Annotated in this window: 45 protein-coding genes and 1 tRNA gene (1 of these 46 only partly in view); 25 read left to right on the top strand and 21 right to left on the bottom strand. The window is 59.6% G+C overall.

The genetic code is table 11. The features are described from left to right. Positions 1–629: 629 nt before the first annotated feature. From trpE to JOE29_RS01885, 9 genes are all read right to left on the bottom strand, one after another. Entirely contained in the window at positions 630–2,111 is a 1,482-nt protein-coding gene (gene trpE / locus JOE29_RS01925) for an anthranilate synthase component I (protein ID WP_003422740.1), read from the bottom strand. Positions 2,112–2,181: 70 nt separating this feature from the next. Further along, a complete protein-coding gene (locus JOE29_RS01920) occupies positions 2,182–3,000 on the bottom strand; it encodes a phosphoglycolate phosphatase (RefSeq protein ID WP_032662880.1) in 819 nt (272 codons plus the stop codon). Further along, entirely contained in the window at positions 2,997–3,671 is a 675-nt protein-coding gene (gene rpe, locus JOE29_RS01915) for a ribulose-phosphate 3-epimerase (protein ID WP_003304938.1), read from the bottom strand. The genes JOE29_RS01920 and rpe overlap by 4 nt, the downstream gene beginning before the upstream one ends. 189 nt (positions 3,672–3,860) lie before the next feature. Further along, a complete protein-coding gene (locus JOE29_RS01910) occupies positions 3,861–4,682 on the bottom strand; it encodes an ABC transporter permease (RefSeq protein WP_003394916.1) in 822 nt (273 codons plus the stop codon). Between the two features lie 11 nt (positions 4,683–4,693). Continuing rightward, positions 4,694–5,941 (bottom strand): ABC transporter permease, encoded by a 1,248-nt coding sequence (locus tag JOE29_RS01905; protein ID WP_003419732.1) that lies wholly within the window; start codon positions 5,939–5,941, stop codon positions 4,694–4,696. A 77-nt stretch (positions 5,942–6,018) separates the two neighbouring features. Next, positions 6,019–7,053, bottom strand: a complete 1,035-nt coding sequence (locus JOE29_RS01900; protein WP_003394920.1) for an ABC transporter substrate-binding protein — start codon at positions 7,051–7,053, stop codon at positions 6,019–6,021. Between the two features lie 82 nt (positions 7,054–7,135). Then, positions 7,136–8,260, bottom strand: a complete 1,125-nt coding sequence (locus JOE29_RS01895; RefSeq protein WP_003411754.1) for an ABC transporter ATP-binding protein — start codon at positions 8,258–8,260, stop codon at positions 7,136–7,138. 463 nt (positions 8,261–8,723) lie between these two features. Further along, on the bottom strand, positions 8,724–9,353 hold the full coding sequence (locus tag JOE29_RS01890) for a response regulator transcription factor (protein WP_003341145.1): 630 nt from the start codon (positions 9,351–9,353) through the stop codon (positions 8,724–8,726). After that, a complete protein-coding gene (locus JOE29_RS01885; RefSeq protein WP_210078755.1) occupies positions 9,350–11,362 on the bottom strand; it encodes a transporter substrate-binding domain-containing protein in 2,013 nt (670 codons plus the stop codon). The genes JOE29_RS01890 and JOE29_RS01885 overlap by 4 nt, the downstream gene beginning before the upstream one ends. Positions 11,363–11,476: 114 nt before the next feature. On the opposite strand from JOE29_RS01885, the gene JOE29_RS01880 reads away from it, so the two are divergent. Then, entirely contained in the window at positions 11,477–12,481 is a 1,005-nt protein-coding gene (locus JOE29_RS01880) for an alpha/beta hydrolase family protein (RefSeq protein ID WP_210078754.1), read from the top strand. Positions 12,482–12,489: 8 nt separating this feature from the next. Here the strand turns inward: JOE29_RS01880 and JOE29_RS01875 are convergent, their stop codons facing one another. The 3 genes from JOE29_RS01875 to JOE29_RS01865 all read right to left on the bottom strand — a co-directional run bounded on the left by JOE29_RS01875 (position 12,490) and on the right by JOE29_RS01865 (position 15,057). Further along, a complete protein-coding gene (locus tag JOE29_RS01875; RefSeq protein WP_074997645.1) occupies positions 12,490–13,260 on the bottom strand; it encodes a TerB family tellurite resistance protein in 771 nt (256 codons plus the stop codon). Continuing rightward, entirely contained in the window at positions 13,261–13,932 is a 672-nt protein-coding gene (murU, locus tag JOE29_RS01870; protein WP_210078753.1) for an N-acetylmuramate alpha-1-phosphate uridylyltransferase MurU, read from the bottom strand. A 102-nt stretch (positions 13,933–14,034) separates the two neighbouring features. Continuing rightward, positions 14,035–15,057 carry a phosphotransferase gene (locus tag JOE29_RS01865; protein ID WP_210078752.1) on the bottom strand — a complete coding sequence of 341 codons (1,023 nt, stop codon included), beginning with the start codon at positions 15,055–15,057 and terminating at the stop codon, positions 14,035–14,037. A gap of 129 nt (positions 15,058–15,186) precedes the next feature. Between JOE29_RS01865 and JOE29_RS01860 the strand changes: the two genes are divergently transcribed. The 11 genes from JOE29_RS01860 (at position 15,187) to JOE29_RS01810 (ending at position 29,401) form a co-directional block, all read left to right on the top strand. Further along, complete coding sequence (locus JOE29_RS01860; RefSeq protein WP_046266096.1) at positions 15,187–17,967, top strand: LPS-assembly protein LptD; 2,781 nt, start codon at positions 15,187–15,189, stop codon at positions 17,965–17,967. Further along, positions 17,948–19,270 carry a peptidylprolyl isomerase gene (locus JOE29_RS01855; protein ID WP_003341160.1) on the top strand — a complete coding sequence of 441 codons (1,323 nt, stop codon included), beginning with the start codon at positions 17,948–17,950 and terminating at the stop codon, positions 19,268–19,270. The genes JOE29_RS01860 and JOE29_RS01855 overlap by 20 nt, the downstream gene beginning before the upstream one ends. Then, a complete protein-coding gene (pdxA, locus tag JOE29_RS01850) occupies positions 19,267–20,256 on the top strand; it encodes a 4-hydroxythreonine-4-phosphate dehydrogenase PdxA (protein WP_210078751.1) in 990 nt (329 codons plus the stop codon). The genes JOE29_RS01855 and pdxA overlap by 4 nt, the downstream gene beginning before the upstream one ends. Beyond that, positions 20,253–21,059, top strand: coding sequence for a 16S rRNA (adenine(1518)-N(6)/adenine(1519)-N(6))-dimethyltransferase RsmA (gene rsmA, locus JOE29_RS01845; protein WP_046720060.1), 807 nt, complete (start codon positions 20,253–20,255; stop codon positions 21,057–21,059). The genes pdxA and rsmA overlap by 4 nt, the downstream gene beginning before the upstream one ends. Positions 21,060–21,175: 116 nt before the next feature. Beyond that, the gene (gene apaG, locus JOE29_RS01840) at positions 21,176–21,556 is read left to right on the top strand and encodes a Co2+/Mg2+ efflux protein ApaG (RefSeq protein ID WP_003316251.1); all 381 of its coding nucleotides are present in this window, start codon (positions 21,176–21,178) and stop codon (positions 21,554–21,556) included. Further along, positions 21,556–22,431 carry a symmetrical bis(5'-nucleosyl)-tetraphosphatase gene (locus JOE29_RS01835; RefSeq protein ID WP_074955575.1) on the top strand — a complete coding sequence of 292 codons (876 nt, stop codon included), beginning with the start codon at positions 21,556–21,558 and terminating at the stop codon, positions 22,429–22,431. Before apaG ends, JOE29_RS01835 begins: the two co-directional genes overlap by 1 nt. Positions 22,432–22,454: 23 nt before the next feature. After that, the gene (gene glpE / locus JOE29_RS01830) at positions 22,455–22,775 is read left to right on the top strand and encodes a thiosulfate sulfurtransferase GlpE (RefSeq protein ID WP_003341167.1); all 321 of its coding nucleotides are present in this window, start codon (positions 22,455–22,457) and stop codon (positions 22,773–22,775) included. 424 nt (positions 22,776–23,199) lie between these two features. Beyond that, complete coding sequence (locus JOE29_RS01825) at positions 23,200–25,122, top strand: PrkA family serine protein kinase (protein WP_003341169.1); 1,923 nt, start codon at positions 23,200–23,202, stop codon at positions 25,120–25,122. A 121-nt stretch (positions 25,123–25,243) separates the two neighbouring features. Then, the gene (locus JOE29_RS01820) at positions 25,244–26,515 is read left to right on the top strand and encodes a YeaH/YhbH family protein (protein WP_003316246.1); all 1,272 of its coding nucleotides are present in this window, start codon (positions 25,244–25,246) and stop codon (positions 26,513–26,515) included. Then, a complete protein-coding gene (locus JOE29_RS01815) occupies positions 26,512–28,074 on the top strand; it encodes a SpoVR family protein (protein WP_003419771.1) in 1,563 nt (520 codons plus the stop codon). The genes JOE29_RS01820 and JOE29_RS01815 overlap by 4 nt, the downstream gene beginning before the upstream one ends. Before the next feature lie 97 nt (positions 28,075–28,171). Next, entirely contained in the window at positions 28,172–29,401 is a 1,230-nt protein-coding gene (locus tag JOE29_RS01810; protein ID WP_003422712.1) for a multifunctional CCA addition/repair protein, read from the top strand. 119 nt (positions 29,402–29,520) lie between these two features. Here JOE29_RS01810 and folK read toward each other — a convergent pair whose 3' ends face one another. Next, a complete protein-coding gene (folK, locus tag JOE29_RS01805) occupies positions 29,521–30,045 on the bottom strand; it encodes a 2-amino-4-hydroxy-6-hydroxymethyldihydropteridine diphosphokinase (protein ID WP_003351503.1) in 525 nt (174 codons plus the stop codon). Next, complete coding sequence (gene folB / locus JOE29_RS01800) at positions 30,036–30,389, bottom strand: dihydroneopterin aldolase (RefSeq protein ID WP_003316242.1); 354 nt, start codon at positions 30,387–30,389, stop codon at positions 30,036–30,038. The genes folK and folB overlap by 10 nt, the downstream gene beginning before the upstream one ends. Positions 30,390–30,463: 74 nt before the next feature. Here folB and plsY point away from each other — a divergent pair, with 74 nt between their 5' ends. Further along, entirely contained in the window at positions 30,464–31,033 is a 570-nt protein-coding gene (gene plsY / locus JOE29_RS01795) for a glycerol-3-phosphate 1-O-acyltransferase PlsY (protein WP_024683321.1), read from the top strand. A gap of 23 nt (positions 31,034–31,056) precedes the next feature. On the opposite strand, the gene tsaD is transcribed toward plsY, so the two are convergent. Next, positions 31,057–32,082, bottom strand: coding sequence for a tRNA (adenosine(37)-N6)-threonylcarbamoyltransferase complex transferase subunit TsaD (gene tsaD / locus JOE29_RS01790; protein ID WP_210078750.1), 1,026 nt, complete (start codon positions 32,080–32,082; stop codon positions 31,057–31,059). Positions 32,083–32,280: 198 nt separating this feature from the next. Here tsaD and rpsU point away from each other — a divergent pair, with 198 nt between their 5' ends. The 5 genes from rpsU to JOE29_RS01765 all read left to right on the top strand — a co-directional run bounded on the left by rpsU (position 32,281) and on the right by JOE29_RS01765 (position 39,697). Beyond that, positions 32,281–32,496 (top strand): 30S ribosomal protein S21, encoded by a 216-nt coding sequence (gene rpsU / locus JOE29_RS01785; RefSeq protein WP_002551877.1) that lies wholly within the window; start codon positions 32,281–32,283, stop codon positions 32,494–32,496. 479 nt (positions 32,497–32,975) lie between these two features. Continuing rightward, complete coding sequence (gene dnaG / locus JOE29_RS01780; RefSeq protein ID WP_122255953.1) at positions 32,976–34,931, top strand: DNA primase; 1,956 nt, start codon at positions 32,976–32,978, stop codon at positions 34,929–34,931. A gap of 67 nt (positions 34,932–34,998) precedes the next feature. Further along, positions 34,999–36,849 carry an RNA polymerase sigma factor RpoD gene (gene rpoD, locus JOE29_RS01775; protein ID WP_003316235.1) on the top strand — a complete coding sequence of 617 codons (1,851 nt, stop codon included), beginning with the start codon at positions 34,999–35,001 and terminating at the stop codon, positions 36,847–36,849. A 269-nt stretch (positions 36,850–37,118) separates the two neighbouring features. Continuing rightward, positions 37,119–39,605 (top strand): bifunctional diguanylate cyclase/phosphodiesterase, encoded by a 2,487-nt coding sequence (locus tag JOE29_RS01770; RefSeq protein WP_210078749.1) that lies wholly within the window; start codon positions 37,119–37,121, stop codon positions 39,603–39,605. Positions 39,606–39,620: 15 nt separating this feature from the next. After that, positions 39,621–39,697 (top strand) — tRNA-Ile (locus JOE29_RS01765). 210 nt (positions 39,698–39,907) lie between these two features. On the opposite strand, the gene msrA is transcribed toward JOE29_RS01765, so the two are convergent. Then, positions 39,908–40,414 (bottom strand): peptide-methionine (S)-S-oxide reductase MsrA, encoded by a 507-nt coding sequence (gene msrA, locus JOE29_RS01760; RefSeq protein WP_003372371.1) that lies wholly within the window; start codon positions 40,412–40,414, stop codon positions 39,908–39,910. Between the two features lie 443 nt (positions 40,415–40,857). On the opposite strand from msrA, the gene JOE29_RS01755 reads away from it, so the two are divergent. Then, entirely contained in the window at positions 40,858–41,673 is an 816-nt protein-coding gene (locus JOE29_RS01755; RefSeq protein WP_016569150.1) for a formate/nitrite transporter family protein, read from the top strand. 148 nt (positions 41,674–41,821) lie between these two features. Here the strand turns inward: JOE29_RS01755 and JOE29_RS01750 are convergent, their stop codons facing one another. The 3 genes from JOE29_RS01750 to JOE29_RS01740 all read right to left on the bottom strand — a co-directional run bounded on the left by JOE29_RS01750 (position 41,822) and on the right by JOE29_RS01740 (position 47,247). Next, positions 41,822–42,454: a 4'-phosphopantetheinyl transferase superfamily protein gene (locus JOE29_RS01750; protein WP_210078748.1), complete on the bottom strand. Its 633-nt coding sequence runs from the start codon at positions 42,452–42,454 to the stop codon at positions 41,822–41,824. Next, on the bottom strand, positions 42,451–46,491 hold the full coding sequence (locus JOE29_RS01745) for a Pls/PosA family non-ribosomal peptide synthetase (protein ID WP_210078747.1): 4,041 nt from the start codon (positions 46,489–46,491) through the stop codon (positions 42,451–42,453). Before JOE29_RS01745 ends, JOE29_RS01750 begins: the two co-directional genes overlap by 4 nt. A gap of 252 nt (positions 46,492–46,743) precedes the next feature. Next, positions 46,744–47,247: a GNAT family N-acetyltransferase gene (locus JOE29_RS01740; protein WP_003411807.1), complete on the bottom strand. Its 504-nt coding sequence runs from the start codon at positions 47,245–47,247 to the stop codon at positions 46,744–46,746. Positions 47,248–47,387: 140 nt separating this feature from the next. Here JOE29_RS01740 and JOE29_RS01735 point away from each other — a divergent pair, with 140 nt between their 5' ends. Next, complete coding sequence (locus JOE29_RS01735; protein WP_210078746.1) at positions 47,388–48,518, top strand: Fic family protein; 1,131 nt, start codon at positions 47,388–47,390, stop codon at positions 48,516–48,518. A 24-nt stretch (positions 48,519–48,542) separates the two neighbouring features. Here JOE29_RS01735 and JOE29_RS01730 read toward each other — a convergent pair whose 3' ends face one another. Continuing rightward, positions 48,543–49,769, bottom strand: coding sequence for a HipA domain-containing protein (locus JOE29_RS01730; RefSeq protein ID WP_210078745.1), 1,227 nt, complete (start codon positions 49,767–49,769; stop codon positions 48,543–48,545). After that, positions 49,769–50,092 (bottom strand): helix-turn-helix transcriptional regulator, encoded by a 324-nt coding sequence (locus JOE29_RS01725; RefSeq protein WP_003316216.1) that lies wholly within the window; start codon positions 50,090–50,092, stop codon positions 49,769–49,771. Before JOE29_RS01725 ends, JOE29_RS01730 begins: the two co-directional genes overlap by 1 nt. A gap of 310 nt (positions 50,093–50,402) precedes the next feature. Between JOE29_RS01725 and JOE29_RS01720 the strand changes: the two genes are divergently transcribed. From JOE29_RS01720 to pqqF, 5 genes are all read left to right on the top strand, one after another. After that, positions 50,403–51,488 (top strand): FUSC family protein, encoded by a 1,086-nt coding sequence (locus JOE29_RS01720; RefSeq protein ID WP_210078744.1) that lies wholly within the window; start codon positions 50,403–50,405, stop codon positions 51,486–51,488. 10 nt (positions 51,489–51,498) lie between these two features. Beyond that, positions 51,499–51,960, top strand: a complete 462-nt coding sequence (locus JOE29_RS01715) for an Lrp/AsnC family transcriptional regulator (RefSeq protein ID WP_003395085.1) — start codon at positions 51,499–51,501, stop codon at positions 51,958–51,960. A gap of 151 nt (positions 51,961–52,111) precedes the next feature. After that, on the top strand, positions 52,112–53,791 hold the full coding sequence (locus JOE29_RS01710) for an NAD(P)/FAD-dependent oxidoreductase (RefSeq protein ID WP_003422664.1): 1,680 nt from the start codon (positions 52,112–52,114) through the stop codon (positions 53,789–53,791). Between the two features lie 15 nt (positions 53,792–53,806). Then, complete coding sequence (locus JOE29_RS01705) at positions 53,807–54,601, top strand: carbon-nitrogen hydrolase family protein (RefSeq protein ID WP_210078743.1); 795 nt, start codon at positions 53,807–53,809, stop codon at positions 54,599–54,601. Positions 54,602–55,404: 803 nt separating this feature from the next. Then, a protein-coding gene (gene pqqF, locus JOE29_RS01700; protein WP_210078742.1) for a pyrroloquinoline quinone biosynthesis protein PqqF crosses the window boundary here: on the top strand, positions 55,405–57,671 show its 5' portion. It continues 22 nt past the right edge of the window; the window shows 2,267 of its 2,289 coding nt (coding positions 1–2,267); its start codon is at positions 55,405–55,407; its stop codon lies beyond the right edge, outside the window.

Here is a 57,671-nt window from a genome sequence, read left to right as displayed (position 1 = left end):
TCACCCACGGCATTCCCACGCTGGAGCGTGAGGAACGATAGCTCTCCAACTACCGTTCATTACCAGAGCAGCAAGCCTGACTATCGTGCGACGCTCCGCGTCGCATGCCGTTCTGGACGCTCCGCGTCCTATCCTGAGAGCTGCGGCGCGGCGCGGCGCAGATCTGTGACGCAGAGCGTCACCCACGGCATTCCCACGCTGGAGCGTGAGGAACGATAGCTCTCCAACTACCGTTCATTACCAGAGCAGCAAGCCTGACTATCGTGCGACGCTCCGCGCCGCATGCCGTTCTGGACGCTCCGCGTCCTATCCTGAGAGCTGCGGCGCGGCGCGGCGCAGATCTGTGACGCAGAGCGTCACCCACGGCATTCCCACGCTGGAGCGTGAGGAACGATAGCTCTCCAACTACCGTTCATTACCAGAGCAGCAAGCCTGACTATCGTGCTACGCTCCGCGTCGCATGCCGTTCTGGACGCTCCGCGTCCTATCCTGAGAGCTGCGGCGCGGCGCGGCGCAGATCTGTGACGCGGAGCGTCACCCACGGCATTCCCACTGGAGCGTGAGGAACGATAATTTCAACTATCGCGCGATGCTCTGCGTCCGCTTGAGGACGCAGAGCAGCAGCCTGCTCAGTCCTCGGCAGTTTGCGAGGCCAGGGCTACGGCGCGGAACATGGCGCGGCGTTTGTTCAGGGTTTCTTCCCACTCCAGCACTGGCACGGAGTCGGCGACAATGCCGCCACCGGCCTGTACATGCAACTCACCGTCCTTGATCACCGCAGTGCGGATCGCAATCGCGGTGTCCATGTTGCCGTTCCACGCCATATACCCCACCGCGCCGCCGTAGACGCCACGTTTGACCGGTTCCAGCTCGTCGATGATTTCCATGGCGCGGATCTTCGGCGCACCGGACAAAGTGCCCGCCGGCAGAATTGCGCGCAGCGCGTCCATCGCCGTCAACCCGCTTTTCAACTGGCCTGTGACGTTGGACACAATGTGCATCACGTTGGAATAACGCTCGATGACCATTTTCTCGGTCAGTTTGACCGTGCCAATCTCCGACACCCGACCGGTATCGTTGCGGCCAAGATCGATGAGCATCAGGTGTTCGGCGATTTCCTTGTGATCGGAGAGCAGGTCTTCTTCCAGCGCGCGATCCGCCTCTTCGGTGGCGCCGCGAGGACGAGTCCCGGCGATCGGACGCACAGTAATCAGATTGTCCTCGACTCGCACCAGCACTTCCGGCGAACTGCCCACCACGTGGAAGTCGCCGAAGTTGAAGAAATACATGTAAGGCGTGGGGTTGAAGCAGCGCAGCGCCCGATACAGATCGATGGGCGCGGCGCTGAAATCGATGGACATGCGCTGTGACGGGACTACCTGCATCACGTCGCCGGCGAGGATGTACTGCTTGATCGTGTCGACTGCCGCCTCGTAATCGTCCTGGGTAAAGCTGGAGCGAAACACCGGGTCGGCCGCCGGAGGCCGGTCCAGATCAAGGCCACGGCGCGGCGTGATCGGCTGACGCAGCTTGTGCATCAGCTCATCGAGCTGCGCAACGCCACTTGCGTAAGCGTCCTGCTGCGCTGGATCGATCAGCACGATGGCGTGCATCTTGCCCGCCAGGTTGTCGAACACCACGACCGCGTCAGACACCATCAACAGGATATCCGGCACGCCCAGCGGGTCAGGGTTCGGGCAGTTGGCCAGACGCTTCTCGACATAGCGCACACAGTCATAGCCAAAGTAGCCCACCAGCCCGCCGTTGAAACGTGGCAGCCCGGCAATGGTCGGCACGTTGTAGCGCGCCTTGAAGGTCTCGACGAAGTCCAGCGGGTCTTCGACATCCAGGCTTTCGATCTCGACGCCATCATGGGTCACGCTGACGTGATGGCCATGCACGCGCATCACGGTGCGGCATGGCAGGCCGATGATCGAATAACGCCCCCACTTCTCGCCGCCCTGAACCGACTCCAGCAGGTAGGAGTTGGGCTGATCGGCAAGCTTGAGGTAGATCGACAGCGGCGTGTCGAAGTCGGCCAGGGTTTCGCGGGCAAGCGGGATGCGGTTGTAGCCTTCGGCAGCCAAACGCAGGAATTCTTCACGGTTCATGAGCAACCTCGTGGTTTGAGGACAAAACGGTCAGGTAGGCAAACGTGCCGGCAGGCCGGCCAGAATCAGGTCAGGCGCGCCAACGCCAGCGGGCCAGGGCCTTGATGACTTTCATCCAGAGTTTGCGAGTGACCACCACGATGGATTCTCTTGAGGAGGGACGTTTGATGTCGGGCAACAGTATCTCAGCGTCCATGTCCAGGCAACCGGGAATCAGTCTGCGCAGATCATCAATCACCATCGCCGGGTTTTCCTCGGCAATCGGCCGCCCATGGTTGTAGCCATAGCTCAGCGCGACGCAGGCCACACCGGCAGCCTTGGCCGCCTGCACGTCAGTGCGCGAGTCGCCGACGAACAGCGATTGCGAGGCTGGCGCACCGGCCATTTTCATCACGAAAAACAGTGCGGCAGGATCGGGCTTTTTCTGCGGCATGGTGTCACCGCCGATGATCCAGCGAAAGAAACGCCCCAGCTTCATCTCGTCCAGCAGCGGCGCGACGAAGCGCTCCGGCTTGTTGGTGATGAGGGCCATTTCGACACCCATCTTCTGCAGCCATTTGAGGGTCTCACGCACGCCGGGATAGACCACGGTGAACTCATGCTTTTGCGCATAAGCGCGCATGAAGATTTCCAGACCCTGCTCGGCCAGGGCGTCATCGACCCCGCTGTGGTCGAGGTCGTTGGCCAGCGCGCGGCGGACCAGCACCGGCGCACCGTTGCCCACCCAGGACCGCACCGATTCCAGCCCGGCGATCGGACGCCCCAGCTCGGCGAGCATGGTGTCCACCGCCACGGCCAGATCGGGCACGGAGTCCACCAGAGTGCCGTCCAGGTCGAACATGATCAGCTTGGGAAGTTTGCCTGCAAACAGCTGCTCGAAACCGCTCATGCGCGGGATGACGCCAGTTCTGTGCGCATCTTTTCGATCACTTCGCGGTAGTCCGGCGCATTGAAAATGGCTGAACCGGCGACGAAGGTATCAGCACCTGCCGCTGCAATTTCGCGGATATTGTTGACGTTCACGCCGCCGTCGATTTCCAGGCGGATGTCGCGTCCGGAAGCATCGATCAGGGCGCGCGCTTCACGCAGCTTGTTGAGCGTGCCGGGGATGAACTTCTGCCCGCCAAAACCTGGGTTGACGCTCATGAGCAGGATCATGTCGACCTTGTCCATGACGTATTCGAGCAGGTTCAAGGGCGTGGCCGGGTTGAACACCAGGCCCGCCTTGCAGCCACCCTCGCGGATCAGTTGCAGCGAACGGTCGATGTGCTGGGTCGCTTCCGGGTGAAAGGTGATGTAGGTGGCACCGGCCTCGATGAAGTCGCCGATGATGCGATCCACCGGGCTGACCATCAGGTGCACGTCAATCGGCGCAGTGACGCCATATTTGCGCAGCGCGCTGCACACCATCGGACCAATGGTCAGGTTCGGGACGTAGTGATTGTCCATGACATCGAAGTGGACAAAGTCGGCGCCGCTGGACAGCACGTTGTCGACTTCCTCACCCAGACGGGCGAAGTCAGCGGAAAGAATCGATGGGGCAATAACGAAGGGCTGCATGACGCACCTGTTTGAGCAGAATCACGGTGCGCGGATTGTACGCCAAGCTTCGCCAGGAGCGGTAAGCTTCGAGCCTCAAGCCTCAAGCCTCAAGCCTCAAGCCTCAAGCTTCAAGCTTCAAGCCTCAAGCCTCAAGCCTCTTGATTTGCTTCTGCTTGTAGCTTGCAGCTTGCAGCTTGCAGCTTGCAGTCACTGCGCCGTTCTGAGTTTTTCGCTGCGCCCCCTCAGCCACTCCAGCACCAGCAGCAGGACCACCGAAAAGCCGATCAGCAGGGTCGCAGCGGCGGCGATGGTCGGGCTGAGGTTTTCGCGAATGCCACTGAACATCTGCCGAGGCAAGGTCGCCTGTTCCGGTCCGGCGAGGAACAGCGTGACCACCACTTCGTCGAACGAGGTCGCGAAGGCGAACAGCGCGCCGGAAATCACCCCTGGCGCAATCAGTGGCAGGGTCACGCGCCGGAACGCGGTCAGTGGCGATGCGCCGAGGCTGGCAGCCGCACGCACCAGGTTGTGATTGAAGCCCTGCAACGTCGCCGACACGGTGATGATCACGAACGGCACGCCCAGCACCGCATGGACCAGAATCAGCGAGGTGTAACTATTGCCCAGTCCCAGCGGCGCGAAGAACAGGTAGCTGGCGACACCGACGATCACCACCGGCACCACCATCGGCGAAATCACCAGGGCCATGACCAGCGCCTTGCCGGGGAAGTTGCCGCGGGTCAGGCCGATCGCTGCCAGCGTGCCGAAACCCATCGCCAGCAGGGTCGCGGCCGGGGCGACGATCATGCTGTTCTTCAGCGCGCGCATCCACTCGGCGGAGTTGAAGAAGTCCTGATACCACTGCAACGAGAAGCCTTGCAGCGGATAGACCAGAAAGCTGCCGGAGTTGAATGACAGCGGCACGATGACCAGTACCGGGAGCACGAGAAACAGCAGCACCAGGGTGCAGATGATGCGCAAGGCGTAATACCAGAGGCGCTCGATCGGCGATGTGTAAGGGTTCAGCATGGTCACGCTCCTCAGCTCAGACGCAGGCGGCTGGCACCGACCAGCCAGCTATAAATCAGGTACAGCACGATGGTCGCCAACAGCAGCAGCCCGCCAAGCGCGGTGGCCATGCCCCAGTTGATACTGGTGTTGGTGTAGAACGCGACGAAATAGCTGACCATCTGATCGTTCGGGCTGCCCAGCAACGCCGGGGTGATGTAGTAGCCGATCGAGAGAATGAACACCAGCAGACAGCCGGCCCCGATCCCGGCGTAGGTCTGCGGGAAGTACACCCGCCAGAAGCTCGCAAACGGGTGGCAGCCCAGCGAAATCGCAGCGCGCATGTAGGTTGGGGAAATGTTCTTCATCACGCTGTAGATCGGCAGGATCATGAACGGCAGCATGATGTGCACCATCGAGATGTACACGCCGACGCGGTTGAAGACCAGTTCCAGCGGCTTGTCGATGATGCCCATCGCCAGCAACGCACTGTTGATCAGCCCGCTGGACTGCAACAACACGATCCAGGCAGCCACGCGTACCAGAATCGAGGTCCAGAACGGCAGCAGCACTAGAATCATCAGCAGGTTGCTCTGCCGCGCAGGCAGGCTGGCCAGCAGATAGGCCAGCGGATAAGCCAGCACCAGACAAATCGCGGTAATCACCAGGCCCATCCAGAACGTGCGGGCGAAGATGTCCAGATAGATCGCCTGGTCCGGGGTCGCCGGGGCGATTTCGCCGAGGTCGTCGATGCGATGGTCGACCGCCGCCAGCAGGTAATACGGGGTGATGCTGCTGGTATTGCGACGCACCGCCTGCCAATAGGCCGGGTCGCCCCAACGCTCGTCCAGCGCTTCGAGCGCTTCTTTATAAGAGGCAGGCTCGGTCTTGAACGGCAGCGCGCGTGCTGTTTTGCTCAGCAGGCTGCGGTATCCGGCCAGTTCGATGTTCAGACGTTTGGACAGATCGCCCAGCGTGGAATTCTTGCGCGTTTCGGCCAGGTCCAGGCTCATTGCCTTGTAGACCGACTCGGGCGGCAGCCCTTTACCATCCCACTTCTGCACTTCGACCACGGTGGTCGGCAGCGCAGTCACGACTTCGGGGTTGCCGACGCTCTTGTACAGCAGCGCAGCGATGGGCACCAGAAACACCAACAGCAGGAAAATCACCAACGGAGCGATCAATGCCTGGGCCTTCCAGCGGTTGACCCGCTCGGCGCGAGCGAGACGTTGCTTCAAGTTGGGGCTGGCGCCTTCAGTCAAGGGCACGGCGATGGCCATAGCGAACTCCGGAATCTTTCAACGAGGGGGCGCTCCCCGTTTCAGGGAGCGCCCGGTTCTGACTCAACGCAAACGGATTACTTGGCCGCCCAGGCAGTGAAACGCTGCTCGAGGGATTCGCCGTTGTCGGTCCAGAACGCCACGTCCATCTGCACCTGATCCTTGATGTTCTCAGGCGTGGTCGGCATGTTCTGCAGGGTTTCCTTGTCCAGCAGCTTGACCGCCTGGGTGTTGGCCGGGCCGTAGGCGATGTTCTGCGAGTAGGTCTTCTGCTGCTCGGGGCTCAGCATGTAGGCGATGAACTTCTTCGCGGCATCGGCGTTTTTCGAACCCTTCGGGATGGCCCAGGCATCGAAGTCATACACGCCACCGGTCCAGACGACCTTGAGGTTGCTTTCCTTCTGCACGGCGGCGATCCGGCCGTTGTAGGCCGAGCTCATCACCACGTCACCGGACGCGAGGTACTGCGGCGGCTGGGCGCCTGCTTCCCACCACTGAATGTTTGGCTTGAGCTCATCCAGCTTTTTGAACGCGCGGTCCTGGCCGTCTTTGCTGGCCAATACCTTGTAGACGTCTTTCGGCGCAACGCCGTCGGCCATCAGAGCGAATTCCAGGGTGTACTTGGCGCCTTTGCGCAGGCCGCGCTTGCCCGGGAATTTCTTGGTGTCCCAGAAATCGGCCCAGCCGCTGGGTGCAGTGCTGACCTTGTCAGCGTTGTACGCCAGCACGGTGGACCAGACGAAGAAACCGGCACCGCAGGTGGTGATGGCGCCAGGCACGAAGTCAGCGGCATTGCCCAGCTGTTTCGGGTCCAGCTCTTCGAACATATCTTCGTCGCAACCACGCGCCAGTTCCGGCGATTCGACTTCTACCAGGTCCCAGGAAACGCTCTTGGTGTCGACCATGGTTTTGACCTTGGCCATTTCCCCGTTGTACTCACCGGCGATGATCTTGCCGTTGCCGGCCTTTTCCCAAGGCGCGTAGAAGGCTTTTTCCTGAGCGGCCTTGTTGGCACCGCCAAAGGAGATGACGGTCAGGTCGGTGGCTGCCATGGCTTGCGCCGCGCACATCATGCCCAACGTGATGGCGGTGAACTTCAAAGATTTCAACATGTGTTCTTTTCTCCACGAGCAGTGTTGGTAAGCGATTGGGATGGGCGATCAGGTCGCCTCTGTTATTGCTTTTGTCGGTAGATCAATGCACTTGCTGCAAGGGGTCGAGCGCTCGGACGTGCTCGACTTGCCAGCCGATGGGCACCACGTCGCCCACGCTCAGGCCGGGGTCCAGTTCGGCAATCGGCTGTTTGACGAAGAAGTCATTCTTGCCTGCCACTTCCAGACGCACGCGAACGTGGTCGCCCAGATAGATGAACTCGGCCACACGACCGGAAAAACGGTTGGCGCAGCTCTCGCTGCGGCCATTGAGGTTGATGCGCTCGGGACGGATCGACAGGGTCACCGGACCGCCAGGCTGGCCGACGTTGATCGCCAGCGCGTGGACTTTCTCGCCACGCTCGAGTTCGACCACACAGCGATCGCCGTCCTGACTGACCAGACGTCCATTGAGGCGGTTGTTCTCGCCGATGAAGTTGGCCACGAAGGTGTTCTTCGGTTCTTCGTACAGGCTGCGGGGCGGCGCTATCTGCTGAATCTCGCCCTGATGGAAGACGGCAACCCGGTCGGACATGGTCAGGGCTTCGCCCTGGTCGTGGGTCACATAGACCACGGTTACGCCCAGGCGCTGGTGCAGGTGCTTGATCTCCATCTGCATGTGTTCGCGCAGCTGCTTGTCGAGCGCGCCGAGCGGCTCATCCATCAACACCAGTTGGGGTTCGAACACCAGCGCACGCGCCAGTGCAACGCGCTGCTGCTGGCCACCGGACAGCTGCGCCGGGTAGCGATGCGCAAAGGTGTCGAGCTGAACCATGCCCAGTGCCTTTTTGACCTTCTCGCCGACGTCGGTCTTGCTCATGCCACGCACCGATAACGGGAACGCCAGGTTCTCGGCCACGGTCATGTGCGGAAACAAGGCGTAGTTCTGGAACACCATGCCGATGTCGCGTTTGTGCGGCGGCACGTTATTGATGGCGCGGCCACCGAGGAGGATTTCACCGGCCGTCGGGGTCTCGAAACCGGCCAGCATCATCAGGCTGGTGGTCTTGCCAGAGCCGGAAGGACCGAGCAGGGTCAGGAACTCGCCCTTGCGAATGTCCAGGTTGAGGTCTTTGACGATCAGTGCTTCGCCGTCGTAGCTCTTCTGCACACCACGAAAGCTGACCAGAACATCATTTGCTCCAGCGCTTGTATCGACGTCGCTCATTGCCCACACCCTTGTTTTGTCTGCGTGGGCTCAAGCCTAGAGCAGCCCGAAGCCCCCGCAAATCGGGGGCCGGGAGAGAATCGCCTAGGCCGGCTGGAAGGCCAGGGGTAGGGATTGCCCTACAGCGATGGCGCGATTGGACATGTCGGCTCAGGCATCCTTCTCGACGGCGCACTCACGTGGAGCACTCATCGTTATACACAAGTCCTAGAACGCGCAGGATAAAGGGCTTCAAGGCTTCGGCCCGAAGGGCGTAGGAGCGAACTTGTTCGCGAAGACAGTTTTTCAGACGATTCATTTTCGGCGATAATACCGGCCCTCTCGCGAACAAGTTCGCTCCTACGGCCTTCGGCCAGAATCCAAATCAGACTTGTGTACAACGATGAGCGCTCCAGCGTGGGAATGCAGGTCTCGACGCTCTGCGTCGCAAAGGGGCGCGGGGTGTCGGGTGTCGTTTTCAGACTCAGAGCAGCTTGTGCTCCATCGCGTACTTGACCAGATCGGCCAGCGAGTTGAGTTTCATTTTTTGCATCAGCCGGGCCTTGTGAGTGCTGATGGTCTTGCTGCTCAAGGCCAATTGCTGAGCGATATCGTTGACGTTGGCGCCTTGGGCGAGGCGCTCGAATACCGAAAACTCGCGCTCCGACAATAACGAGTGCAAAGGCCGGCTGTCGGTGAGGCCGACTTCAAAGACCATACGGTCGGCCAGATCCGGATCAATATAACGCCCGCCGGCCGCCACCCGGCGAATGGCCGTGAGCAGCAGCGCCGGGTCGCTGTCCTTGGTGGCATAACCTGCCGCGCCGACCTTCAATGCACGCGCAGCCATCTGCGCCTCATTGTGCATCGACAGCACCAGAATGGCCGGCGGGTTGGTCAATGCGAGAATCCTCGGTATCGCCTCAAGGCCATTGACGCCGGGCATGGAGATATCCAGCAGCACCACTTCGCAGGCCACATGACGCAGGGTTTCAAGCAACTGTTCGCCATTGCTGGCCTCGCCCACCACTTGCAGATCCCTGGCCAGACCAATCAATTGCTTGATCCCTTCACGCACGATGGTGTGGTCTTCGGCTACCAAAACACGAATCACTGTTTTCGCTCCTGTGCGATGGTGTCCAGCGGGATATAGGCGCGCAAGGTTGTGCCCTCACCCACCTCGCTGTCCAGCTCAAGTCGGCCGCCAAGCATCAGCACCCGCTCGCGCATCCCGACCAGACCGAACGAAACCGCCCTGCCCGACTCGATGACAAAGCCCTGCCCGTCATCGGCGATGCTCATGCACATCATGCCGTCCTGCAGCGTCAGGCTGATCTCTACCGTGTGTGCCTGGGCATGACGCATCACATTGGTCAGCGCCTCCTGAAGGATCCGGAACATGCCTGTGGCCCTGGCATCGCTGAGCGCCGGGAGATTGTCCGGCACCTGCACCAGACACGGGATCTGCGTGCGCGCCTCGAAACGGCGCGCCTGCCATTCGATGGCCGATGCAATACCAGCGTCGAGAATCGGTGGCCGCAAGGCCGTAGCAACATCGCGCACCAGTTGAAACAACTGAGCAATCAGACGCTTCATGCTCTCCAGCCGCTCGCTCAGGCCAGGGTCGAGGTCGGCATAGGCCAGCTCGCACATCGACGTCTCGAGTTTCAATACCGTCAGCATCTGACCCAGCTCGTCGTGAACCTCGCGGGCAATATGCGCCTTCTCCTCCTCACGCACGCTTTCCAGATGCGCTGACAAGTCACGTAACTGCTCATGTGCGCGGCGTCGTTCGCTGACGTCAGTGAGGAACACCACCAGGTATTCAGCATCGCGAAAGCGCAGGAAGCTCAACGAGACATCGACAGGCAGCAGGCTGCCATCGGCGCGCAGGCAATGGGTCTCGAACACTTGCGGGCTGTCTTCGCTGGAGCGTGCGTTCTTCCACAGGTTAAGCCAGCGATCCATGTGCAGACCGGGCTCGAAATCGATCAGCGGGCGCTCGACCACTTGCCCCGATGCATAGCCCAGCATGGATTCCGCAGCCCGGTTGGCGTAACGCACCCGGCTGTCCCAGTTGACCCAGAGGATGCCGACGGTGCTTTGATCAATGGAAAACTGCGCCAGACGCAGCGCCTCCTCCTCTTCGACACGCCGGGCGAGTTCTTCACGCGCAGCCAGCAGCTCCTGCTCCAGCGCCTGCTGCTGGCGACGTTGCCAGATCACGATGGCGAAACACGCCAGCAACAACACCAGCAGCAGAATGCACAGGTTCTTCCAGAGTTTGGTCGACTCGATGAAATGTGAAGGGGTCAGCGGCATCCAGCGCGCATGCAGCTGCTCCAGCTCCTTGGCAGGGATCGCCCGCAAGGCTTCGCTGACGATGGCGGCCAGCTCCGGCATGTCGCGACGTGAAGCCACCCGCAACAATTGCGGCAGCCCGATATCCCCCACCACCGCCAGCCCGGCGAACTCCGGCTCGCGCAGCAAACGACTGAGTTGCGCTTCGTCCACCACGGCATAACGTGCCTGCTGACTGAGCAACAGCTGCAAGGCCTGGCGCTCCAGCGGTACCCCTTGCAGGTTGAGGTGCGCAAAGTTGCTACGCAGGTAGTCGGCCGTGGTGCTCGGCATGCGTACCGCGACGCGGGAAAGGCTGTCGAGTTTCTCCAGGTCCACGGCAGTGCTGCCATCACGTTCGCCGATCAACAGCTGCGAAACACGTAGATACGGGTCGGAAAACAACCACAGACGTAGGCCTGCGGGTGTTTGCATCAGGCCGGGCGCAACGTCGATTTCACCCTTGGCCAGCGCGCTCTCCAGCGCGCTCTGGTCAGGAAAATTCCGCCACAGCAACTCGACCGGCAGCGTCGCCGCCAGCGCATTCATCAGGTCGACGTTGGCGCCGGACAACTGCTGCAAGCGTTGATCGAACTGCGCGTAAGGCGCACGCAACACCAGCCCTACGCGCAAGGGACCGTGCTGGTCGAGCCAGTTACGCTGCGCTGAACTCAACTGCGCAACGGCAGGTGTTTCAGGTTCGTCAGCCTGCGTATTCGCCATCTGAGCCATCAAGAGCAAGGCCAGGCAGCCGATAAAACCGGTGCGCAGAAGACGAATCATCAGTATGTCGCTCTCGTGTGTGCGTATCACGGCCGTATGCCGCGCAGGCTCAGGCCTGACAAAAGCCGATCAACCCACTAGGCTGCCGGGATAGTTTCTGGCTTGGAATATCCGATGTCCTACACCTTTCGCGCAACGTTTCCTGCATTGTTTCTGTCATTGATACTGCCTTGCGCCTTGCCTGCCCTCGCAGCCGACCCGACCCCTGACCCGGCCAAGGACGCTGCTGCGCAAGCGCCCGTCGAAAGAGCCCCGCTGCTCAGCCGCTCGCAGGAAGACGCAATAGCGCTGGAACGCCAATTGCCGCGCGAAGATCAGCAGCAACTTCAGGCCGGAGATGACAGCTTTCTCGCGCTCTGGAAACCCGCAAACACTGAGGCCCCTGAAGGCGCGGTCATCATTGTGCCTGGCGAAGCCGAGTCACCGGACTGGCCCGACGCTGTCGGCCCGCTGCGACGCAAGTTTCCGGATGTAGGCTGGTCAAGCCTGAGCATCACCATGCCGGATCCGCTCGACAACACGCCGGGAGCACGCGAGCCCGACGTCGCCCCGGCAGATGCAAACGCCGCTAAAGCCACTGAGGCACCGAAGGAAAAACCCAAAGACGCCACGGAGACAGCAAAAGACCCGGCCGCAGAAACAGAGGCGCTGGCTGCGGCTGAAACAGCCAAGGCTGCTGCCGACGAAGAACTCAACAAGGCTCAGGCCGAGCGCATCTTCGCGCGGATCGAAGCCGCGATCAGCTTTGCCCAGCAGAACAAGGCACGCAGCATCGTGTTGATCGGCCACAGCAGCGGTGCGTACTGGGCGGCCAGGTTCCTCAATGAACGGACGTCGCCTGTGGTGCAGAAACTGGTGATGCTGGCGGCGCGTGAACCTCTGAATGCCAAGCCTTCGCTGCTGGACATGGTGCCTCAGCTGAAAGTAAAAGCCGTCGATTTCATCTACAAAAACTCGCCTGACGAGGCTGCAAAGGCTCGTCTGCAGGCCAGTAAACGCACCAAGGGGCCTGGATTTACACAGATTGCTCTGATCAACATCGCCGGCGGCGGAGATGCCGAACAAGAGCAGCTATTCCGCCGTGTTCGCGGCTGGATAGACGCCAAAGAGGAAAAGTAAGCGCCGGCTCAGTTGAACCCGCGTCGGGCTTTCACCACCCGATAGGCATTGTGCAACTCACTGGTCCTCTCGGTCGCCACCCGCACTTGCTGTGGATTGGCGCCCGAGCCGGCAATCTTGTCAGGGTGATGCCGGCTGAGCAGGCGCCGGTAGGCACGCTTGATGCTCAAAGGATCGGTGTCCGACTTTATCCCCAGCAGCGCCATCGCACTTTTGTAGTCGCCGCCGCTGCTGCTGATCGGCGAGCGCTTCATGGGGTCGTGGTCAGCAGCCAGCGCCTCGATCTGTGGACCTGTCCAGCCAAGCCACATGCCCCACACCCCGATCAGCTCGCGCTCGACCCGAGAAGCCTTGCCGTCCGCCCACGCCATCCGCCAGCAGGCGCGCAACATATCTTCGGCAATATCAGGCTGGCCTTGCAGGTCACGCAGATAACTGCGCAGGCCATCGGTGCCGTCGCGGCCGCGTTTGAAGGCGTTTATGGCGCGCAACTGATCCGCCTCGTTCAGATTCAAACGGCGCATCTCGGTACGTGCCTGATGGATATGGCTGGCCAGAACCCGTCCGTCACTTTTGGCCAGACGGCCCAGCAACACAAACAGCAGATCGTCCTTGTGGACCGTTGCACGTCCACCCAGGCGCTCACGCAGATGCGCCCAACTCTGCAGTTTCAGGCGCCGGTCCAGCGCCTGCCCCAACAGAGCACCGAGCATTGCGCCTGGAATACTGGCAATTGCGTAACCGACTCCAGCGCCGATCAGTGTGCCGGGCCAAAGCATTCAGCGAGTCTCCGCAAGCATCTGCTCGGCTTCAGCCAGGCGCTCGTGGGTACCGACATCGACCCAGCGCCCTCTGTAGTGCTCGCCCGTGACCAGCCCGTTATGCATCGCCTCGCGCAACAGCGGCGCAAGCTTGAACGCGCCGGGCTCGCAATTGGCAAACAGCTGTGGATGAAGGATGGCAATACCGCTGTAGGTCAGCCGCTGACCCGCCAAATCGTCGTCGCGCACCTGACCGTCGACCAGCGAGAAATCACCCGTCGGATGATGCGCAGGATTATCGACCAATACCAGGTGCGCAAGGCCTTCAAGCGGCACACGCAATGCGCCGAAGTCGTAATCGGTCCAGATATCACCGTTGATCACCACGAACGGCTCAAGGCCAAGCAGCGGCAATGCCCGCTGAATGCCACCGCCGGTTTCCAGCGGCAGGCCTTCGGGGGAGTAACGGATGCTCAGGTCGAAACGCTGACCGTCGCCCAGGTAATCCTCGATCTGCTGACCCAGCCACGCATGGTTGATGACCAACTGGTGAAACCCTGCATCGCGCAAGGCGTTCAGGTGGTATTCGATCAACGGTACATCCCCGACACGTACCAGCGGTTTGGGCGTGTGCAGGGTCAACGGGCGCATTCGCTCGCCTTTACCGGCGGCGAGAATCATCGCTTTCATGCAGTCCTCTTCGACACAATCAAGATCTTTTCCAAAATGGCCATCGTTCAAGGCGACCCTGTATAAAACCGGCTCTCTGTCACGCTGGCCGTCTCTGTCATTTCAGACAGCGGTGTCTACCGGCTGCAGACTGGTAAGCAACTGCCCGAGCTGCGCCAGCTCTGGGCGACGTGACAATACCGCCTCTATATAAGCGAAAAAGCGCGGAACGTCTTCCAGGTAGCGAGGTTTTCCATCGCGGTGGCAAATGCGGGCAAAAATGCCGATCACCTTCAAATGTCGCTGTACACCCATCAGATCACTGGCGCGCTCGAATGCGGCGAAATCTTCCTGTACCGGGATGCCGAGGGCCCGCGCCTGATCCCAGTAGGTGCGCAGCCAGTCACTGACGCGCTCCTGTGGCCAGCTCAGGAATGCGTCCTTGAACAGGCATGTCACGTCATAGGTGACCGGGCCATAGACCGCATCCTGAAAGTCCAGCACGCCTGGGTTAGGCTCGCTGATCATCAGGTTTCGCGGCATATAGTCGCGATGCACCAGTACTTTGGGCTGTGCCAGGGCGCTGTTGATCAACAGCTCACTGACCTGCTGCCAGTCGCTCAGTTGCGCCTCATCCATCTCGATGCCCAGGTGCTGCTTTACGTACCACTCGGGAAACAGCTCCAGCTCACGGCGCAGCAGCGCGACGTCATAGCTGGGCAACGGAGCGTCCATAGGCAGTTGCTGGTAGGCCAGCAACGCCTGGATAGCATCAGCGAACAAGGCATCGGCATTATCGGCGTCAATGACATCCAGATAAGTCTGACGGCCCAGATCGTTGAGCAGCAAAAAGCCTTGTGTCAGGTCTTCGGCATAAATTTTTGGAACATTAATGCCCGACTTTTCCAATAAATGAGCGATATCCACGAACGGTTTGCAGTTTTCCTGCGGTGGAGGGGCGTCCATGACAATAAAAGTTCGGTCCGCACCCTCCCAGCGAAAATAACGGCGAAAACTTGCGTCACTGCTGGCCGCAGTCAATGTAGCCGGGGGCACGGCGCCCCAACCGTGCGCCGAAAACAGCGCCGGCAACTGCTCATCGAGCCAAACTTTCAGGGATTGCAGGCGTATATCTTGATCTGACATTACAAGGGTCTCCGACGGCGCTAGCCGTCAAGCGGGTCATGCTTTATTATCCGGAATCTTTTTCAGCCCATCGAGAGGCGTGCGGCCCCCCCGCGGGCAGATGGCGCGCAGGAAGCCCGGACTAATAAGATGGCATTGAAATCCCCCGCGTTTCGTAAAAAATTTCCGTTGCTCGTAACCGGCAGTCTGCTGGCGATGCAACCTCTGGCCACTCAGTTCGTGGTCGCCGCGGAACAGTATGACTGCTCAGTCTCTGCTTCGGGTGCCTGGAACTGTGCGCCGAAATCCAATGCTGCTGCAGTGGATCTGCCTCCGCGCCCCGTGCATGACACGACGTCGGTCAGTTCCAACGGCACGGTCACCTCACAAGGCACCTCTTCGGGTGAACAGTCTGCGGGTACGCAACTGGTCACTGAAGCCAAGGGCAAAGGTCTGAAGTCGCGTAGTGCTGACTACAGCCACCTCGATTGGGTTCCTCGCGAAAAGCTTACCGCAGCGCAACTGGCCGAGACCGGCCCGTATTGCTCGGGTGCCTACGTCGAGCCGATCCGTCCTGGCATGGACGACAAGACGCCGATGAAAGACGCGCCAATGTTCGTGGGAGCCAAGGCTTCGCGTTACGAACAGGAAGCGCAGGTCGCCACGCTGGCGGGTGATGTCGTGATGCGTCAGGGCAGCATGCAGGTGCAAGCCCAGGAGGCTGCACTGCATCAGGCCGAGAACCGTGGCGAGCTGAACGGCGATGTCCGTCTGCGCGACAACGGTGCGCTGATCGTCGGTGACAAGGCCGAACTGCAACTCGATACCGGCGAAGCCCGTGTCGACAACGCCGAGTACGTCCTGCACAAGTCGAACATTCGCGGTAATGCCCTGTACGCAAAGCGTGCAGAGAACGCGATCATCCGGCTCAAGGACGGTACCTACACGACGTGCGAGCCGAACAGCAACGCCTGGACGCTCAAGGGCAACAACATCACGCTGAACCCGGCCACCGGCTTTGGTACAGCGACCAACGTTACCCTGCGGGTCAAGGACATACCGGTTCTGTACACGCCGTATATCTACTTCCCGATCGACGATCGTCGTCAGTCCGGTTTCCTGCCGCCGACCATTGCAGCAGGCGGCGACAACGGCTTCACACTGGTCACCCCGTACTACTTCAATCTGGCGCCGAACTACGACGCCACGTTGTACCCGCGTTACATGGCTGATCGTGGCTTGCTGATGGAAGGCGAGTTCCGCTACCTGACCAAGGGCAGCGAAGGTCAGTTCGGCGGCGCGTACCTGAACGACGAGAATGACGATCGCAAACAGCAGTCGGACTACGACAAGACCCGCTGGATGATCAACTGGCAGCACAAGGGCGGGCTTGATACGCGCTGGCTGACCCAGGTCGATTACACCGACATCAGCGATCCGTACTACTTCCAGGATCTGGAAACCGATCAGATCGGTGTCAAACGGACGGACTACCTCAACCAGCAGGGCTCCTTGACCTACCGTGGCGACAGCTTCTCGGCAGTGCTCAATGCTCAGGCCTACAAGCTGGCGACGGTTGCCAACGTTACGCCGTACAATCGCCTGCCTCAGCTGACGCTCAACGGTACGCTGCCCTACAACCCCGGTGGTCTGAAGTTCGATTACCAGACCGAAGCGGTGCGTTTCGAACGTGATCTGCGCAGCGGCGCGTTCATCGATGAAGACGGCAACCCGGAAACACGTCTGGACAACAACATCTCCGGCCTGGCTCGGGCCAACGGTGATCGCCTGAACCTGGCACCGTCCGTCAGCCTGCCGATGAACTGGACCTATGGTTTCCTGACGCCGAAGCTGAAGTACGTCTACACGCAATACGATCTGGATCTGGACAGTCAGGGCAGAAACACCCTGCTGGCCGGCGAAGAGTACAGCAGCAGCCAAAGCCGCAGCGTGCCGATCTTCAGCGTCGACAGCGGCCTGTACTTCGACCGCAATACCAACTGGTTCGGCAAGGATTACCGCCAGACCCTGGAGCCGCGCCTGTTCTATCTCTATGTTCCCGAGAAAGACCAGACCGACATCCCGGTATTCGACACCAGCGAAAGCACGTTCAACTTCGCCTCGCTGTTCCGTGACAACCGCTTCACCGGTTCCGACCGCATCGGCGACGAGAACAAACTGTCGCTGGGCGTCACTAACCGCTGGATCGAGGACAACGGCTTCGAACGCCAACGCTTCAGCATTGGTCAGGCGCTGTATTTCGAAGACCGCAAGGTGCAGTTGCCAGGCGTGGTGTTCGCGGATCGTGATGATGCGCGTTCAAATGTTTCGCCTTATGCACTGGAATACGAATACCGCTTCAACCGCGACTGGCGCTTCAATTCCGATTTCAACTGGGATCCGGACAGCCGAAGCACCCGTTCGGGCAGCGCGATGTTCCACTACCAGCCTGAAGACAATCCGAACAAGATCGTCAACCTCGGCTATCGCTATCGCAACGACCAGATTCGTTACGACGAAAGCACCGGCCGTTGGGTCGTGGGTGGTGGTGACTACGGCACCCCGGGTTCGCCAAACTACGTGAAGGACTACTACAAGATTCAGCAGCACGATTTCTCGGTCATCTGGCCGATCGTGCCGCAGTGGAGCCTGATCAGCCGTTGGCAGTATGACTACAACCGTGAACGCACCATCGAAGCTTTCGGCGGGTTCGAGTACGACAACTGCTGCTGGAAAATGCGTCTGGTCAATCGCTACTGGATCGACTACGACGAGTTCAGCCAGGCAGCACCTCAGAACGAGAAAGGCGACCGCGGCATATTCCTACAAATCGTGTTGAAGGGGCTCGGCGGTGTAACTGGCGCCAAGGTAGACAGCTTCCTCGACAAAGGCATTCAAGGTTATCGTGAACGTGAAGACCAAGCTTTCTGATTGTCTGCGCCCGCTGATGCTGGGCGCGTTACTCCTGAGCGGTGCAGTGCATGCTGCGGTTCAACCTCTGGACAGTGTCGTGGCTATCGTCGACAACGATGTGATCATGAAAAGCCAGATGGACCAGCGTGTACGTGAAGTTCAGCAGACCATTGCCAAGCGCGGCTCTGGTGTACCGCCTGCAGAAGCCCTGCAACCACAGGTTCTGGATCGTCTGATCCTGGAAAACCTGCAGTTGCAGATGGGCGAACGCTCTGGCATTCGTGTCTCCGACGAAGAGCTGAACCAGGCCATCGGCACCATTGCCCAGCGCAACAACATGAGCGTGGAGCAGTTCCGCGCCGCGCTGGCGCATGACGGCCTGTCCTATAACGATGCGCGCGAACAGGTGCGCCGGGAAATGATCATCAGCCGCGTGCGTCAGCGCCGGGTGGCCGAACGTATCCAGGTGTCCCAGCAGGAAGTGAAGAACTTCCTCGCCTCGGATATGGGCAAGGCTCAGTTGTCTGAAGAGTTTCACCTGGCCAACATTCTGATCGCCACACCTGACAGCGCTTCCTCGGACGCCATCCAGGCTGCTGCGGTCAAGGCCAAGGGCATCTACGACCAGTTGAAGAAAGGTGCTGACTTCACCCGTCTCGCAGCCACCTCCTCGTCCAGCGAAAATGCACTGGAAGGCGGCGACATGGGCTGGCGCAAGGCTGCACAATTGCCACCGCCCTTCGGTGACATGCTCAGCTCGATGCCTGTCGGTGACGTGACGCCTCCTGCGCGTACGCCGGGCGGTTTCATCATCCTCAAGCTGCTGGAAAAGCGCGGCGGCCAGGGTGAGGCGCAAATGCGTGATGAAGTGCATGTGCGTCATATCCTGATCAAGCCAAGCGAAATTCGTAACGAGGCAGAGACCAAGCGTCTTGCAGAGAAGATCTACGACCGCATCCAAAACGGCGAAGATTTCGCCGAGCTGGCGAAAAGCTTCTCGGAAGATCCGGGCTCTGCACTCAATGGCGGCGATCTGAACTGGGTTGATCCCAACTCTCTGGTTCCGGAATTCCGTCAAGTGATGAGCGAAACGCCACAAGGCGTCTTGTCCAAACCGTTCCAGACCCAGTACGGCTGGCATGTTCTAGAAGTGCTCGGTCGTCGCTCCAAGGACGCTACCGATCAGGCTCGGGAACAGCAGGCGCTGAACGTATTGCGCAACCGCAAGTACGACGAAGAGCTGCAAACCTGGCTGCGTCAGATCCGCGACGAAGCCTACGTTGAAATCAAACTCCCTGGCGCGACCCAGGCTGCACAGTGAAACCCAAGCGTTTCGCACTGACACCCGGCGAGCCGGCCGGCATAGGTCCTGACCTTTGCCTGCTGCTCGCCACGCAGCCTCAGCCATACCCCCTGATTGCCATCACCAGCCGCGACCTGCTCCTTGAGCGGGCCGCGCAACTGGGTGTGTCGGTCAGTCTGATAAAGGTCACGCCCGACGCGTTTCCCGACCTGCCTGCGCCTGCCGGCAGTCTGTACGTCTGGGATACGCCACTGGCCGCTCCGGTGGAAACCGGCGTGCTGAACAAAGCCAATGCTGCATTTGTTCTGGAAACCCTGACTCGCGCGGGCCAGGGCTGCCTGGACGGACTGTTCAGCGGCATGATCACCGCCCCGGTGCACAAAGGCGTGGTCAACGACGGCGGTATCGCGTTTTCCGGACACACCGAATTTCTCGCTGAACTGACTCACACCGAACAGGTGGTGATGATGCTGGCAACCGGCGACCTGCGCGTAGCACTGGTGACCACTCACCTGCCGTTGCGCGATGTGGCCGACGCCATCACAGCGGATCGTCTGGAGCGCGTGACACGCATCCTGCACGCCGACCTGGTCAACAAGTTCGGCATTGCCCATCCACGCATTCTGGTCTGCGGCCTCAACCCTCATGCCGGCGAAAGCGGGCATCTGGGTCGTGAGGAAATCGACATCATCGAACCTGCTCTGGAGCGCCTGCGCAGCGAAGGCCTGGACTTGCGCGGCCCGCTGCCTGCAGACACTCTGTTTACCCCCAAATATCTGGAGCACTGCGACGCAGTGCTGGCGATGTACCACGATCAGGGCCTGCCCGTGCTGAAATACAAAGGTTTCGGCGCAGCGGTCAATGTGACGCTCGGCCTGCCAATCATCCGCACCTCTGTCGATCACGGCACGGCGCTGGACCTGGCCGGCACTGCGAACATCGACACCGGCAGCCTGCACGTCGCACTGCAAACCGCCTACCAGATGGCCGAGACCCATTCATGACCGAGCAATACCAACACCGGGCGCGCAAGCGCTTCGGGCAGAACTTCCTGCACGATGCAGGCGTTATCGACAAGATCCTGCGTGCCATCCGTTCCAAACCTGAAGACCGGCTGCTGGAAATCGGGCCGGGCCAGGGTGCACTGACCGAGGGCCTGCTCGACAGCGGCGCTCAGCTGGACGTGGTCGAGCTGGACAAGGACCTGATCCCGATCCTGAACGGTCAGTTCGCCAGCAAGCCGAACTTCAACCTGCATCAGGGCGATGCGCTGAAATTCGACTTCAACACCCTCGGCGCCGAACCGCGCAGCCTGCGGGTGGTGGGCAACCTGCCGTACAACATCTCGACGCCGCTGATTTTTCACCTGCTGCAGAACGCCAGCCTGATCCGCGACATGCACTTCATGCTGCAAAAGGAGGTTGTCGAGCGTATGGCTGCCGGACCCGGCGGTGGTGACTGGGGCCGTCTGTCGATCATGGTCCAGTACCATTGCCGCGTCGAACACCTGTTCAACGTCGGACCGGGTGCATTCAACCCGCCGCCGAAAGTGGACTCGGCCATTGTGCGCCTCGTCCCTTACGAAACACTGCCGCACCCTGCCAAGGATCACCGTGTGCTGGAGCGCATCGTGCGTGAAGCGTTCAACCAGCGTCGCAAGACCCTGCGCAACACCCTCAAGCTGCTGTTGACCAGCGATGAGATCACCGCTTCCGGAGTAGACGGCAGCTTGCGTCCCGAGCAGCTCGATCTGGCTGCATTCGTTCGTCTGGCAGACACTCTCAGCGAAAAAGTTGTGACAGAGTGAACCCTGGGGACAAGTAAACGGCAGGCTCAGTCTTCATTTTCCGCTTACTTGTCCTAGACTGATCTACCTGCCGCACACGCCCTTTTTTCGCAGCTATGGATTTCAAGGCCTATTGCATGCCCGATTCTCGTTACAAGGTCGACGTCAGCGTCGTCACACGCTTCCTCTCGGAGCAGTCGCAACCTGAGCAGAACCGTTTCGCTTTCGCCTACACCATTACCGTGCACAACAATGGCGAGCTCCCTGCCCGGCTGCTGTCGCGGCACTGGGTCATTACCGACGGTGATGGCAATGTCGAGGAAGTACGTGGCGAAGGCGTGGTTGGCCAGCAGCCACTGATCAAGGTCGGCCAAAGCCATACCTACAGCAGTGGTACGGTCATGACCACCAAAGTCGGCAATATGCAGGGCACTTACCAGATGCTGGCCGAAGACGGCAAACGCTTCGATGCCGTTATCGAGCCTTTCCGCCTGGCCGTTCCGGGCTCGCTGCACTGATGGCGGTGTATGCGGTGGGTGACCTGCAAGGCTGCCTTGAACCTCTGCAATGCCTGCTCGAGCACGTGCACTTCAACCCGGAGCAGGATCGCCTTTGGCTGGTGGGTGACCTGGTCAACCGTGGCCCGCAATCGCTGGAAACGCTTCGCTATCTGTACAGCATTCGCGAATCGCTGGTGTGCGTGCTCGGCAATCATGACCTGCACCTGCTGGCAGTGGCCCGTAAAAGAGAGCTGCTGAAGAAGGGCGACACGCTGCTTGAAATCCTTGAAGCGCCTGATCGTGACGACCTGCTTGGCTGGGTGCGTCGGCAGAAGCTCATGCATTACGACGCAGAACGCAATGTCGCCATGGTGCATGCCGGTATCGCGCCACAGTGGACGCTGAAAAAGGCCTTGAAGCACGCTGCCGAAGTCGAGCACGCGCTGCAGGACGACACGTTGTACGGCGCCTTTCTCGACGGCATGTACGGCAATGAACCGGCCAAGTGGGACAACGACCTGCAAGGCGTGACGCGTCTGCGGGTCATCACCAACTACTTCACCCGCATGCGCTTCTGCACCAGCGACGGCAAACTCGATCTGAAGAGCAAGGAAGGGGTCGGCACCGCGATACCTGGCTATGCGCCCTGGTTCAGCCACCAGAGCCGCAAGACCCGCGACGTGAAAATCATTTTCGGCCATTGGGCTGCGCTTGAAGGTCGCTGCGACGAACCTGACGTCTTCGCCCTCGACAGCGGATGTGTCTGGGGTGGCTCGATGACGCTGCTCAATGTCGATACGCTTGAACGTCATCAGTGCAATTGCGATGCTATCGGCAATGCCGCCGACGGGCTTGTTACCCGCATGCAACCCGGCGCTACTCCCCTTCCGTAACCTCAGGCTCAGGAGCCCAGGCAATGACTGAATTCAAACGTATCCCACCTGAACAGGCCCAGGCTCTGCGCGAGCAAGGCGCCGTGCTGGTCGATGTTCGGGACCCACAGGCTTTCGAGAGCAATCACATTCCCGATTCCGTGCATCTGGACAACCACTCGATCGCCGACTTCATCCGCGAAGCCGATCTGGACAAGCCGCTGGTGGTCGTCTGCTACCACGGCAACTCCAGCCAGAGCGCTGCAGCCTATCTGGTCGGCCAGGGTTTCTCCGATGTGTACAGCGTGGACGGCGGTTTCGAGCTGTGGCGCGCCACTTACCCGCAAGAAACCGTGCAAGGCTGATAGAAAATATTTTTATGACAGCTGATCCCGCGTTCTACGCGGGCTCGCGAGCCATCTGACGAACGGTCAGCCCGTCTTCTCGCGCATCCCTTCTTTATCTTTCCGAATCCGAACTATCCTTAGCCTAGGCCATCCGTATTCAGGGGAGAGCCGGTACACCGGCGCGTGGGTCATCGGTAGTTACTAGGCTCTGTACGAAAAGTCGGCGAGCGAAGGTCAGGCAAGGCAAAAACAGGCGAGGAAGCGGAGTCTACGTGTTGTAAATGAGCATTCCGAGCCTGTTTTTAACGAAGCATCACCGAGCGCAGCCACTTTTCGTACAGAGCCTAGGGTGTTCTGGGGGGAAACAGCAGCCGTAGTTTGGTCGCTGCCAGCATCGACTGACGATCCGCCGCCGGCTCCACGTATCGAGCGAGGTGACGTCATGAGTATATTCAGCCACTTCCAACAACGCTTCGAAAGCACGCGGCAAGAAGAGCTCTCGCTACAGGAGTATCTGGAGCTCTGCAAACAGGATCGCAGCGCCTATGCCTCTGCCGCAGAACGTCTTCTGCTGGCCATCGGCGAGCCTGAACTGGTGGATACCTCCGCCAACTCCAGGCTGTCGCGCATTTTCTCTAACAAGGTCATACGCCGCTATCCGGCCTTTGCCGACTTCCACGGAATGGAAGAATGCATCGACCAGATCGTTTCGTATTTCCGCCATGCCGCCCAAGGCCTGGAAGAGAAAAAGCAAATCCTGTATCTGCTCGGCCCGGTGGGTGGCGGTAAATCGTCCCTGGCGGAAAAACTCAAGCAACTGATCGAAAAAGTCCCGTTCTACGCCATCAAGGGCTCGCCTGTCTTCGAGTCGCCCTTGGGCCTGTTCAACGCCACGGAGGACGGCGCGATTCTCGAAGAAGACTTCGGGATTCCGCGACGCTACCTGAGCACCATCATGTCGCCCTGGGCGACCAAACGCCTGGCCGAGTTCGGTGGCGACATCAGCCAGTTCAAGGTGGTGAAGCTCTACCCTTCGATTCTCAACCAGATTGCCGTGGCGAAAACCGAACCCGGCGACGAAAACAACCAGGACATCTCTGCGCTGGTCGGTAAGGTGGATATCCGCAAACTGGAAGAATTCCCGCAGAACGATGCCGATGCCTACAGCTACTCGGGCGCGCTGTGCCGGGCCAACCAGGGCCTGATGGAATTCGTCGAGATGTTCAAGGCCCCGATCAAGGTCCTTCACCCGCTGCTCACCGCAACCCAGGAAGGCAACTACAACAGTACCGAAGGACTGGGCGCGATCCCGTTCACCGGTATTTTGCTGGCGCACTCCAACGAATCGGAGTGGCACAGCTTCCGCAACAACAAGAACAACGAAGCCTTCATCGACCGTATCTACATCGTAAAGGTGCCGTACTGCCTGCGTGTCAGCGACGAGATCAAGATCTACGACAAGCTGCTGTTCAACAGCTCGCTGTCCAAGGCGCACTGCGCGCCGGACACCCTGAAAATGCTCGCGCAGTTCACCACGCTGTCGCGCCTCAAAGAGCCGGACAACTCCAACATCTACTCCAAGATGCGCGTGTATGACGGCGAGAACCTGAAAGACACCGACCCTAAAGCCAAGTCGATCCAGGAGTACCGCGACAGTGCGGGCGTCGACGAAGGCATGAATGGTCTGTCTACCCGCTTCGCGTTCAAGATTCTGTCCAAGGTGTTCAACTTCGATCCGCACGAAATTGCGGCCAACCCGGTGCACCTGCTTTACGTACTGGAACAGCAGATCGAACAGGAGCAGTTCCCCGCCGAAACGCGCGAGCGTTATCTGCGCTTTATCAAGGAATACCTGGCACCGCGCTATATCGAGTTCATCGGCAAGGAAATCCAGACGGCGTACCTGGAGTCCTACAGCGAGTACGGTCAGAACATTTTCGACCGCTATGTGCTGTATGCGGACTTCTGGATTCAGGATCAGGAATACCGTGATCCGGAAACCGGCGAGATCCTCAACCGTGTGGCCTTGAACGAGGAGCTGGAAAAGATCGAGAAACCGGCTGGCATCAGCAACCCGAAAGATTTCCGCAACGAAATCGTCAACTTCGTGCTGCGTGCCCGCGCCAACAACAATGGCAAGAACCCGACCTGGCTCAGCTACGAGAAGCTGCGGGTGGTGATCGAGAAGAAAATGTTCTCCAACACCGAGGACCTCCTGCCGGTCATCAGCTTCAATGCCAAGGCCAGCAAAGAAGATCAGCAGAAGCACAACGACTTCGTGACACGAATGGTCGAGAGGGGCTACACGGACAAGCAGGTACGTTTGCTTTCCGAATGGTATCTGCGCGTGCGGAAATCGCAGTAAAGCAGCTGCAAGCTTCAAGCTATCAGCTGCAGGCGACAAGCGATCAACACCCGGTCTCGGGATTGATCGTTTGCTCGCTTGCAGCTTGAGGCTTACAACTTGAAGCTCCCCGGAGGAGCCTATGAGCTATGTGATCGACCGACGTCTCAACGGCAAGAACAAGAGCACGGTAAACCGCCAGCGGTTTCTGCGGCGTTACCGTGATCACATCAAGAAGGCAGTGGAGGAAGCGGTCAGCCGACGCTCCATCACTGACATGGAACACGGCGAACAGATCAGCATTCCCGGGCGTGACATCGACGAACCGGTCCTGCACCACGGTCGCGGCGGCAAGCAGACCGTTGTTCATCCCGGCAACAAGGAATTCACCACCGGTGAGCACATCGCCCGCCCTCAAGGTGGCGCTGGCGGTAAAGGCCCCGGCAAGGCGGGTAATTCCGGCGAAGGGATGGATGAGTTTTCGTTTCAGATTACCCAGGAAGAGTTTCTCGAGTTCATGTTCGAAGACCTGGAGCTGCCGAACCTGGTCAAGCGCAACCTGACCGGCACCGACACCTTCAAGACCGTGCGCGCCGGGATCAGCAACGAAGGCAACCCGTCACGGATCAACATCATCCGCACCCTGCGTTCGGCGCATGCACGCCGCATCGCACTGTCCGGTAGCAGTCGCGCGAAACTCAGGGAAGCGACCGCCGAGTTTGAGCGCATGAAGCGCGAAGAGCCGGATAACTTCGGCGACCTTCAGGAACTGGAAGTAGAAATCGACCGACTGAAGGCTCGCATTCGTCGTGTGCCCTATCTCGATACCTTCGACCTCAAGTACAACCTGCTGGTCAAGCAACCCAACCCCAGCTCAAAAGCAGTCATGTTTTGCCTGATGGACGTCTCCGGCTCCATGACTCAGGCGACCAAGGACATCGCCAAGCGCTTCTTCATCCTGCTGTACCTGTTTCTCAAGCGTAACTACGACAAGATCGACGTGGTCTTCATTCGTCACCACACCAGCGCCCGCGAAGTGGACGAGGAAGAGTTTTTCTATTCCCGGGAAACCGGCGGCACCATCGTTTCCAGTGCATTGAAACTGATGCAGGAAATCATGGCCGCACGCTACCCGAGCAGCGACTGGAATATCTACGCGGCACAGGCGTCGGATGGCGACAACTGGAACGACGATTCGCCCATTTGCCGGGAAATCCTCACCAAACAGATCATGCCTTTCGTGCAGTACTACACGTACGTGGAAATCACGCCGCGTGAGCACCAGGCCTTGTGGTACGAATACGAACGCATCGGTGAAGATTTTGCCGACACGTTTGCCCAGCAACAGCTGGTCTCTGCCGGTGATATCTATCCGGTATTCCGCGAACTCTTTCAGCGAAGGTTAGTGTCATGACCGCCAGAGAGCAGAAGCGCCAACCCCTTTCCACGGGGTCAGAGTGGACATTCGAACTGATCCGCGCCTACGACCGCGAAATCGGCAGGATCGCCGAGCGGTATGCGCTGGACACCTATCCCAACCAGATCGAAGTGATCACGGCCGAGCAGATGATGGACGCCTATGCCTCGGTGGGCATGCCGCTGGGCTATCACCATTGGTCCTACGGCAAACACTTCCTCAGCACGGAAAAATCCTATTCTCGCGGCCAGATGGGCCTGGCCTACGAGATCGTCATCAACTCCGACCCGTGCATTGCCTACCTGATGGAAGAAAACACCATCTGCATGCAGGCGCTGGTGGTGGCCCATGCGTGCTATGGCCATAACAGCTTCTTCAAGGGCAACTACCTGTTCCGCACCTGGACTGACGCCAGTTCGATCATTGATTACCTGGTGTTCGCCAAGCAGTACATCATGCAATGCGAGGAGCGCCATGGCATCGATGCCGTGGAGGACTTGCTCGACTCCTGCCATGCACTGATGAATTACGGTGTGGACCGCTACAAGCGCCCCTACCCGATTTCCGCCGAAGAGGAGCGCCGTCGGCAGAAGGACCGGGAGGAGCACCTGCAGCGGCAGATCAACGACCTGTGGCGCACCATCCCGAAAAGTGCCGACAAGAGCAGCAAGGAAGACAACGCGCGCTTTCCGGCCGAGCCGCAGGAAAACATTCTCTACTTCATCGAGAAACACGCCCCGCTGCTGGAACCATGGCAGCGCGAAGTGGTGCGCATCGTGCGCAAGATCGCGCAGTATTTCTATCCACAGCGCCAGACCCAGGTGATGAACGAAGGCTGGGCGACGTTCTGGCACTACACGCTGATGAATGATCTGTACGACGAAGGGCTGGTCACCGACGGCTTCATGATGGAGTTCCTGCAGTCGCACACCAGCGTTATTTTCCAGCCCGGTTTTGACAGCCCCTACTACAGCGGCATCAATCCCTATGCGCTGGGCTTTGCCATGTATCAGGACATCCGGCGGATGTGCGAACACCCTACCGATGAGGATCGCCAGTGGTTTCCGGAAATTGCCGGCAGCGACTGGCTGACGGCGATCAAGTTCGCGATGACCAGCTTCAAGGACGAGAGCTTCATTCTCCAGTACCTGTCGCCCAAGGTGATTCGCGACCTGAAGCTGTTCAGCATTATGGACGACGACCAGAAGGACGACCTGCTGGTGCCCGCCATTCATGATGAAAACGGCTATCGGACCATCCGCGAAATACTCGCTGCGCAGTACAACCTGGGCAATCGGGAGCCCAATGTGCAGATCTACAGCATCGACCGCCGAGGCGACCGCTCGCTGACCTTGCGCCATCAACAGCACAATCGCAAACCGCTTGGTGACTCGACAGATGAGGTGCTCAAACACCTGCACCGGCTGTGGGGCTTTGACATACACCTGGAAACCTTGCAGGGCGATCAGGTGGTCAAGACCCATCACGTACCCCCGAAAGGCGAGCATGCCGACAGTGAGTATCCCCGGCTTGATATGGCGGTCGTCCACCTTTAAGCGCTAGGGCACTAGCGCGTTAAACGCTTGCTCATACAGCTTTAGCCTCCATAAGTACGACACAAGGTTTATCCTGTCGCGCTTACGGAGGCTTTTTATGCAGATTTATAAAGTGGGCGGTGCTGTACGCGACCGTCTTCTGGGTCAACCTGTCACGGACATCGACTGGGTGGTAGTCGGCGCAAGCACCGAGGACATGCTGATCAAGGGCTATCGCCCGGTCGGTACAGATTTCCCGGTGTTTCTGCATCCGCTGACCAATGAGGAATACGCGCTGGCGCGCACCGAGCGCAAGAGCGGTGTGGGCTACGGGGGCTTTGTTTTCCACGCCAGCCCCGAGGTAACACTCGAGCAGGATTTGATTCGGCGCGACCTGACGATCAATGCCATGGCTGAAGACAAGGACGGTAATTTAACCGATCCCTACAACGGCCAGAAGGATCTGGAAGCGCGGATATTACGTCACGTTTCACCCGCATTCGCCGAAGATCCGCTCAGAGTCTTGCGTGTGGCCCGATTCGCAGCGCGCTACGCCGGTTACGGTTTTACCATCGCGCCCGAGACCCTGGGATTGATGCGACAGCTCAGTGAATCGGGCGAACTCAAGGCGCTGACTGCCGAGCGAAGCTGGAAGGAAATCTCTCGCGCACTCATGGAAGAACAGCCTCAGGTGTTTATCCAGGTACTGCACGACTGCGGCGCGCTCAAAGAGCTGATGCCCGAAGTCGAAGCGTTGTTTGGTGTACCGCAGCCGGCGGCGCATCACCCTGAAATAGACACTGGCGTCCACGTGCTCAGCGTCCTCGAGCAATCCGCGCGCCACAAACACCCGCTAACAGTGCGCTGGGCCTGCCTGCTGCACGACCTCGGCAAAGGGCTGACGCCGGAAGCCGAATGGCCAAGGCACATCGCCCATGAACACACCGGCCTGCGCCTGATAAAAGCGGTCAACGAGCGTTTTCGTGTACCACGGGACTGCCAGGAACTGGCGCTGCTGGTCGGCCAGTACCACACTCACGGCCACCGTGCGCTGGAGCTGAAACCCTCGACCCTGCTGGAGCTGTTGCAAAGCTTCGACGTCTACCGCCGCCCGCAGCGCTTTGAAGAGTTTATTGCCGCCTGCGAGATGGACGCACGGGGACGTCACGGCTTCGAACAACGCAGTTATCCACAGGCCGACTATCTGCGCGGCGCCGCCGAGGTCGCACGCGCAGTATCAGTACAGCCGTTGCTGGAACAGGGCCTGAAAGGCAAGGAACTGGGTGACGCACTGAAGAACGAGCGCTTGAAGGCACTGAAAACCTACAAGGCCGAGCACGTCGCCTGACAGCCTCTCGTGCACGGTTATCGCTCCCGCGCTCCGCGTGGTAGCGCAGCCCTGGACGCTCTGCGTCCGATCTTCAGCTTTGGCACAAGAAGCGTCAGAGCTGGAAGGCGCGGACAGGCTCAGCTACGCAGCAAATCCTCAGGCGTCAGTGCCAACCCGCGCCACTCGAACGCCACCGGCCAAAGCTGCTGATCGATCTGCGCATCAGCCCAGAGTTTGCTGAAAGCAATCCCCACACCGGGATGCAGACGTTCAGGGGCAATCAACGCCAATGGACGCAGTACGAAGGCATTCTTTAGAATTTCTGCCCTCGGCAAGATCAGCCCGTCGAAATTACCGACCTGTTCGCCGTACAGCAGCACATCGATATCCAGCGGCAACCCTTTGCGATCCGGGGCATAACGGCCATTGTCCGCTTCGATGAATTTCAGGCGACGATCCAGCTCCATCAAGGGCAGATCGGTCAGTGCCGACACCACGAGATTGAAGAATGGCCCGCTCTTGATACCCACGGCATGGCTTTCAAAAACCGGCGAACAGCTCAGGTCGGTCAGGAAGCCATCCAGCGCATCGAGCCCCGCAACCAGATGGCGCTCACGCTCGATGTTGCTCCCCAGGCCGAGGAAAATCCGCGTCAGCGACATCCGCGCTCGATCTCCACGCCCACACCGGCAGCGGCCGCTACAGCACCGGGCTTGGTCAGTTTCAGGCGCAGCCAGGGAATATTGAATTCACCCATCAGCACTTCGGCCAGTCGCTCGGCGAAGGTCTCCACCAACTGGAACTGTGCCTGCTCGGCGAACGCCTGAATACGTGTCGAGACACTGGCGTAGTCGAGGGCCTTGCTCAGATCGTCCCCTGCGGCTGCGGGGCGATTGTCCCAGGCAAAGCTGAGGTCCAGACGCAGGCACTGACGAATGCCGCGCTCCCAGTCATAGGCGCCAATGACCGTATCGACCTCAAGGCCCTCGATGAAAACTCTGTCCAAGCACTACTCTCCACTGCACGACAAGGGCGCGATGCGCCGTTAGAATCAGGGCATCCTCGCCCGGAATGGTTCGCATGTTTTGGTTAATGGCCACCTTCGCCTACCTGCTTGGCTCGCTGTCCTTCGCCATCCTGCTCAGCCGCCTGAGCGGCAGGCCGGACCCGCGCGCCAGTGGCTCCGGCAATGCCGGCGCGACCAACATGCTGCGTCTGGCCGGGAAAAAACTCGCCATCCTGACCCTGCTCGGCGACCTCTGCAAAGGCCTGGTGCCGATCCTGATCGCCAGCGCCTTGGGCATGGACATCGCACAACAGGGCTGGATCGGCGTCTGCGCAGTGCTGGGCCATCTGTTCCCGCTGTACTTCCGCTTCCGCGGTGGCAAAGGCGTAGCGACCGCCGCCGGTGTGCTGCTGGGCCTGTATCCGCCCGCCGCTGCCCTGGCGATAGTCGCCTGGCTGCTGACGCTGTACCTGACCCGCACCAGCTCGCTTGCCGCCCTGATTGCCACACCCCTGACCCTGCCATTGCTGGCGTGGCAGGAGCCTCATGCTTTGCTGCCGATGAGCGTGTTGACCCTGCTCATCGTCTGGCGCCATCGCGGCAATCTACGCGACCTGCTCGCCGGGCGCGAACGACATTTCTGAGGCGTAACCCGCCTCGTCTGCCGTCACAGCCCCGACAACTGCTCCATGGGCCAGCGCGCCTGCACGCTGATGCTCAAATCTTCCTTCTGCCCGACCTGCAAACGCTGGCACCCGGCAAAAGCGATCATGGCGCCGTTATCGGTACAAAACTCGGGCCGTGCGTAATAGACATGGCCGCGCAAGTCGCCAAGCATGCTTTCCAGCGAAGCGCGCAGCGCCTTGTTGGCGCTGACGCCACCGGCAATCACCAGGCTCTTGAGACCGGTCTGCTTGAGCGCGCGCTTGCACTTGATGGTCAAAGTCTCCACTACCGCCTGCTGGAAGGCCAGAGCGATGTCGCAGCGGGTTTGCTCACTGTCGTCTCCAGCGTTTCGGCATTGCTGCCAGGTATTGAGCGCGGAGGTTTTCAGGCCGCTGAAGCTGAATTCCAGCCCGGGACGATCGGTCATCGGCCGAGGGAAGACGAAACGCCCTGCCACGCCCTGCATGGCCGCCTTTGAAATCTCCGGACCGCCGGGGTACTGCATGCCCATCATCTTGGCGGTCTTGTCGAACGCCTCGCCTGCGGCGTCATCCAGCGTCTCGCCCAGCAGCTCGTACTGACCAATGCCGTCGACGCGCACCAACTGCGTATGACCGCCGGACACCAGCAAGGCGACGAACGGGAACTGTGGCGGGTTTTCTTCCAGCATAGGGGCCAGCAGATGACCTTCCATGTGATGCACGCCCAGCGCCGGGATATCCCAGGCGAACGCCAGCGCCTGAGCGCACGAAGCGCCGACCAGCAAGGCGCCGACCAATCCAGGGCCGGCCGTGTAGGCAATGGCGTCGATATCAGTGGCCACGCAGTCCGCCTTGGCCAGTGTCTGGCGAATCAGGGGCAGCATGCGCTTGACGTGATCGCGCGAAGCCAGCTCCGGCACCACACCGCCATAGGCACGATGCAGGTCGATCTGGCTGAATAATGCGTCCGCAAGCAAACCGCGTTCGCTGTCGTATAACGCGACGCCGGTTTCGTCGCAGGAGGTTTCTAATCCCAGTACTAGCATGGGGTTGCGCCTTGTAGGGGGCAGATTTGAAGGCGCGCATAATAGTCGCCGGCCGAGGTGCCGACCAGCGGTTTTCGATCAGAGGCTTTGCATTCCTCTCAATGAGGGGTTAACATCCGCAACCCTTAAAAACCGACGTACTTTTGTGCAGTGTTTGCACTGAGCGTTGACCCCGGTAATGAATGAAGGTAGCTCTGGATGCCAGCCGTCAAAGTTAAAGAGAACGAACCCTTCGACGTAGCTCTGCGTCGTTTCAAGCGCTCCTGCGAAAAAGCCGGTGTTCTGGCTGAAGTTCGTAGCCGCGAATTTTACGAGAAGCCGACTTCGGAGCGTAAGCGCAAGGCAGCAGCTGCTGTCAAACGCCACGCCAAGAAAGTCCAGCGCGAACAGCGCCGCGCCGTTCGTCTGTATTAATTTACAGACCTTCGTCGCAAGCTTCTGCCTTGCCCGGCCAACCAGCCGGGCTGTCGGCAGTTACAGCTTCGCTGTTTTGCGTTTGCTTTATTGATTGACCCTGTCCAGGCCGCACATGCGACTCGGATATTCAGTCAAGCACGTCACGGCCTGTTCACAGGCTACATCGGTCATGCCCACTCGGGCAGCACATCGACCGATGACAAGACGAGTATGCCTTGATGACTTCGCAAGAAGCTCAGCCAAGGCAGCGTCTTCCGTGTCCTCAGGCTCTGACCACTCACCGTGGGCAAAAAAGCCTGTGGCCTTTCTGATCCACTCGCGGGATCAGATCTATTCCTTTCAGGCCAACACCGTCCTTCGGATGCAAAGACGTGCCCGTTTATTGCCGACGTCTTCAAAAAGACGGCTGACAGGCTGACGGAACGCTCGTAGAGTCATCCGATACTTTTGCACCACGCTTGAATGATGAGAACGCCATGGCCGGGCTGATTCCCCAGAGCTTTATCGACGACCTTCTGAACCGCACCGATATTGTCGATGTTGTCAGTTCGCGCGTGCAGCTCAAGAAAGCCGGGAAGAATTACACCGCGTGCTGCCCGTTCCACAAAGAGAAAACACCCTCTTTCAGCGTCAGCCCGGACAAGCAGTTCTATTACTGCTTCGGTTGCGGCGCAGGTGGCAACGCGCTCGGCTTCATCATGGACCACGACAACCTGGACTTCCCCCAGGCCGTCGAAGACCTGGCCAAGGCCGCCGGCATGGAAGTGCCTCGCGAACAGAGCGTAAAAGGCCAGAAGCCCCGGCAGCCGACCGATTCCCCGCTCTACCCGCTGCTGACCGCCGCCGCCGAGTTCTACCGCCAGGCCCTGAAAAGCCACCCGTCACGCAAGGCTGCGGTGGATTACCTCAAGGGCCGCGGGCTGTCCGGCGAAATCGCCAGGGACTTTGGCCTGGGCTTCGCCCCTCCCGGCTGGGACAACCTGTACAAGCACCTGAGCAGCGACTCATTGCAGCAAAAGGTGATGATCGATGCCGGCCTGCTGATCGAGAACGCCGAAACCGGCAAACGCTACGACCGCTTCCGCGACCGGGTGATGTTTCCGATCCGTGACTCACGCGGGCGCGTCATCGCCTTTGGCGGCCGCGTACTGGGCGATGATAAACCCAAGTATCTGAACTCCCCGGAAACACCGGTTTTCCACAAGGGCCAGGAGCTGTACGGGCTGTTCGAGGCGCGCAAATTCAATCGCAACCTCGATGAAATCATCGTCGTTGAAGGCTACATGGACGTCATCGCCCTGGCCCAGCAAGGGTTGCGCAATGCCGTGGCCACGCTGGGTACTGCAACCAGCGAAGAGCATTTGAAGCGTCTGTTCAGGGTCGTGCCTAACGTACTGTTCTGCTTCGACGGCGATCAGGCCGGACGCAACGCTGCATGGCGTGCGCTGGAAGCGACCCTGTCGAACCTGCAGGACGGACGGCGGGCGCGCTTTCTGTTTCTTCCCGAAGGCGAAGACCCGGACACGCTGGTGCGCTCCGAAGGCACCGACGCGTTCAAGGCACGCATCAATCAGCACGCGCAGCCGCTGGCCGATTATTTTTTCGAGCAACTGACCAAAGAGTCCGATCCGCGCTCGCTGGAGGGCAAGGCGCACATGGCCACCCTTGCGGCGCCATTGATCGACAAGGTACCCGGCGCGAACCTGCGTATTCTGATGCGTCAGCGCCTGACCGAAATTACCGGACTGACCGGCGAAGCCGTCAGCCAGCTGGTGCAGAGCGCGCCGGCAGAGGCACCACCGAGTTACGACCCGTATGTCGACTACGACGCCATGCCTGATTTTGCCGATTACCAGCCACAAGGCGGTTATGAGCCTCAGCAGGAATGGACGCAGAAGAAAACCGGCGGTCCGAATCAAAAAAAATGGGAAAACACGTTCTCGGGCAAAAAAGGCAAGCGGCAGGAGTTCAGACAGCGCGCGCCGCGAATACCGACCGCCGTCGAACCTCCGATGCAGACTGCACTGAGAACACTGCTGCACCACCCGGAACTGGCCGAAAAGGTCGAAAATGCAAGCAACTTCGCGGCAGAAGACCACCCCAACGCTCAATTATTGATCGCGTTGATTGAAGCCAGGCAAAAGAATCCCAAACTGCGGTCGTTACAGTTGATAGCACGCTGGCACGGGACCGAACAGGGCAATTTGCTGCGAGCCCTGGCCGAAAAGGAATGGCTGATTGAGGCCGACAACCTTGAACAACAGTTTTTCGACACTATAACTAAGCTATCGGCAGGCCAAAGCTTGCGAAAAATTGATGAGCTGGTCAGAAAAAGCAGTGAAACCGGCCTGACGGCCGAAGAGAAAGCGCAGTTGGTAAAGCTGCACAGCCTTAATCATTCTGCACAAAACCCGACCTCAACTGGCGCGTGAGGTCATAGCTCGGGTATAATCCTCGGCTTGTTTTTTGCCCGCCAAGACCTTCAGTGGATAGGGTGTTATGTCCGGAAAAGCGCAACAGCAATCTCGTATCAAAGAGTTGATCACCCTGGGTCGTGAGCAGAAGTATCTGACTTACGCAGAGGTCAACGACCACTTGCCCGAGGATATTTCAGATCCCGAGCAGGTGGAAGACATCATCCGCATGATCAACGACATGGGGATCCCGGTACACGAGAGTGCTCCGGATGCGGACGCCTTGATGCTGGCCGACGCCGATACCGACGAGGCAGCCGCAGAAGAAGCGGCTGCAGCGTTGGCAGCGGTCGAGACCGACATCGGGCGTACCACCGATCCTGTTCGTATGTACATGCGGGAAATGGGTACCGTTGAACTTCTGACCCGTGAAGGCGAAATCGAAATCGCCAAACGTATCGAAGAAGGCATCCGTGAAGTAATGGGCGCAATTGCGCACTTCCCAGGCACGGTTGACCACATTCTCTCCGAATACACACGCGTCACCAGTGAAGGCGGTCGCCTTTCCGATGTCCTGAGCGGCTATATCGACCCGGACGACGGCATTGCGCCGCCTGCCGAAGTCCCGCCGCCTGTCGACCCCAAAGCCGCGAAGGCAGAAGGGGCCGATGACGACGAGGAAGAGTCGGCAGACGCCAGCGACGAAGAAGACGAAGTCGAGAGCGGTCCTGATCCGGTCATCGCCCAGCAGCGCTTCGGTGCGGTTTCCGATCAAATGGAAATCACCCGCAAGGCCCTGAAGAAATTTGGTCGCGACGACAAGCACGCCATTGCCGAAATGGTTGCGCTGGCCGAACTGTTCATGCCGATCAAACTGGTTCCAAAACAGTTTGAAGGTCTGGTAGAGCGTGTACGCGGTGCTCTTGAGCGTCTTCGTGCTCAGGAACGCGCCATCATGCAGCTGTGTGTACGTGATGCACGTATGCCGCGCGCCGACTTCCTGCGCCAGTTCCCGGGCAACGAAGTTGACGAAAGCTGGACTGACGCACTGGCCAAGGGCAAGAGCAAATACGCAGAAGCCATCGGTCGCCTGCAGCCTGACATCCAGCGTTGCCAGCAGAAGCTGTCCGCACTGGAAGAAGAGACCGGCCTGAAAATCGCCGAGATCAAGGACATCAACCGTCGCATGTCGATCGGTGAGGCCAAGGCCCGCCGCGCGAAGAAAGAGATGGTTGAAGCGAACTTGCGTCTGGTGATCTCCATCGCCAAGAAGTACACCAACCGTGGCCTGCAATTCCTCGATCTGATCCAGGAAGGCAACATCGGTTTGATGAAGGCTGTGGACAAGTTCGAATACCGTCGTGGCTACAAGTTCTCGACCTATGCCACCTGGTGGATCCGTCAGGCGATCACTCGCTCGATTGCCGACCAGGCACGCACCATTCGTATTCCGGTGCACATGATCGAGACGATCAACAAGCTCAACCGCATTTCCCGGCAGATGTTGCAGGAAATGGGTCGCGAGCCGACCCCGGAAGAGCTGGGCGAACGCATGGAAATGCCTGAGGATAAAATCCGCAAGGTATTGAAGATCGCAAAAGAGCCGATCTCCATGGAAACCCCGATCGGTGACGACGAAGATTCGCACCTGGGTGACTTCATCGAAGACTCGACCATGCAGTCGCCAATCGATGTCGCCACTGTTGAAAGCCTGAAAGAAGCGACACGCGAAGTGCTGTCGGGCCTTACTGCCCGTGAAGCCAAGGTTCTGCGCATGCGTTTCGGCATCGACATGAATACCGATCACACTCTTGAAGAGGTTGGTAAGCAGTTTGACGTAACCCGCGAGCGGATTCGTCAGATCGAAGCCAAGGCACTGCGCAAGCTGCGTCACCCGACAAGAAGCGAGCACCTGCGCTCGTTCCTCGACGAGTAATCGCACCAACGAGTCAACAAAACCCCCGGCATGCCGGGGGTTTTGCGTTTCCGGGGCAAAAGAAAATTCAAAGTTTGCAGGCTCAGTTGTCAATTGACCCAATCAAGAAGAGGTCAGACATCAGTCTAATTGCAGCTCCTGAAGAATTGACCTACAACTATGTATCACACCAGACACCAGCGCTCTTCGAACCAAGCCTTGGATCATTGAAGTTACAAGGTTACGCCACACCATCACCAGCGATAGTCAGACACGGACGTAAGCCGCATATGCGTGGAGTAATCAACAACAGTGACCGGGAAGCGTCGTGCCTGTCCGAAGGAAAATTCGCCTCGATCTTCGCTCAATGTCCGGATGCCATGCTTATCGTCAGCCTTGCTGACGGGCACATCATGGACGCCAACGAGGCGTTCGTAGAGCGAACCGGCCTCCCCCTTGATGAAGTGATTGGCAAGACACCGACAGAACTGAATCTGTGGGCAGTGCCAGGCATCGGCCCAAAAGTCTTGCTGCAATTGCAGACCGACGATATCCATAATCTGGAGATACCCTTTCGGCGCAAAAACGGCGAAACCTTTTCAGGGCTCATGTCCGCCCAACCGTTCGAGCATAGCCCGATACCTGCCGTGCTGGTGATAGTGCGTGACATCACCCAGCTCAAACTGGCCCGCCAACAACTGCAGCTTTCCGAAGAGAAGTTCGCCAAAGCCTTTCATGCCTCGCCTGACGGGATGGCGATTACCCGGCAACAGGACGGCATGCTGCTGGAGGTCAACGAAGGGTTTTGCCGTCAGACCGGGTACAGCGAAAAGTACTGCCTTGACCACTCGACATTTGACCTGGGCATCTGGGTTGACCTGAGCGAGCGCTCAAGGCTCATCGAACGCATGAAAAAGCATGGCTTCGTCAAAGACATGCGGGTCCGCATTCGTCACAACAATGGCGATATTCGACTGTGCGAACTGTCCTCTCAACCCCTCATCATCGCCGGCGAACACTGTCTGCTGACGATCACACGCGATATCACCGAAAGCAGGCAAATGCAGGAGAAACTGCATCTGGCGGCGACTGTTTTCGAGAGCACTGCCGAAGGTGTGCTCATCACCAATACCGACCAGAGCATCAGCGCCGTCAACCGCGCGTTCACGGAAATCACTGGCTACAGCGAAAGTGAAGCCATCGGCCAGACCCCTCGCCTGCTTGCCTCTGGCCAACATGACAGCGCGTTCTATGCCGCGATGTGGCACCAACTGGCGGCCGAGGGCCACTGGCAGGGCGAAATCAGCAACCGCCGCAAGAACGGCGAGCTTTACCCGAGCTGGCTGACCATCAGTGCCGTGCGCAACAAAGACGACCTCCTGACCCACTTCGTCGCCGTCTTCGCCGACATCTCCAGCCTCAAACACGCACAGGCGCGCCTCGACTATCAGGCCCACCATGACCCGCTCACCGGCCTGCCCAACCGAATACTGTTCGAGAGCAGGCTTCAGGCCGCCCTGCTGCACAGCGAAGAATCCGGCAGTCTCGGCGCAGTTCTGTTCCTCGATCTGGATCGCTTCAAGCACATCAATGACAGCCTGGGCCACCCCGTCGGCGACCTGCTGCTCAAAGGCATCGCACACCGCCTTAAGGAGACCCTGCGCGACATCGACACCGTCGCACGCCTGGGCGGCGACGAGTTCATCGTTCTGCTGCCCGGCCTGCTGCAAGCCAGCGACGCGCAGGCCATCGCCAATAAATTACTGGCCTGCTTCAACACGCCCTTTGAGGCAGGCGAACATGAGCTCTACATCAGCCCCAGCATCGGCAGCTGCGTGTTCCCCACCGACGGCACGGACGTAGCCACGCTGGTCAAAAATGCCGACGCGGCGATGTACCGCTCCAAGGCAAAAGGCCGCAACCGCGTCGAAAGCTATACCTGCGACCTCAGTGAGCAGGCCAGCGAGCGCATCGCCCTCGAGCAGGAACTGAGACGAGCCCTGGAGCGCAATCAACTGACACTGGCCTACCAGCCCAAAATCAACCTGACGACCCACACACTGGCAGGCGCAGAAGCCCTGATCCGCTGGAACCACCCGACCTTTGGCGAAGTACCGCCCGAGCACTTCATTCCCCTGGCTGAAGAAAACGGCATGATCCTGCAGATCGGCGACTGGGTGCTAGAGCAGGCCTGCCGCCAGATGGGCGTATGGCGCAAGACCTGTCAGCCGTTCGGCCCGCTCTCGGTGAACCTGGCAGGCGCGCAACTGCGCCAGACCAACCTGCTGGAACGCATCGAACAGCTGCTCACGGACAACGGCCTGGAACCCGGCTGCCTGCAACTGGAGATCACCGAAAACTTCATCATGAGCCAGACCCAGGAAGCACTGGCCGTGCTGCACCAATTGAAGACACTCGGCGTGCAACTGGCGATCGACGACTTCGGCACCGGCTACTCCTCACTGAGCTACCTCAAACGCCTGCCACTGGACATCCTCAAGATCGACCAGTCCTTCGTCCGCGGCCTGCCGGAAGACACCCACGACGCCGCCATCGTCCGCGCCATCATCGCCCTTGGGCGCAGCCTGCAACTGACCGTGATCGCCGAGGGCGTGGAGAACAGCGAACAGCAGCAATTTCTGACCAGCGAAGGCTGCGAACAGATCCAGGGCTACATCGTCAGCCTGCCCCTCGACGCCGAAGAATTCCGCGCAAGATTTCTTCTTATGAATCTTTCGGACTTTTCGGATAGCACAGCCGCGAAACCGCCGTTATAATCCGCGACCTACTGAGGGCCCATAGCTCAGTTGGTTAGAGCAGAGGACTCATAATCCTTTGGTCCACGGTTCAAGTCCGTGTGGGCCCACCATACTCAAAGCCGCGCACTGCGCGGCTTTTGTGTTTCTGGTGAGGTCCTCTCAGATACAGTCCTGTAGTGGTCTATTAACTCCAGACACTCATTCAGGCGAGAATATCGCCAGATAGAAGTGTCTGATTACCACTACAGTTGCCTGCATGACAGGGGCAGGCCAGCTTTTGCGCTCTCCCCTATCGCGGCCTTTCCCGGTGCGATTCAGGTTCAAGCCCGCTTCGGCAACTTCCAGTTCGGCCGGATGAAGTGGCAGGTATAACCGTTCGGTATCCGCTCCAGATAATCCTGGTGCTCCGGCTCCGCCTCCCAGAACTCACTCGCGGGCTCGATTTGCGTGACCACACGCCCCGGCCACAGCTTGGAGGCGTCCACGTCAGCCGCGGTATCTTCGGCAATATCCCTTTGCTGTTCACTCAGGTAGTAAATCGCCGAACGATAGCTTGGCCCAAGATCATTGCCCTGCCGGTTAGGCGTGCTCGGGTCATGGATCTGGAAAAAGAACTCAAGAATCTGCCGGTAGCTGATTACCGCCGGGTCAAACACGATCTCAATCGCTTCGGCATGATTGCCGTGGTTGCGGTAGGTGGCGTTCGGTACGTCACCACCGGTGTAGCCGACTCGCGTATGCAGCACGCCGGGGTAGCGTCGCAATAAATCTTGCATGCCCCAGAAGCAGCCGCCGGCAAGGATGGCGGTTTCGGTTGGGTTGGTCATGGTCTGTCCTTGCGGTTTATGGAGACAGGGATAGTTATGGGGTGATGCCGGGCAATACCAAGCCGGATGAAGTAAAAAACAGGATCGTGTTGCGGAACGAGTAAACGTCCTACGGAAGCCTTGGCGCCTTGCTCCGTTGCCTGCAGTTGCGTCAGACTCCGCTGGCTTGAGCGCTTGAGTCAGCGTTTCCAAGGTGGCTCGGTCGCTGACAACTCAGTGATCGGGTTTAGTTGACCCACTCCAAACCTGCCAACCAAACAACTATAAGCCCACTCCCCCCACAGCATCCTCCCCACTCATCGACCCTCTCAATCACCCGATCAAAACATCCGATTAGCCATCCTCCGAAACATTCCGTAACGTTGTTTCCCGGTGCGACAGATGCGCGCACCGCTTGAGCTTTTAATCCCCCCGCTCAGCCCACGACCACGCACGAGCCCACCATGTCTTTGAACACCCCGCAGCAAATCGCTGAAATTGCCGTCGAAAGCGGCGTCAAGAAAGCCCACTTGGGCCTGCCGTCGTTGATGATCCTGGGCTTTCTGGCAGGGGCTTTCATTGCCCTCGGGTTTCTTCTCGATATTCATGTCAGCACCATGATCCCTCACGAGTGGGCGTCGCTGGGCAATCTGCTTGGCGCTGTGGTGTTTCCGGTCGGGCTGATTCTGGTGGTGCTGGCCGGTGGCGAGTTGCTGACTGGCAACATGATGAGCCTGCCCATGGCGCTGTTCGCCGGGCGTATCGGTCTGGGTCAGTTGGTGCGTAACTGGGTGCTGGTGACGCTGGCCAACCTGATCGGCGCGCTGTTCGTCGCCTATTGTTTCGGCCATGTGGTCGGGCTGACTGAAGGCGCCTTCATGGCCAAGACCGTGGCCATCGCCAATGCCAAGGTGGGGGCCAGCTTTGAACAGGCCTTCATCTCGGGTATTGGCTGCAATTGGCTGGTGTGCCTGGCGGTGTGGCTCAGCTACGCGAGCAAGGACGTGATCGGTAAAGTGGTCGGCATGTGGTTTCCGGTGATGGCATTTGTAGCAATCGGCTTTCAGCACATCGTCGCCAACATGTTCGTCATACCTGCAGCGATCTTTGCCGGCGCCTTGAGCTGGGCGCAGTTCGGCGACAATTTCGTTCCGGTATTTTTGGGTAACGCGGTGGGCGGCGCAGTGTTCGTCGGCCTGGCCTATCACTTGGCTTTCTTCAACGCGGCGACCAAGCCTGTTGAAATGTCCAGGACCAGCGGCGCGCAAACGCCGGAATAATCCGGTCCAACGCCATACAGACGCTGCGGTGATAAAAGATGATGACCGCAGAGCGAAAAGCTCAGCGGGGGGTGAGTGTCAATGTGGCTCAACAGGCCGTAAATCCCAATAGCGGAGAGCACCGCCTGAGCTCAGAGGACGAGATCAATCAAGGTGCCGTACGCCGCTCAGTCTGATTAGGGTACTCCATCAAACCCTGACTCAACGCCACCACCCCCACCATCCCCTCCCCCAATTCAACCTCGACCCCCACACCCTGCAACCCGCCCACTGCCGTCCATTCCTCAAGCGCCAAGCCGTGCAACTTCAAAAACGCTTCGCGCCTGCACCATGCCTTGGCGAACGCCATAGTGCGAATCGACTCGGGCAAGCCTGACAGGCCGGTAGCAACCTCAGCCCCCAGATAATCCTGCGCGACAGTATGCCAGTCCGGCACCGTCTGAACCTGCATCAAGTCCACGCCGACTGCGCCTTGAAGATTGATGGCAGCCAGAGAGAATCCAGCCTCGTGGCTGATGGAAAACCCTGGCACCGGCAGCCCGTCGATAAGCAATCGCGGCGCGACACCTGGGGCGCTGATGAACGTGATCGCCCCGGATGGCAATTCGAGCCACTGTTCCACGGCGCTACGCACGCGAGTCCGAATGCGGTTTCTGGCTTCATCCCTTGCACAGCCCGGTCGGGTGACGCAGCTGACCAGCAATACATTCTGCCGAGGGAAAGGCTTTGGCGGGGCAAGCCGGTCATCTTCATCGAATGCCCAGCTCGCCCCGCGTTTCATGCCCTGTCAGGTGACGCGGGGCAACCTGCCCAGCGGCTGCCGGCAGGGATGTGTTCGCCCTTCATGACCAGGGTCAGTGCGCCAAGGTGCGCATCGTTGCCGACGACCGCGCTATAGAGCACGGCGCTTCGTGGGCCCATGTACACGCGTTCGCCGATGCTGACGTGGTCGATCTTCATGACTCGGTCTTCGAACAGGTGGGTCTGCGGGCAGGCGCCGGCATTCAGTTCGCTGTCTGCGCCGATGCTGACGCAGTCGAATTCGGTGATGTCGGTCGTGTCCATGTAAACCCCGCGACCAATCTTGCAGCCGAGCACATTGAATGCCAGTGGCAACCACGGTGTGCCGCGCAGGTAGCGCATGAAGTTTGGTGCGGCCATGCCTTCATACAGACTGGTGATGCCCTCCGACAGCCATACGAAGGGCGTCCACATCGGGTCAGCGCGTTTTCGATAGCGGCCCATCACTAGCCACTTCAGGGCCACGATCAGCAGAAAGTTACCCACGCTGTACGCCATGCCGATGACGGCGAGGTAGGCCAGCACGGCGCCCCAGCGATCGTTGTCAGCGAGTGGCATCAGGTCGAGCATCACCGTGTAGCCAACGGCGATCACCACCGCGTGCGGGGTGACAATGCGCACGCCTTCGACAAGGCCGCGGGCCAGGCGGCGCAGCCGTGATGGCTTGAAGGTCAGCGATTCGGGAGCGCCGCTCACCTGCTCGCGGGCAGGCAGGTGGATCGGTGGGGAGCCCAGCCAGGTATCGCCGTCGACTATTTTGCTGTTGTGCGGTGCGCAGGAATGGACGCCGATCAGGACGTTTTCCGGCAGCACCGTGCCATCAGCGATGTATCCGCCGTTGCCGACAAAGCTGCGATGCGACACGACAGTGGGTTGCATGGTCATCCAGCCGCCGTCGATGCGCTCATCACCAAGCATCACCGCATCGGCGATAAAGGTTTCATCGCCCAGGGTCAGCATGTCCGGGATGACGCCCTGCGCACTGGAGATCTCGGCATCACGCCCTACTTTCGCGCCCAACAGCCGATACCAGAAGGGCGAATACACCGTGGCGTAGATGCCGGACAGCACGTTGAGGCTCGCTTCCTGAATCTGGCTGATCAGCCATTTGGCGCAGTAGGTATTGCTGTGTACCTCATAACGACCCGGTTTGAGGCGCGGGAAAACGAGCCAGCGCAATGCCGCCGACGCCAGAACAGTCGCGACAATCAGCACCGCACTGGCCGGGAAGGCGATCAGGAAATAGCGCGCCAGTTGTCCCAGTGGTCCGCTGCCCTCGAACCATGGCAAGACGTTCTGCGTGTCGAACCAGTCAATCAGGAAGAAGGTCGGGAAGACCGGGATAAAGAATAACGTCGCGATCAGCAGTACGCCGAAGGCGAAGAACAGTTTTTCTGCCCGCAAACGCGCAGGACTGGTCACAGGCCGCGCCGGTTGACCGAGCGTATCGAACGCGCCGACATCACGCGCTGGCGAGCCCTGCCAGATGCGCCCAGCGGGAACCTCTCGGCCGTCGGCCATGGCCGATTGGGCTTCCAGATGTCCCCACGGGCCTACAGCCGTATTGCCTTCCATGATCACGTAAGAGCCAACACAGGCATTGTCCTGCAAGGCGATACGCCCCAAATGCAACTGGCCCCGTTCAACGCGCGCATTTTCGAAGCTGACACCGTTGCCGACGCTGACCCCGTCGCCGATTTCCAGCAGGTCATGAGCCCGTACTGTAGCCCCGCCGATAATCACGTCCTGCCCGATTTTCGCGCCCAGTGCACGCAGCCACAGGGGATAAAGTGACGAGCCGCTCAGCAGATAAGTCGGCGCCGACTCGACCATGCGGTCTGCGGCCCACCAGCGAAAGTAGGTAACGCCCCACAGCGGATAGATCCCGGGCTTCAGGCGGCCGACGATCAGCCACTTGGCCGCCAGCGCGATGAAAAACTGCAGAACGGTGGCAATCAGAAATACCGAGATCGACGCCAGCGTCGCCAACGCGACAGAGTCGTCGGGCGAGCCGGTGAGCAAGTGGTAGGTAAAGAACGGTGCGAGCCATTGGGTCATGCGCAGGCTGACCATGACCGGCAATACCAGCGCCTGGGCCACGCCGCAGCGCCAGCGGCGCCAGGCTGACGGAGGCGTCCAGTCCACCGGCGCGTCCATCTCTTGTGGCGCCTGATCCAGCACTTCGGCAATCGCACCGATACGCCGATGCTGGTAAATGTCGCGCACCGTGACTTGAGCGAAACGCGGGTTGGCCCGCAGTGCCGAGGCCAGACGCGCAGCAAAGAACGAATGCCCACCCAGATCGGTGAAAAAGTCCGCATCGCGGCGGATCGGCATGCCGGGGAACAGCGTGCTCAGCGCGGCAAACAGTGCAATCTCACCTTCGGTTTGCGCCACATCGGACTCTGCGCTGGCGGCCTTGGCATCCACCGTCAACGGCCGAGCCTTGAGCGTTTTGCGGTCGATTTTGCCGGACGTGAGGCGCGGCATGCTGTCGAGCAGTTCGAAGTGTCCCGGGACCATGTACGGCGGCAACTGCGCCTGCAGGGTTTTGCGCAACTGACTTGTGAATGCGGAAGGCGTCGAGGTGTCGCTCACCAGATAGGCAATCAGCTGATCAACGCCCGCCTCGTTGCGCAACAGGACGGCAACGGTGCCCACGCCAGGCTGTTGCGCCAACAGCGATTCAATCTCGCCCAGTTCGACGCGAAAGCCCCGAATTTTTACCTGATCGTCGGCCCGCCCGAGGCACTGCACCTGCCCGTCATCGTCGATCCGGGCAAGGTCGCCGGTTCGATACAGGCGCGCATCGTGATAGCCGGTGGACCATGGGTTCGGCAGGAATTTTTCCTGGGTCAGGTCCGGCCGGCCAAGATACCCCTCGGCCAGACCGGGGCCGATGATGCACAGCTCGCCGACTTCGCCACGCGGCAGCAGGCTGGGCGCCAGGGTGCTCCCGACCGCAGGGTCATTGGCGATGACCAACAGCCCGTAATTGGGTAACGGTGTGCCAATCGACACCGGGCGACCACGCGACAGACGCGCCAGGCTGGCCGATACAGTGGCTTCGGTAGGGCCGTAGGTGTTGAACATCTGCCGGTTCGGCGTTGCCCAGCGATCGACCAGCGACTCAGGGCACATCTCGCCGCCCAGGTTGATCAGACGCAGACCGGGAACGTCTTCGCTGAACAGCGCCAGCAAAGTGGGCACCGCATGCAAGACGCTGATGCGCTGCTCATTCAGCAAGCGCGGCAGGGTTTCCGGGTCACCGCTGGTTTCCTTCGGACCTATCCACAGCGTCGCGCCCACCAGATAGGCAATCCAGATTTCTTCGAAGGACATGTCGAAGGCCACGGAGAAGCCCTGGTAGACCCGGTCGCTGGCCCGAATGCCGAGTATCGCGTTCTCGCTGCGCAGAAAATGGCAGATGCTGCGCTGGGAAATCAGAATCCCCTTGGGCTTGCCCGTAGAGCCGGAGGTATAGATCACATAGGCAGGATGGTCGGGAAGCACACCACTGCGGCGCACCAACGCTGCGTCGGTCGGCGTCAGCAGGTGTTCGGCAGTCCACACCTTCAAGCCGGTATCGGCCAACACCGGCATTAACGCATCACAGGAAACCAGCCCGACTGCGCTGGCGTCGTCCAGGCAAATCTGCAGGCGCTCCACCGGCGTGTCCTGATCCAAGGGCAGCCAGGCAGCGCCCGCCTTGGCAATACCGGCCTGCATGACCAACAGCTCGATGCCGCGTGGCAGCCACAGACCGACGATATCCCCCGGACGAACACCCGCGCTGATCAGCGCAGAAGCCACCTGATCGGCCTGCTGGTCCAGCTCGCCATAACTGATCTGACGCTCGCCGAAGATCAATGCCACATGCTGCGGATTGCGCCGGGCAATGGCTTCCAGCAGATCGGCCAGCACTTCCTCACGTAGCAGCTCAGGTTGAATAGGGCCGTAAATCACGTCCAGCGATTGTTCGTTCTGGCCTAGCGTCGACAGGTTCAGGTTATTCATGGCAGCAGGTATTAGCTCGTCTGAAGGAGGTGCCTGAGATTTTCTGGTTATGAGCCGGTCCGTCAGCGATTGGCGCGAATTCTGTGGTGGTTGCGTGTCCGGAATATGTCCGTTTTGATACATTTTGGCTGGAGCGCTGCAGCTCTCACCGAGGCAAGAGAACAGGCTGGCAAGGCGAATATGGCAAAGGCTGGCTGTACGAATCTTGAACAACAAAACGAAGGTGGCGGATTGCCCACATTGCTGCGCGGGTTACAGCAGACGCCACAAGGTCTCGCGCGTCGCGGGATTGAAAGACTGCGCCTGACGATCCATGACGCCTCTCAGTCCATCGCCAATACGCTCCGTCGGCATCGGGTGAAAGCCATGTTGCCGAAACCATGGACCGTTCCAGCGCGGCTCGCGAAATGTGGTCAGGCTGATCGCGTGCAACTGGCAAACCTGCGCGTACGCCTCGACAGATGACAACAGGCTTTTTCCGACACCTTTGCCGGATGCACCAGGCTCGACCGAGATGTTGTCCAGATATAGAAAATCATCCAGCAGGCGCATGGCTGCAAAACCGATGATTTCACCGCTGTGCCTGTTGGCAGCGACCACCACCCGGCAGGCTTTGAACCTCTCTGCGCCCAGCGGCGGGCTTTCGGCGACATGCGCCAGAGAAGGAATGCTTTTGTAACGTTGACGCGCCTGCACTGACAGGCGCTGTAACGAGTCCAGGTCACTGTGTTGCGACACACGCAGATCAAATTCCACCCGCTTTTCCTCCCTGACTGCCTGACATCGAAACCAGATGCCGATGAGCACATCTGGACGGTGAGCCGAATAATCACCACAATCGGCTCACTCCATGAGCCGATTAACTTTTTATTCGGCTCACTGCATAGGCGGATACGATGTCCGAACATCTCTGGATCTGGCAACAGCCGAACTGGCCGCGCTTCCATTGGCGCGAAGAACGCCTTGCACCGTTGATACGAGCGTGCGCCAAGGCTCAAGGTCGCTTGCTGGGTATGAGCGGTGCAGTGGGTGGCGATGCGCAAATGTGCGAGGGTTTGAATGCCCTGCTGCAGAATATCGTCACCTCGTCCGCCATCGAAGGCGAGCGACTGAATGCAGATTCTGTCAGGTCGTCGCTGGCACGCCGCCTGGGGATCGCCGATAACGGCAAGCATAGCCCTCGCAGCGAGGGGTTGGCCGAGCTGATGCTGGACGCCACACGTGGTCATGATCAGCCACTTGACTTGCAACGTCTGTGTACCTGGCATCGCTGGCTGTTCCCGGAAGAGGACAGCTTTGTGTCTGCTCGCATCCTGGTCGGTCAGTTGCGTAGCGACGAACCTACGCAAGTGGTCTCAGGGAGGCTTGATCGACCCATCGTGCATTTTGAAGCGCCACCGCGGGCTGGACTTGAGCGGCAGCTGGAGGATTTTCTCGACTGGTTTGCCAGCAGTCAAAGTGATCCGACGCTCGATCCATTCGTGCGGGCAGGTATCGCGCATTTCTGGTTTGTAACCCTGCATCCGTTTGACGACGGCAATGGTCGCCTGACTCGGGCCATTACAGACCTGGCGCTGACTCAGGGCGATCAGCAAGCCATACGACTGTTTGCCATGTCCGCCAGCATCCTTGCTGACCGCGCCGGCTATTACCACGTTCTGGAGACCAGTCAGAAAAGCACGACCGATATCACCGAGTGGCTGGAATGGTTCCTGCGCACATTGTTGAAAAGCATTGAAAACGCCTTGGTTCATATAGAACGAGTACTGGGCAAAACGCGATTTTGGCAATTACATCGCGACAACGACCTGAGCGCCGAACAGGTCAAGGTGCTGAATCGGCTACTGGATGGCGGCGAGCGTGGCTTTGAAAACGGTCTGAGCGCAGCGCAGTATCAGGCAGTGGCTAAGGTCTCGAAGGCCACTGCTACCCGCCACTTAAGTGATCTGCTTGCCAAAAACTGCCTGGTTCGCCTGCCCGGAGGAGGCCGCAGCACTCGCTACCAGATCAATCTGCCCTTGCCGTAGAACCCTACACAGCAGAAGGAGCTGCTAGCGCTTCAGACGTGCGCCACTGGTCGCATCGACTGTAGCATCCAGTTCCGCACCGGACAGAAACTGGCTGTAGTAATCATGCAGTTCGGCTTCCCAACCGGCCACCTCGTCCAGCGCCGCCTCGGCTTGTTCCTTGCTCAAGGCAAAGTGAGCGTGCTGACTGAGCAGATTGCCTCGGTTGAGCCGCGACCCTTCGATGCCGACTGACATGGCAAGTGCCTGAGCAGGCCCTTCGTCCAGAATGGGCAGTACGTCGTACATCGGCGATAACCTCCAGCCACCTTCTTTCCAGATGACTGCATGGTTACGGGGATGGTCATCGGCATTGCCGACCAGCACGTTGTAGGCCATGCGTCGATACAGCTCATGCCGATCAACGTCAGGCGCACCACGACGATACAGCTCATCGGCGAGTGCCGCATATTGCCAGTCGGGGTGCGTACGGGCCTTCCACTCGGCGTCCAGCAAGGTCAAGCCGCTGAGCATCGGCAGTCGGCGGAAGCGATGGGTTTGCTCATCAAAAGCGCGGTCGAAACGCTCGACCAACAGTGTATTGATCCGCTCGCCGCGATACAGAGAGGTGTTGGCCGCCTGCAACCCTTTAAGCCCTGCGAAGGTCATGCAGGCGTGCTCAACGGAGGGCAGGTCATAGTGATCGAATTTGTCGCGAGGCTTGGCCAGAATCAGTTTTCTGTCGCCCAGATAAGTTCGCTTGGGGCGTGCGCCGCCAGCGGAAGATCGCTGATCCCTTACCTTCAGAACCTCCAGCTGCTCGGCGCTGAGCTGGCTGTCATAGATCGCTTCACAGGCATCGATGAAATGATCGAGCCCTTTGGCACGAAAGGCCTTGGGAGGCGTCTGGCCCAGCCCGTCCTGCGCGACACGCGACAGGCCGGCCATGATATTGCCCGCTCTGTCGCTGTTGGGCGACTTGAGCAGCAGCTGTATCGAGTCCAACGGGCATTTTTCAACCCGATGCAGCAACCGCTCTCCCCAACCATCGGGCATGGCATCATCGATAAAACCCGGGACGCCACCATTTTTAGTCACGGTGTAGGATCGCGTGGACAGTGGATACCTGAAAGGATCCGGCACCCAGATGTTTTCCTGCACCGCATCCGGTGCATATTGGAATGTTCCGACGCCAGCCTGAATCGTCAGCTTACCCAGCGTCAGTGTCTCTCCGCTGACAGGGCATTCCATGTAGATATAAGCCTGGGCCATCAGAAGTCCTCCGGCTTGTGTCGAGGCAGGCGGACACGCTTTCGGTCGGCAGCTTCAAGCTGCTCGACACTGAACGACTCGTCATCCCGAAGCCCTTGAAACAATCGCTCCGACACCCCCAGCCCCCAGACCACCAGCATGAAGTCACGCAGCGATACGCCTTCGGCATTGCCTGCCTCGATACGTCGAAACGTACGAAGCGAGATGCCCAGCCTTTCGGCAAGATCGACCTGGCGGATGCCTTGCTGCAACCTGGTCTGCTTTACCAGCAGGGCAATGCGCAAAAGCGTGTCGGTGCACTGAACGGGGAAAAAAGCCTTCATGAGCAGGTACCAACGGGCAGGCGCAGGAGTTCGAGAAAAAACAAAGTAACACGGATAGCTACGTGGACCCGAAAGTAATAGATCACGAAAGAACACATTAACCCTCATAAAGTGTCATTAAGTGATATCTTAATTACACATAAAAATCGTGTTCACTGCCCTCAGCGCTTCATTCCTACACCTTAAGTGCGCAATACCACGTCACTGATCATCGACATACCCCAACCATCCCCCATCAAAATGTGGCTTACTGAGGACTGCCATCATCCAATCAGGGAATCTCTTCCCTACCCTCGCGGTCTCTTAACGCATGACGAATTCGCGCTCTGCTTTCATACCCTCCTGGCTTCGCCCTGTTCTGCGTCCTTTGCTGGACCCGTATCGCCGTTATCGGCATGCGCGGCTGATCCACGCGGCGCGGATTGCGGTGGGCCTGCTGGTGACTATTCTGCTGACCACTGGCCTCAACCTGCCCCATGGCGAGTGGGCGTCGGTGACCATGCTGATCGTGATCGGCGGTTTGCAGCATCACGGCAATATCGGCAAGAAGTCGGTCGAACGGGCCTATGGAACGTTGATCGGTGCCGGCCTCGGTCTGATCGTGGTGGTCCAGCAGGGCTATCTGGAAATGCCGTTGCTGACCTACGCAATGATGTCGGTGATGTGCGGTTTCTTCGCCTATCACGCCATTGGCAAAGGCGGTTACACCGCGCTGCTGTCGGCGATCACGCTGTTCATCGTTGCCGGTCATGGTTACAACCCGATCAGTGACGGCCTGTGGCGTACCGTCGATATCCTGATTGGTATCGCTCTGGCCCTGGCGTTCTCCTTCGCCCTGCCGCTGTATGCGGTGTTTTCCTGGCGCTACAACCTGGCCAGTGGTTTGCGTGACTGCGCCAAGGTCTACGGGCGCATTGTGCAGGGCCAGCCGGTTACCGCTGACGAGCATTTGAAACTGACCGCCAGGCTCAACGGCACGATGCTGCAATTGCGCTCGCTGCTGCCGTCGGTGTCCAAGGAAGTGAAGATGTCCATGGTCGAACTGGACGCCATTCAGGGTCACTTCCGCATGTGTCTGAGCACCCTGGAGATTCTCGCCAATATTCGCCCGGCGAACCTGAATCAGCTTGCTGACGAGACACTCAAGGCATCGTTGGACGCTGACTACCGCCAGATTCGCCGGCAACTGATCGGCATGGCGCGCGCCCTGCAAACCGGGGCCACCGAGCGTCTGGAACGTACGACGGAAATACCAGAGACACCAGCGACACCTGCAGTGAAGGCCGTCATCCCTACCGAGCTGAAGGGCTACCACTTGATGACTCAGCAGTTGGCGCTCAACCTCGACGGCCTGCAGGCGCGTCTGGCCAAGACCGCCAAACGCTGGAAGTTTTAAGGAACCGCCCGTGCCCGATACCCGCCCGCCTGTGCTGGATGAAATCGATCGCCAGTTGATTGCCGCGCTGCAAATCAACGCGCGTGAAAGCGTCGCCATGCTCGCCAGGCAACTGGGCATCGCCCGCACCACCGTCACCTCGCGGCTCGCGCGCCTGGAAAGCAGCAAAGTGATTACCGGTTACGGCGTGCGCCTTGGCCAGCGCGTGGTCAGTGGCGGGTTGCAGGCGTATGTCGGCATCACCGTACAACCTCGCTCGGGCAAGGAAGTGGTGCGGCGCCTCAGTGCCATGGCGCAGGTTCAGCAACTCTGTGCGGTGAGTGGCGAGTTCGATTATGTCGCCTGGCTGCGCACGGATTCTCCCGAGCAACTGGACCAGTTACTGGACCTGATCGGCAGCGTGGATGGTGTCGAGAAGACCACGACCTCGATCATCCTCAGCAGCAAGATCGACCGCGGCCAGCCGGTGTAACTGCACGCTTCGATCAATCAACTATACAAACCGACCAGCAGATTCGTCATTTAGCCCAAACAAACAGCATATCGACGACAATTTGCGTCTTATTAACGTGTCCACCCTTCTCTAGACTGTTGTTTTTCGCCGTTGCCCATCAAGGTCCGTCATGAAGAACAACCGTCACCCCGCCAACGGCAAAAAGCCAATCACCATGTTCGGCCCCGATTTCCCCTTCGCCTTCGATGACTGGATTGAGCACCCGAAAGGCCTGGGCAGCATCCCTGTGGAGAACCACGGCGCTGAGGTGGCAATTATCGGTGCCGGGATAGCCGGTCTGGTGGCGGCCTACGAATTGATGAAGATGGGCCTCAAGCCGGTGGTGTACGAAGCCTCGAAAATGGGTGGCCGCCTGCGCTCGCAGGAGTTCGAAGGCGCCAAAGGCATCGTTGCCGAACTGGGCGGCATGCGCTTTCCGGTGTCCTCGACAGCGTTCTTCCATTACGTCGACAAGCTGGGCCTTGAGTCCAGGCCCTTCCCCAACCCGCTGACTGCGGCGTCCGGCAGCACGGTTATCGACCTGGAAGGCACCACCTACTACGCACAAATGCTCTCGGACCTGCCGGCGCTGTTTCAGGAAGTCGCCGACGCCTGGGCCGACGCACTGGAAAGCGGCTCGCAGTTCGGGGACATCCAGCAGGCCATCCGCGATCGCGATGTGCCACGCCTCAAAGAACTGTGGAACAAGCTGGTGCCGTTATGGGACGACCGCACGTTCTATGACTTTGTCGCGACCTCCAAGGCCTTCGCCAAGCTGTCTTTCTTTCATCGCGAAGTGTTTGGCCAAGTGGGCTTCGGCACTGGCGGCTGGGACTCGGACTTCCCCAACTCGATGCTGGAAATCTTCCGCGTGGTAATGACCAACTGCGATGAGCACCAGCATCTGATCGTCGGCGGCGTGCAGCAAGTGCCGGTCGGTTTGTGGAGCCACGTACCCGAGCATTGCGCGCACTGGCCCAAGGGCACCAGCCTGTCGTCGTTGCACCGCGGCGCACCACGTCCCGGCGTGAAGCGCATTGCACGCGCCGAGGATGGCAGTTTTGCGGTGACTGACAATTGGGGCGACACCCGGCAGTACGCTGCCGTGCTGACCACCTGCCAGAGCTGGCTGCTGACCACGCAGATCGAGTGCGAAGAATCGCTGTTCTCGCAGAAGATGTGGATGGCCCTGGACCGCACCCGGTACATGCAGTCGTCAAAGACCTTCGTGATGGTCGACCGCCCGTTCTGGAAGGACAAGGACCCGGAAACCGGCCGCGACCTGATGAGCATGACCCTCACCGACCGGCTGACCCGTGGCACGTACCTGTTCGATAACGGCGACGACAAACCCGGCGTGATCTGCCTGTCCTACTCGTGGATGGGCGATGCTCTGAAGATGCTCCCGCAGCCCATCGAGAAGCGGGTGAAGCTGGCGCTGGACGCCTTGAAGAAAATCTACCCGAAAGTGGACATCGCAGCGCGGATCATCGGTGATCCGATTACCGTGTCATGGGAAGCCGATCCGCACTTCCTGGGTGCGTTCAAGGGTGCATTGCCGGGCCATTACCGCTATAACCAGCGCATGTACGCGCACTTCATGCAGCAAGATATGCCCAGCGAACAGCGCGGCATGTTCATCGCCGGCGACGATGTCTCCTGGACACCGGCGTGGGTCGAAGGCGCTGTGCAGACTTCACTGAACGCCGTGTGGGGGATCATGAACCACTTCGGCGGCAAGACTCACGCCGAGAACCCCGGCCCGGGTGACGTGTTCCACGAAATCGGCCCGATAGCACTGGGCGACTGACAGAAGGAAAACCCCATGCGCGTTGCGCTGTATCAATGCCCGCCATTGCCGCTGGATGTCAGCGGCAACCTGACTCGCCTGGAACAGCAGGCTCAGGCCGCCGCCAGGCAAGGGGCACAGGTGCTGATCTGTCCGGAAATGTTCCTCAGCGGCTACAACATCGGCGCTCAGGCTGTCGGTGAGCTGGCGCAGGCGCAGGACGGTCCGGCAGCGACGCGCATTGCCACCATCGCACAGGCTAGCGGCATTGCGATCCTCTACGGCTATCCGGAACGCGCTGCCGATCGGCAGATCTACAACGCCGTGCAGTTGATCGACAGCCAGGGCACACGCCTGTGCAACTACCGCAAGACACATCTGTTCAGCGATCTGGACAAGTCGATGTTCGCCGCAGGCGACGATCATTACCCGGTGGTCGAATTGAATGGCTGGCGCTTGGGCCTGCTGATTTGCTACGACGTGGAATTCCCTGAAAACACCCGTCGGCTGGCCCTGGCAGGGGCCGAGTTGATCCTGGTCCCCACCGCAAACATGCTGCCTTACGATTTCGTCTGCGACGTGACGGTTCGGGCGCGGGCTTTCGAGAATCACTGCTACGTGGTGTACGCCAACTACTGCGGCAGCGAGGGCGCGATTTGTTACTGCGGGCTCAGCAGCATCTGCGCACCGGACGGCAGCCGTCCATTGCTGGCAGGTCAGGACGAAGCGCTGCTGGTCGGCACGCTGGACAAGTCACTGCTGGCCCAGGCCAGAACCGCGAACGACTACTTCATGGATCGCCGCCCGGCGCTTTATACGTCGCTGACTTGATCAGATTAGCCGGATGGATAATTCCCACGCAGGAGCGTGCGGAATAATCCTATAACTATCGTGCCCACGCTCCGCGACCATCGTCATACACAAGCCCGCTTTTGATTCTGGCCGGAGCCCGTAGCGAACTTGTTCGCGAAGACGTTCGCTCAGGCGATACATTTTTGGAAACCTTAACGGCCCCTTCGCGGACAAGTCCGCTCCTATGCCCGTTGGGCAGAATCAAAAACGCCTCCTGCCCGAGGGGTAGGAGCGAACTTGTTCGCGAAGACGCTCGCTCAGGCGATACATTTTTGGAAACCTTAACGGCCCCTTCGCGGACAAGTCCGCTCCTACGCCCGTTGGGCAGAATCAAAAACAGCCTTCTGCCCGAGGGGTAGGAGCGAACTTGTTCGCGAAGACGGTCTTTCAAGCGATGCATTGTCGGGAAGCTTGGCGGCCCCTTCGCGGACAAGTCCGCTCCTACGCCCGTTGGGCAGAATCAAAAACGGCCTTCTGCCCGAGGGGTAGGAGCGAACTTGTTCGCGAAGACGGTTGTTCTGGCGATGCATGTTCGAAGGCTTGGCGGCCCCTTCGCGGACAAGTCCGCTCCTACGCCCGTTGGGCAGAATCAAAACGGCCTCCTGCCCGAGGAGTAGGAGCGAACTTGTTCGCGAAGACGGTCTTTCAAGCGATGCATTGTCGGGAAGCTTGGCGGCCCCTTTGCGTCCTCTATTTCGCAGCTTTGAGCAGCAGGCTCGCGAACGGGTCAGCTAATCCGCTAGCATGACGCCTCGCCTCGCACAGCTTTCCGGACGCCCCTCATGCCTGCCGCACACGCCACTGACACTCAACGCCTCACGCTGGCCAACGGCCTGAATGTGGTGCTGTGTCACGAGCCACGGCTCAAGCGCTGTGCGGCCTCGTTGCGCGTGGCAGCCGGCAGTCACGATGCGCCTCGGGCTTGGCCAGGGTTGGCGCATTTTCTGGAGCATCTGTTTTTCCTCGGCACCAAACGCTTCCCGGCCGGGGATAACCTGATGACTTTCGTGCAGCGTCATGGCGGGCAGGTCAATGCCAGCACCCGCGAGCGCACCACCGACTTCTTCTTCGAACTGCCGCAAGCCGCCTTCGCCCAAGGGCTGGAGCGCCTGTGCGACATGCTTGCCAAGCCGCGCATGGACATCGCAGATCAATTGCGCGAACGCGAAGTGCTGCACGCCGAATTCATCGCCTGGCTCGGCGATAGCGCATCCCGCGATCAGGCGCGCCTGCTGACAGCGATCAACCCACAGCATCCGTTGCGTGGCTTTCACGCCGGCAATCGCTACAGCCTGCCAGTGCCCAACCCGGCTTTTCAGCAAGCGTTGAAAGACTTTTATCGAGGCTTCTATCAAGCCGGACAGATGACCCTGTGCCTGACTGGCCCGCTGCCAATGGCTGAATTACAGGCGCTGGCGACAAACCACGGCGCAGTTTTCGCCAGCGGGATGAAGCTCAGACAGCGCCCGCCTCCGGCATTGATGGCCGGCGCTCGACAGGCTGGCGAGCGAAACCATCTGCTGTTTGCTGTTGAGAATCTGCCGGACAAGGCTGACGAAGCGGTGGCCTTCTTCTGTCACTGGCTCAATGCAGCGCAGCCTGGCGGACTGGTTGCCGAGTTGCTCCGCAAGGGGCTTGGCACTTCACTGCACGCCGCGCCGCTTTACCAGTTCGGCGGGCAGCTTTTGCTGGATATCGAGTTTAAAGGCGACCCGACGAACGCGACCGCTATCAGCAGCCTGCTTTTCAGCTGGCTCGGTTTTTTCAAGGCTCACTGGCCAACGCGAATCGAGGAATGCCACCGTCTCGAACAACGCCGTCTGCAGATGTGCGGAGCATTGGCTCTGGCAAACCACCACTGTCGCCAAACGCCCGCGCAGTGGAGCGAGCAAGGCCAAAAAGCCTTAAGCGTATTACTGTCGAAACTCACCGCTGATGTGGATAACCTCGATCCAGAGCCGGTCACTTGGCACCTGCCAGCGCCGAATCCGTTTCTTGGTACGGCAGCGGACGACCCCGCTGAAGCCGCGCTGTACCTGCGCTGGCAACTGCCGTCCCCGCAGCCGGCTTTTTGGCGGATGCTCGATGCGGCGCTCAAACCACTGGCCGAAGACGCACGTCAGGCCGGGGTAACCCTGACCTTCACTGCGTACGGCCCTTATTGGCAGCTTCAATTGAACGGCTTGCGCGAACCGATGGTGGCAGTCCTGCAACAGAGCCGGCAGCGCTTGCAGCACCCCGAGACCCACGCACAGGAACACGACGAGCCAGCGTTGATCCCGATTCGTCAGTTGCTCAAGCAGCTTGCCGATCACTTCCTGCGCAGTGAGCCGGAACTGACCATAAGCGACCTGCCTGACGTATGGGCGGCTTCGCGCTGGATCAGTTTCACCAGCGGTTTCGACCCGGCCCGCCAGTCAATGCTGGACGCGGTGTTGAATGCGGCACCCGGCGTTCGGCAAACCTCCCCGCCCGATCTGCCGACCATTCGCGCTGGCAAGCACTGGGCGACGCAAGCATCGTCCTCCTCGGAAGACGCCGTGCTGGTGTTCTGCCTCGCGCCCACAACTTCCATCGAAGATGAAGCCGCCTGGCGTCTGCTCGCGCACCTGGCCCAAGCGCCGTTCTATCAGCGGCTGCGGGTCGAACTGCAATTGGGCTACGCGGTGTTCAGTGGCCTCAGGCAGATCGACGGACGGACCGGCTTGCTGTTCGGCGTGCAATCACCCACCAGCAGTGCCCAACAGCTGTTTGCGCACATCGAGGCCTTTATCGGCAAATTGCCGCAACTGGTGCGCGACGCAGATTTTCCTGAACAGGCAAACGCCCTTGCAGCGCAGTTCGAGCCGTCGAGCCTGCCGGAGCAACAGCGTGCCGACCTGCAGTGGCAGGCACACCTTGCCGGGCACCGGGGTGACCATGCGCAGACCTTGCAGCGGGCTCTGTCAAATCTGGATACACACTCGTTGCTGGCCTCTGCGGATCAGTTGATCAGCGCCACAGGGGGCTGGCTGATCGTGGCCAATCGCCCTGCCAGCGCGGCCGTTCC

The sequence above is a fragment of the Pseudomonas sp. PvP009 genome (genome assembly GCF_017832995.1).
In the GTDB taxonomy this organism is placed as follows: domain Bacteria; phylum Pseudomonadota; class Gammaproteobacteria; order Pseudomonadales; family Pseudomonadaceae; genus Aquipseudomonas; species Aquipseudomonas syringae.
Note: the sequence above shows the minus strand (reverse complement) of the source record. Positions and strands in the feature narration are given on the sequence as shown.

Coding starts and splice junctions, on each gene's coding strand:
- trpE (WP_003422740.1), bottom strand. CDS start 2,111: ATGAACCGTGAAGAATTCCTGCGTTTGGCTGCCGAAGGCTACAACCGC.
- JOE29_RS01920 (WP_032662880.1), bottom strand. CDS start 3,000: ATGAGCGGTTTCGAGCAGCTGTTTGCAGGCAAACTTCCCAAGCTGATC.
- rpe (WP_003304938.1), bottom strand. CDS start 3,671: ATGCAGCCCTTCGTTATTGCCCCATCGATTCTTTCCGCTGACTTCGCC.
- JOE29_RS01910 (WP_003394916.1), bottom strand. CDS start 4,682: ATGCTGAACCCTTACACATCGCCGATCGAGCGCCTCTGGTATTACGCC.
- JOE29_RS01905 (WP_003419732.1), bottom strand. CDS start 5,941: ATGGCCATCGCCGTGCCCTTGACTGAAGGCGCCAGCCCCAACTTGAAG.
- JOE29_RS01900 (WP_003394920.1), bottom strand. CDS start 7,053: ATGTTGAAATCTTTGAAGTTCACCGCCATCACGTTGGGCATGATGTGC.
- JOE29_RS01895 (WP_003411754.1), bottom strand. CDS start 8,260: ATGAGCGACGTCGATACAAGCGCTGGAGCAAATGATGTTCTGGTCAGC.
- JOE29_RS01885 (WP_210078755.1), bottom strand. CDS start 11,362: ATGATTCGTCTTCTGCGCACCGGTTTTATCGGCTGCCTGGCCTTGCTC.
- JOE29_RS01880 (WP_210078754.1), top strand. CDS start 11,477: ATGTCCTACACCTTTCGCGCAACGTTTCCTGCATTGTTTCTGTCATTG.
- JOE29_RS01875 (WP_074997645.1), bottom strand. CDS start 13,260: ATGCTTTGGCCCGGCACACTGATCGGCGCTGGAGTCGGTTACGCAATT.
- murU (WP_210078753.1), bottom strand. CDS start 13,932: ATGAAAGCGATGATTCTCGCCGCCGGTAAAGGCGAGCGAATGCGCCCG.
- JOE29_RS01865 (WP_210078752.1), bottom strand. CDS start 15,057: ATGTCAGATCAAGATATACGCCTGCAATCCCTGAAAGTTTGGCTCGAT.
- JOE29_RS01860 (WP_046266096.1), top strand. CDS start 15,187: ATGGCATTGAAATCCCCCGCGTTTCGTAAAAAATTTCCGTTGCTCGTA.
- rsmA (WP_046720060.1), top strand. CDS start 20,253: ATGACCGAGCAATACCAACACCGGGCGCGCAAGCGCTTCGGGCAGAAC.
- apaG (WP_003316251.1), top strand. CDS start 21,176: ATGCCCGATTCTCGTTACAAGGTCGACGTCAGCGTCGTCACACGCTTC.
- JOE29_RS01835 (WP_074955575.1), top strand. CDS start 21,556: ATGGCGGTGTATGCGGTGGGTGACCTGCAAGGCTGCCTTGAACCTCTG.
- glpE (WP_003341167.1), top strand. CDS start 22,455: ATGACTGAATTCAAACGTATCCCACCTGAACAGGCCCAGGCTCTGCGC.
- JOE29_RS01825 (WP_003341169.1), top strand. CDS start 23,200: ATGAGTATATTCAGCCACTTCCAACAACGCTTCGAAAGCACGCGGCAA.
- JOE29_RS01820 (WP_003316246.1), top strand. CDS start 25,244: ATGAGCTATGTGATCGACCGACGTCTCAACGGCAAGAACAAGAGCACG.
- JOE29_RS01815 (WP_003419771.1), top strand. CDS start 26,512: ATGACCGCCAGAGAGCAGAAGCGCCAACCCCTTTCCACGGGGTCAGAG.
- JOE29_RS01810 (WP_003422712.1), top strand. CDS start 28,172: ATGCAGATTTATAAAGTGGGCGGTGCTGTACGCGACCGTCTTCTGGGT.
- folK (WP_003351503.1), bottom strand. CDS start 30,045: ATGTCGCTGACGCGGATTTTCCTCGGCCTGGGGAGCAACATCGAGCGT.
- plsY (WP_024683321.1), top strand. CDS start 30,464: ATGTTTTGGTTAATGGCCACCTTCGCCTACCTGCTTGGCTCGCTGTCC.
- tsaD (WP_210078750.1), bottom strand. CDS start 32,082: ATGCTAGTACTGGGATTAGAAACCTCCTGCGACGAAACCGGCGTCGCG.
- rpsU (WP_002551877.1), top strand. CDS start 32,281: ATGCCAGCCGTCAAAGTTAAAGAGAACGAACCCTTCGACGTAGCTCTG.
- dnaG (WP_122255953.1), top strand. CDS start 32,976: ATGGCCGGGCTGATTCCCCAGAGCTTTATCGACGACCTTCTGAACCGC.
- rpoD (WP_003316235.1), top strand. CDS start 34,999: ATGTCCGGAAAAGCGCAACAGCAATCTCGTATCAAAGAGTTGATCACC.
- JOE29_RS01770 (WP_210078749.1), top strand. CDS start 37,119: ATGCGTGGAGTAATCAACAACAGTGACCGGGAAGCGTCGTGCCTGTCC.
- msrA (WP_003372371.1), bottom strand. CDS start 40,414: ATGACCAACCCAACCGAAACCGCCATCCTTGCCGGCGGCTGCTTCTGG.
- JOE29_RS01755 (WP_016569150.1), top strand. CDS start 40,858: ATGTCTTTGAACACCCCGCAGCAAATCGCTGAAATTGCCGTCGAAAGC.
- JOE29_RS01750 (WP_210078748.1), bottom strand. CDS start 42,454: ATGAAACGCGGGGCGAGCTGGGCATTCGATGAAGATGACCGGCTTGCC.
- JOE29_RS01745 (WP_210078747.1), bottom strand. CDS start 46,491: ATGAATAACCTGAACCTGTCGACGCTAGGCCAGAACGAACAATCGCTG.
- JOE29_RS01735 (WP_210078746.1), top strand. CDS start 47,388: ATGTCCGAACATCTCTGGATCTGGCAACAGCCGAACTGGCCGCGCTTC.
- JOE29_RS01730 (WP_210078745.1), bottom strand. CDS start 49,769: ATGGCCCAGGCTTATATCTACATGGAATGCCCTGTCAGCGGAGAGACA.
- JOE29_RS01725 (WP_003316216.1), bottom strand. CDS start 50,092: ATGAAGGCTTTTTTCCCCGTTCAGTGCACCGACACGCTTTTGCGCATT.
- JOE29_RS01720 (WP_210078744.1), top strand. CDS start 50,403: ATGACGAATTCGCGCTCTGCTTTCATACCCTCCTGGCTTCGCCCTGTT.
- JOE29_RS01710 (WP_003422664.1), top strand. CDS start 52,112: ATGAAGAACAACCGTCACCCCGCCAACGGCAAAAAGCCAATCACCATG.
- JOE29_RS01705 (WP_210078743.1), top strand. CDS start 53,807: ATGCGCGTTGCGCTGTATCAATGCCCGCCATTGCCGCTGGATGTCAGC.